The organism is Streptomyces sp. NPDC059255 (assembly GCF_042752355.1).
Taxonomy (GTDB): domain Bacteria; phylum Actinomycetota; class Actinomycetes; order Streptomycetales; family Streptomycetaceae; genus Streptomyces.
Genome location: NZ_JBHYZP010000034.1, coordinates 54,955 through 110,107, shown reverse-complemented (window position 1 = coordinate 110,107; position 55,153 = coordinate 54,955). Strand labels below are relative to the sequence as shown.

Below are 55,153 nucleotides of genomic sequence, written 5' to 3'. Positions count from 1 at the left end.
CGCCCCCCCCACCGCCCCCCCCCGACCCCCCCCCCCCGCAAGCCAACCCGCCCCCGGCACCCCCCCCGGCGGGGGGCTGTGGCGAGGGCACGGGGGCGGACGGTCAGCCGAGCGGGGCCGTGGTGTCGCGGAGGGTGGCCAGGGCGGGGGCGTACATGCGGGACTTGATCGTGCCGAGGGTGTCGCCGGCCTTGCCCGCCTGTGCCTGGGCGAGCTCGACGGCGGTGGCGCGTACGGCGTCCTCGGCGACCGCCCGGTCGGCGATGCCGGTGGCCGCGGCGTCGGTGCCGCCGTAGCGGCGGGCCGTCAGCATGGCCTCGTGGGCGGTCCCCGGCGTCAGCCGGGCCTGGACGAGGGCGGCCATGCCGGGGGTGAAGGGGATGTTGATCTCCGCCTCGGGCAGGCACCAGTAGCCGCGGTCGGCGCGCATGACGCGGAAGTCGTGGGCGAGGGAGAACATCGCGCCGGCGGCGAAGGTGTGCCCTTGCAGCGCGGCCACCGTGACGACCGGCAGCGAGAGCATCCGCGCGAACAGCCCCTGGACGGAGGCGACGTACTCCTGCTGTTGGTCGGCGTGGGCGAACAGCCAGTCCAGGTCGAGCCCGTTGGAGTAGAACTTGCCCGTGGCGGCGGTGACCAGGGCACGGGGTCCCTCCGCCTGCTCCACCTCGTCGAGCGCGGCGCCGACGGCGGTGATCCAGTCGGGGTGGAAGCGGTTCTCTCCGTCTCCGAGATCGAGGACGAAGACGTTGTCCTGACGGTCGAGCGAGGGCATGGCGACTCCTTCGGACTGAGCGGGGCGCCGCGGCGCCGCGGTGTCGATGCCGGAGGGGGCGCCGCCCGCCCGACGGGCTACCTGTCGGTAACTTATGGCGTGCGGCGTGTGGTGTGCAAGAGGGGGATCGGGGCGGCATCCGGAGCCCCGGTGCGCGGGCGCGGAAGTGGCGGGCGCGGGTCGACCGCGACGCCCTGTCAGGAGGGTGACACCCCGAGATTCAGTACGTACGCTCCTGAATATGGATATGCATACTGTCGTGGTGGGGACGTCAGGGACGACCGCCGAGGACGTCATCGCCGTGGCCCGCGGCCACGCCCGCGTCGAGCTCTCCGCCGCGGCCCTGGCCGCGCTCGCCGCCGCCCGGGAGGTCGTCGACGCGCTGGCCGCCAAGCCCGAGCCCGTGTACGGGGTCTCCACCGGGTTCGGGGCGCTCGCCACCCGGCACATCGGGCCCGAGCTGCGGGGGCGGCTCCAGCGCAACATCGTGCGGTCGCACGCCGCCGGAATGGGGCCGAGCGTCGAGCGGGAGGTCGTACGCGCGCTGATGTTCCTCCGGCTCAAGACGCTCGCCTCCGGGCACACCGGCGTACGACCCGAGGTCGCGCGGACCATGGCCGACGTGCTCAACGCGGGCATCACCCCCGTCGTCCACGAGTACGGCTCCCTCGGCTGCTCCGGCGATCTCGCGCCGCTCTCGCACTGCGCGCTCACGCTGATGGGCGAGGGGGACGCGGAGGGCCCCGACGGCGTCGTACGGCCCGCCGGGGAACTGCTCGCCGCCCACGGCATCGCACCGGTCGAGCTGCGTGAGAAGGAGGGGCTCGCGCTGCTCAACGGGACCGACGGCATGCTCGGCATGCTGGTCATGGCCCTCGCCGACCTGCACCGGCTCTACACCTCCGCCGACATCACCGCCGCGCTCAGCCTGGAGGCCCTGCTCGGCACGGACAAGGTGCTCGCCCCCGAACTGCACGCCATCCGCCCCCACCCGGGCCAGGGCGCCAGCGCCGACAACATGCTGCGGGTGCTGGAGGGGTCCGGGCTGACCGGGCACTTCCAGGCGGACGCCGCCCCGCGCGTCCAGGACGCGTACTCCGTGCGCTGCGCCCCGCAGGTCGCCGGGGCCGGCCGGGACACCCTCGCGTACGCCCGGCTCGTCGCCGACCGGGAGCTGGCCTCGGCCGTGGACAACCCGGTCGTGCTGCCCGACGGGCGCGTGGAGTCCAACGGCAACTTCCACGGCGCCCCCGTCGCGTACGTCCTCGACTTCCTCGCGATCGTCGCGGCCGACCTCGGCTCGATCGCGGAGCGCCGTACCGACCGGCTGCTCGACAAGAACCGCTCCCACGGGCTGCCGGCCTTCCTCGCGGACGACCCCGGGGTCGACTCGGGGCTGATGATCGCCCAGTACACCCAGGCCGCGCTGGTCAGCGAGATGAAGCGGCTCGCGGTCCCCGCCTCCGTCGACTCGATCCCGTCCTCCGCGATGCAGGAGGACCATGTCTCGATGGGCTGGTCGGCCGCGCGCAAGCTCCGTACCGCCGTCGACAGCCTGACCCGGATCATCGCCGTCGAGCTGTACGCGGCGACCCGGGCCATCGAGCTGCGGGACGGACTGACCCCCGCGCCCGCCTCCCGCGCGGTGATCGACGCGCTGCGGGCCGCGGGGGTGGCGGGGCCGGGGCCCGACCGTTTCCTCTCCCCGGACCTGGCCGGAGCGGACGCCTTCGTACGGGAGGGACTGCTGATCGCGGCGGTGGAGCCGGTGACGGGGCCGCTCGCCTGAGCGGCGCGGGGCCGGTACGCGGGGGCGATGTGCGGAGCCGGTGACGGGAGCGCCCGGCGTACGTCAGAACTCGCGGGCGCTCCTGCGCACCGAGTAGCCGACGAACGCCACACCGATGGCGAGCGACAGGCTCCCGCCGAGCACGTACGGCGTGGTGTCCACGCCACCGGTGTCCGCGAGCCTCGGCCCACCGGAGCCGGAGCCGGGCCCCGAGCCGGTGTCGGCCAGGGGCGTGGCCTCGGCGGACGCCGTGGGCTCGGCCGGTCCGGCCGGGCCCACCGAGCTGTCGGTGCTGTCCGTGACCTCGGAGACCTCCGAGCCGAGAGGACTGTCCAGCGATCCGTCGACGCTCAGGCTCTGGGCGGAGGGCGCCGACCCCTGGGCCGGGGCGGCGCTCCGGTCACCGGTGGCGTTGGCGGACGGGACGAACCAGAGAGCGCAGAGCAGCGTTCCGGCCGCGGTAGCCGTCAGCAGCGGTCGCCGTGCGACGGACACGTATGGATCCCCCTTGTGGCAGCGCCGAATTGGGTGAGTGGGGGAGATGCTAGCCAACTTCTCGCCCGCCATTGCACGGAGCCCGTTTTGTCGCCGCCAGGTTCGCCGGTGCCGTACGGCCGGTATTGGGCTCCGGAGCCGTACCCTCCGTCGTATGACCACTACAGAAACATCACGGTATGTGCGGGTAACGGTCGAATTGGTGCTGGAGGTCGAGGACCCCGAGCGCCTCGGCTCCGCAGCCCTCGCCCGGATCGACGGCGACGTCTCCGTCCCCGACGACGAGCGGACGCGGGCCCGGGCGGCGGTACGGGGCGACGAGGCGGAGGCCCTGGCGTACCTCGTGGAGCCCCACGACCTGATCGAGCAGATCCCCGGGATCGGTCTCGCCCAGGCGTCGTGGACCAGCGAGCTGATCGACTACGACCCGGACTCGGTGGAATGGGACCTCACGGGGGACGACGAGGATCTGGATGACGAGGCGTCGGAGCAGGTCGGAGGCGTCGTCGGCGGTGGGGAGGTCACCGCTGGTCGGCGCTGACGCGTGAGCGTGCAACCCTGGTAGGCCTCGGTCCGCAGCAGCCGGCGGACCGGGGCCGGCCTGCTTCCCGGCCGCGACGTGGTGTTCACCACACTGCCGGCTGATGAGGAACCGGAAGAACGGATACAGGCGTTCTTAAGGGTTATCGGCAGGGTAAGCGGCGATGATGGAGAAGCGTGTGATGAAGGACAGCAAGCGGCGCAAGGTCCTCGCGGCCGCGTCCGCGGTGCTCGGTGGCGTTCTGGTGCTTTCGGCGTGCAGCGGCGGCGACGGCGAGAAGACCAGCGCCGAGAGCTCGAAGACTTCTTCACAGGTCCAGGCGGACGAAGCGGCTGCCAAAGAGACCTCCGAGGCCCAGATAGCCGTCGCGCCGAAGAACGGCGCGACGAATGTCGGCATCAACAACGACGCGAAGGTCACCGTCACCAAAGGTGAGCTCACGGACGTCAAGATGACGGCCGCCGACGGCACCGAGGTCAAGGGCACGCTGGCAGCCGATGCCAAGAGCTGGAAGCCGGACGGGCAGCTCGACCGCTCCGCCGCTTACAAGATCGCCGCGACGGCGAAGGACGCGAAGGGCCGCCAGGCCCACGAGAACGTCTCCTTCACCACCGTCTCGCCCAGCAACAGCTTCATCGGGAACTTCACCCCCGAGGACGGCTCCACCGTCGGCGTCGGCATGCCGGTCTCGATCAACTTCGACAAGGCGATCACCAACAAGAAGGCCGTCCGGGACGCGATCACGGTCACGTCCAGCAGCGGCCAGGAGGTCGTCGGTCACTGGTTCAGCGGGCAGCGCCTCGACTTCCGCCCCGAGCAGTACTGGCAGGGCGGCTCGACGGTCACCCTCAAGCTCGCCCTGGACGGCGTCGAGGGTGCCCAGGGCGTCACCGGCGTCCAGCAGAAGACCATCACCTTCAAGATCGGCCGTAACCAGGTCAGCACCGTCGACGCCAAGTCGAAGATGATGACGATCACCCGTGACGGCAAGACGGTCAAGACCATTCCGATCTCGGCCGGCTCGCCCGAGAACACGACGTACAACGGCCAGATGGTGATCTCCGAGAAGTTCAAGGAGACCCGGATGAACGGCGCGACGGTCGGCTTCACGGACGACGACGGCAAGGGCGAGTACGACATCAAGGACGTCCCGCACGCCATGCGGCTGTCCACCTCGGGCACCTTCATCCACGGAAACTACTGGGGCGCCCGCTCGGTCTTCGGCAACGTCAACACCAGCCACGGCTGTGTCGGCCTCGCGGACGTGAAGGGCGCCGGAGACCCCAACCAGCCCGGCGCGTGGTTCTACGACAACTCGCTCATCGGTGACGTGGTCATCGTCAAGAACTCGGACGACAAGACCATCAAGCCGGACAACGGGCTCAACGGCTGGAACATGGACTGGGCCGAGTGGCAGGCCGGCTCGAACGCCTGACGCGCCGTCGACGCGGCTGACGTGACGCGCGAAGGCGTTGAGGCGCGAAGGCGCTGAGGCGCTTACGTGCCAAGGCGCTGAGCCGACGCGTCACCCGCGCCCATCGCGCGCCTCATCTGTCGCACGGACGGCGGCGGCACCCTCCCGGTGCCGCCGCCGTCCGCGTTCTCATCCCGCTCTCACCCCGGACTTATCCGGCCGTCACAACGGGCGCCTACGTTCACGCCCATGTTCTTCACCTACCTCCGGCGCGAGCTGCGCCGTCGCAGAAAGGCGGCGCTCGTCGTCGCCTCGGGGCTCGCCCTGGGCATCGCCCTGGTGATCGTCGTCAGCTCGGTCTCCGCCGGCATGGGCCAGGCCCAGGACAAGGTCCTGCAGTCGCTGTACGGGCTCGGCACGGACATGACGGTCACCAAGGCCGCCACCCCGCCCGGCGAGGGGGACACCGACCGCCGCCGCTTCGAGTTCGACGCGCGGGACAGCTCGGATGCGGACGAGGACGCCGAGCAGAGCAGCGACCGGGTGATGGTCCAGGGCTTCCAGACCCTGGCCTCCTCGACCGTCACCGAGGTCGGTGACCAGAACGGCGTCGCGACGGCCGTGGGCGGGCTCAGCCTCAACGTCCTCAAGGTGAACGGGGAGTTCCGGCGCGGCGAGTTCGCCCCGCAGCAGCGCGACGCCACGGGCGGCCCCGGGGGCGGAGGCGACACGGGCGGCGGTTCGGGTGGCTCCGGCGGCTCCGGGGGCACCGTGACGGGCGGTGGCGCGGCGTTCGACGTCGACTCGTACTCCGTCTACGGTACGGACGTCACCTCGCCCGCGCTCGGTCCGCTGACCTCCTCCGAGATCACCAAGGGCCGTACGTTCAAGAGCACCGAGACGGACGCGGCGGTCGCCGTCGTCGACAGCGCGTACGCCACGGAGAAGAGCCTCGCGGTCGGCAAGACCGTCACCATCTCCTCGGTGAAGTTCACCATCATCGGCATCGCGACCGCCGACAGCGGGGACTCCGCCGCCAACCTCTACATCCCGCTGAAGAAGGCCCAGACCCTGGCCGACGCCAAGGACAAGGTGACCACGGTCTACGTCAAGGCCGCCGACTCGCAGCAGATCGACTCCGTCAAGTCCGCCATCCAGAAGAACATCCCGGACACGACGGTCACCACCTCCGCCGATCTCGCGGACACCGTCTCCGGCTCCCTCTCCACCGCCTCCGACCTGGCCACCACCGTCGGCACGTGGCTCTCCATCGCCGTCCTGATCGCCGCCTTCCTGGTCGCCGGACTGCTCACCTCCTCGGCCGTCAGCCGCCGGGTGCGGGAGTTCGGCACGCTGAAGGCGCTCGGCTGGAAGAGCGGCCGGGTCACCCGGCAGGTCATCGGCGAGGCCCTGGTCAACGGGCTGCTCGGCGGGGTGCTCGGCATCGCGCTCGGCCTCGGCGGCGCCTACCTGGTCACCGCGATCAGCCCCACCCTCACCGCGGAGCTCGGCTCCACGGGCGGCACGGCCGGCGGCTTCGGCGGCGGGCCGATGGGAGGCGGCGGCGGACCGGGCCGGCAGACGGCCTCCAAGGCGCTCGACATCGCCCTGACCGCGCCCGTCTCCGTCTCCACCATCGGAGTCGCCGTGGCGCTCGCCGTCGCGGGCGGCCTGATCGCGGGCGGCTTCGGCGGCTGGCGCGCCTCGCGGCTGCGCCCGGCGGACGCGCTGCGCCGCGTCGAGTGACGGGGCGCCGGGAGCCTGCCGGCGGTCCGCCCCCCCCAGGATCCCGTGTCGGCAGTCCGCCCAAGGGTCCCGCCCCCGGGACCCCGCCCCAGCCCGCAGTCCGTACAACCTTCCGTACAGCAGGAGTTGAACCGTGTACCAGCTCAGAGGCGTCACCAAGCGCTACGCGCGCGGCAAGCAGACCGTCGACGCGCTCGCCGGCGTCGATCTGACCATCGAGGACGGTGGCCGGCTCGTCATCCAGGGACCCACCGGCGGCGGCAAGTCCACGCTCCTCCAGATGCTCGGCGGTCTCGACCGGCCCACCGAGGGAAGCGTGGAATTCGACGGGGTGGATCTGGCCGGACTGTCCGAATCCCGACTTACCAAGGTGCGGGCGGAGTCCATCGGGTTCGTCTTCCAGAGCTTCAACCTGATCCCCACCCTCACCGCGCAGGAGAACGTCGAGACGGCCCTCGTGCCCCTCGGCCTCAAGGGCGCCGCCCGGCGCGAACGGGCGGCGCAGGCACTGGAGTCCGTCGGGCTCGGGGAACGCCTCGGGCATGTGCCGGGCGAACTCTCCGGAGGTCAGCAGCAGCGTGTGGCCATCGCCCGCGCGCTCGTGAAGCGGCCCAAGGTGCTGCTCGCCGACGAGCCCACCGGGAACCTCGACGAGTCGATGCGCGACGAGATCATGGAGCTGCTGGAGGGCCTCTGGAAGGAGCACGGCCTGACCTTCGTCATGGTCACGCACGACAGCTCGATCGCCCGTCGCGCCCCACGTCTCGCCACGATCCGCAAGGGCCGGGTCACGGTCACCGAGAACGCGGCCGCCTGACGCGACGCTTTCCGCCGCATCTCCGGCGACGCCTTCCGAAGCGGCGCTTCCTGAAGTAAAACCGTCTGAGAGAACAGCGGTTGAAGCGCGCGACTATGCCGTGCGCCCATGCCTCAGGTCCGTGCCGTACAGCAGTGCCGACAGTGCCGTACGGGGCACTTGTGACTCCGGGAATCCTTGTGACTCCCGGGGCGCAAGTGCCCTCCTCGACTCGCCCGTCCGCCCGGATGTCCTCCTAACACGGGGGCGTCGTCCCTCTCGCACGCGTAGGTTCGGTCCATGCTGATCACTCTGGGAAGTCCGCCCTCGGATGCCGAGACTGAATCCTGGTACGGAGTCGTCGCCGCGGCGCACGCCCGTGATCTGCCCGCGTCGGTGCCCGAGCGCAGCCGGGTCGAGACCGAGGGGAAGCTGCGCGTGCCGCCGGTGGGCGGGCGGAGCCTCCACCTCGCGGCGGTGGCCCCCGACGGGGCGTACGAGGGCGTCGCCTCCCTGGTCCTGTTCACCGAGCGGAACAACCGTCATACGGCCTTCCTCGACACCCTGATCGTCCGCCCCGATGCCCGGCGGCACGGCATCGGCGCCGCGCTCTGGGCGGCCATCCGCGCCGAACTCGTCGCCGACGGGAGGACCTCCGTCTCCACCGTCCTCGAACTCGGGGGCGCGGGCGAGGCGTTCGTGGACAGCCTCGGCTTCACCAACGTCCTGCCGCTCGGCCGGTACCTCCAGCGGGTCCGCCAGGTCCTGGAGGGCATACCGCTGCCCGCCCACCCCGCGCTCCCCGACGGGCTGCGCTTCACCGACTGGCAGGGCGTCGTCCCCGACCGCCTGGCCGGGGCCTTCACCCGCGCCCACGAGCCGCTGAGCGACCTCCAGCGGGGCCAGCTCGACGAACGGACCCCTTACTGGGACACCGACCGGATACGGGCCGCGGCCCGGCTGGTCGAGGAGCGCGGCGGAACGCTCTTCACCTCCGCGGTCCTGGACATGAACGACGGAGACGCGGTCGTCGCGTACACGGAGGTCGCCCTGGCCGCGCCCTCGGACGTCCGCGCGGTCCAGTACGACACCCTGGTCGTCCCGTCCCACCGGGGCCGCGGCCTCGCCCGCGCCGTCAAGCGCCACCATCTGGAACGGCTCCACGAACTCCGCCCCGGCATACGCGAGATCAGCACCACCGTCGCCGACGACAACCGGCCCATGCTGGCCGTCAACGAGGCGCTCGGATACCGCCGTGAGCGTCCGGCCGGGGTGTTCCGGACCAAGCTGTAGCGGTCGTGGCACTCAGTCCCGGCAGCCGGACGCCCCCGCTCCGGGCAGCCGGTACGCCGAGTCCAGCCGGTACTCGCCCGCCGCCGGGGCCGTCAGCCGGGTCCAGTCGCCCGCGCGTGTCACGCAGGCGCCGGGGGCCCTGAGCCAGGGCGAGTAGGCGATCCGTACCGTCACCGAACCCGCCGCCAGCCGGACGACCATCGACGCGGCATCGCTCCGTACGACCTCGGCGGGCGGCGTCACCAGCGGGACCGCGTCCCGTACGCGGTAGACCGTCCAGTGGCTGTCCCGCCAGACCGGGGTCAGCCATTCCGGCGCGTCCGCGACCACCGCGGCCTCGGCGGCGGCCGGGCTGTCGGGCTTTCCGTGCGGCAGTACCACCAGGCCGACCGCCCACCGGTCCAGCCAGGCGCGGTACGCGGCCGGGTCGAGCGTACGGGTCCCGCGGTGGCCGTCGTAGAAGAGACGCCCGCGCTCGACGTCGAGCTGCCGGTTCCAGCCGCGCGCCATGTTGACGTACGGGGCGAGGACATCGGCCTCGCGGTGGTTGCGGGCGGGGACGACCTCGACGCGGGTGCGGTCGGCGCCCAGCCGGTCCAGTGCGGCGACCACGCCCTCGGTGTGCGCCGCCCAGGCGGGCACCGTCGTGGACACGACGAGATCGTCCTCCGTCTTGCTGAGCAACCAGTACGTGTTGACGCAGACGGTCACCAGGAGGACGAGCGGAAGCACGAGAGCTATCGACAGGCGCGACGGGCGTACGGGCGCCATGAGCCTACGGAGCGGACCCGGCCCGCGGGTCAGCAGCGCCGCCAGCAGGACGGGCGGCCCGGCCAGGCCCACCAGGCGCTCCACGTTCGTGCCGATCGGCGAGGAGACGGAGAAGGTCAGCACGACCCCCGCCGCGTACACGAACGCCCCGTACCGCACCACGCGCCAGCTCCGCGGCGCCGCCAGGCAGAGCGCCGCGCAGGTCACCAGCGGCATCCACAGTTTGCCGGGGGGCATCGGCTGCTCGCCCTGGAAGGGGAAGAGCAGCGTGGTCGCCGCGACGACCAGGAACGGCGGCACGACCAGCGCGGCTCCGGTCGCCCACTGCCGGTCCAGCAGATACGCCGCCCCCACGACGACGAGGAAGAGCCCGGCGACCGGGCTGGCCAGGGTGGCGGAAGCGGCGAGCAGCCAGGCGGACACCCAACGGCCGGTACGGAGTCGGCCGGTACGGAGTCGGCCGGTACGAAGCTCGGGCTTCCGGGACGGAGATATAGGGGGCGGGGAGGTACGGGGCCCGACCGTGGCGAGTACGGCGAACAGCCCGATCGCGGCCCCCAGCGCGAACGTCGTCCGCCCGGAGGCGACATTGCACCAGAGCGCGACCGAGCCGAGCAGCGCTGGCCACACCGCCCGCCGCACCCCCGTCCGCACGAACAGCAGGCTCAGCGCCCAGCTCCCGGCCAGCCCCGCCAGCACGGAGACCGTCCGCACGCCGAGGAACGCCATGAGGGGAGGGGCCAGCACGCTGTAGTTGGCGGTGTGCGTACCGCCGTACCAGGAGAGGTTGTACGCGGAGCCCGGATGGCGGGCCATGAACCCGGCCCAGGCGAACTGCGCCGCGAGATCGCCCCCGCCGGTCGCGAGGGCGACGACCCACACGGCGTACAGCGGCACGACGGCCCCGGTCGCGATCAGCGGCACCCGCCACCACGGCCGGCGCGGTGGCCGCGCCGCGGGGTCCGGCTCCCGTACCGCCTCAGGTACCGCCTCCCGTACCGTCTGCGGGGCGGGTGGTCCCGTCGGTGAACTCCGGCTCTGCCCGGCCGCCGTACTCTCGCTCATCCGCACCGGGTCAGACTAGAGGAGCGCCCGGGAACGACACCGTGACCGTCAGACCGCCGCCCTCCCCGTTCGGGGTCGCCGTCGCCGTCGCGTCATGGGCGCGGGCGATCGAGTCGACGATCGACAGGCCCAGGCCCGCTCCTCCTTCCCCCGGGCCGTGGGTACGGGCCGCCAGCCGGCGGAAGGGTTCGAAGAGCAGCGGGAGCGTGTCGCGGGGGACCACCGGGCCCGTGTTGGAGACCTCGACGGTGCCCGGACCCGTACGGAGCTCGATCCGGCCGCCGGGGACGTTGTGGCGTACGGCGTTGGCGACCAGGTTGTCGACGAGCCGGTCCAGCAGCACCGCGTCGCCCGCGACCGTCAGCGGCTGCGCGTGCACCGCGACGCGCACCCCGCGCTGCGCCGCCTCGTCCGCCCGCCGGTCCGCCACGGTCCGCGCGACCTCGTGCACGGCCACCGGCTCGCGTTCCCTCAGCCCCTGGTCGGACGAGGCCAGGAGCAGCAGCCCGTCGATGATCCGGCCGCCGTCCTGGGCGTTCTCGATCAGCTTGTCGCGGATCCGCGCCACCCGCTCCTGGTCCGGCGTGCCCGCGAGCCCGATCTCGGCGGCGGCCCGCTGCACGGCCACCGGCGTGCGGAGTTCGTGCGCGGCGTTCGCGGCGAACCGCTGCTGCGCCGAGACCAGATGCTCCATCCGTTCCAGCATTCCGTCGAAGGTGTCCGCGAGCCGCTTCAGCTCACCGGGCGGCCCTGCCAGGGCGATCCGTTCGTGGAGGTTCTCCCCGGAGAGCCGGCGGGCCGTCTCGGTGATCACGGAGACCGGCCGGAGCACCCGGCCCGCCAGCCACCAGGCGAGCACGACGGACACCACCGCGTACCCGGCGAGAGCGGTCAGCGAGACCACCAGCAGCCGGTTCAGCGCGGCGCTCTCCACCGCGGCGCTCACCGTCCGGGCGACCAGGACCGCGTCGCTCCTGGTCGCACCGGCCTTTCCGGACGGCAGCGGCCTGGTCGGCGCAGTGCTCCCGGCGGCGGAGCCCGACGGCGCGGTGCTCCCCGACGGCGCGGGGTTCACGGGCACCCAGTCCGGCGGGGGGTCGAGGTCCCGGGGCCCCGGGCTCGCGGGCACGGGACCCCCCGTGGGCGCCGATCCTGCGAATCCGGCCGACCTCAGCTCCCCGAGCTGTCCGGCCGGCACCGCGTTCGTCACGGCGAGGTCGACCGTCGAGGACAGCCCCTGCTGCACGAGCAGGTACACCAGTCCCGTCAGCATCCCGCCCGCCAGGAGGAGGAGCCCGCCGTACAGGGCCGTCAGCCGCCCCCGCTCGCCCGTCGCCTTCCGGCGCAGTCCACGGAGCCCGCCCGTGCCCCGCCGGGGGAGAACGCCCGTACCCTTCACACGGCTCGTACCGCTCATGACGCGATCCGGTAGCCCTCGCCCGGCACCGTCTCCACCACCGTCGGCTCCCCCAGCTTGGCGCGCAGCTTGCTCAGCGTCACCCGGACCGCGTTGGTGCGGTAACTGGTGTGCTCCTCCCACACCTGCTCGATCAGGTCGTCGCTGCTGACCACCGCCCCCTCGGCCCGCAGCAGCGCCTCCAGCACGGCGAACTCCTTGCGCGACAACTGGAGGTGCCAGCCGTCGCGGCTGGCCTGGCGGCGGGCGGTGTCCAGGACGATCCCGGCCCGTTCCAGCACGGGCGGCAGGGCGGGCCGGGCGCGCCGGCCCAGGGCCAGGACCCGGGCGAGGAGTTCGTCGTACGCGAACGGTTTGGCCAGGTAGTCGTCGGCGCCGAGGCCGAGACCTTCGACCCGGTCCCGTACGTTCCCGGCGGCCGTCAGCATCAGGATCCGGGTCATCAGCCGCTGTTCGACCACCCGGCGGCACACCTCGTCCCCGTGCAGCCCGGGCAGGTCCCGGTCGAGGACGAGCACGTCGTACTCCCCGAACCGCAACTTCCGCAGTGCCTCCACGCCGTCGCCCGCGACATCCACGGCGAGCGCGTCGCGGCGCAGCCCCTCGGCGATCATCTCGGCGAGAAACGCCTCGTCCTCCACCAGCAGTACGCGCATGAGCCCTGTCTATCCGAGGAGGGGATTTCGCGGACGTAAACCTATGCGCTGAGAGAAGCGAAACGCCCTCCGGCCGCAGGCTCGGGGCCATGACGAAGCGACAGCGACACCTCAGGATCATGGCAGTCACCGCGGCGGCCGCCTTCTCCCTCCTCACCACCGCCTGTTCCGGCGAGCAGGCGGGCGGTGGCAAGGAAGGCGAGGACAGCAAGGGAAGGACGGTGGTGAGCGAGGAGGGCAACAAGGCGGACCAGGCCTTCGAGTACCGCAAGTGCCTGCGTGAGCAAGGTCTGGACGTGCCCGAGCCCAAGCCGGGCGAGGGCGGCCAGGGGATGAGCATCGGCGGGGACGGCATGTCCAAGGAGAAGGTGGAGAAGGCCATCAAGGCGTGCGCGGGCAAGGGCGGCGCGGGCGGCGCGCGGGAGATAACGCAGGCCGAGAAGGACAAGGCGCTCAAGTTCGCGCGGTGCATGCGCGAGAACGGTTTCGACATGCCCGACCCGAATTTCGGCGGCGGGGGCGCGGTCGCGGGCATGCCGATGCCCGAGGGAGCCGAGAGGGAGAAATTCGACAAGGCCAACAAGGCGTGCGAGGGCGTGTCGTCATGACCCGGCGCAGGCTCGCGGTCGCCATCGCGGCGATCGTCGCGGTCGCGGGCGGCGTCACCGCCGTGACCGCCCTGACCGGTTCGAAGGAACAGCGGGTCGAGGCGGATCCCCGACTGCCCCGGGCGACCGCCCCCGTCACCCGCGGCGACCTCAGCGACAGCACCCAGCAGGAGGGCACCCTCGGCCGCCTCGGCGAGCGGAAGATCAACGCGGGCCCGGCGGGAACGCTCACCTGGACCGCGGGCGGCGGCTCGGTCGTCGAGCGGGGCGAGCGGCTCTACGAGGTCGACGGCGCGGCCGTGCGGCTCATGTACGGCGCCGAGCCGATGTACCGGACCCTGAAGGCGGGGGACAAGGGCAAGGACGTCCGCCAGTTCGAGGAGAACCTCGCGGCCCTCGGCTACACCGGCTTCACCGTCGACGACGAGTACAGCACGTACACGGCCGCCGCCGTCAAACGCTGGCAGAAGTCCCACGGGCTCGAACAGACCGGCACGGTCGGCCCGGACCGGATCGCCTTCGCGGGCAGCGCCGTGCGCGTCAAGGAGGCGGGCGCGGCGCCGGGCGACCAGGTGGCGCCCGGCAGGCCGGTCCTCACGGTCACCGGCTCGGAACGGGTCGTACGCTTCAGGATCCCCGTCGCCGACATGCCGCTCGCCAAGGCGGGGGCGCGGGTCTCCGTACGGTTCCCGGACGGTGAGGAGGCGGCCGGGAAGGTGTCCTCGGTCGGGAAGACCGCCACGGCGGGGGACGATCCGCAGGACAACACCCCCAAGATCGACATCACGGTCTCCTTCGACGACCCGAAGAAGGCGACCGGCCTCGACGAGTCGCCGGTCACCGTGAACCTCACCGGGGAGACCCGGAAGAACGTCCTGTCCGTCCCCGTCAACGCGCTGCTCGCGCTGCCGGGCGGCGGCTTCGGTGTCCAGGTCGTCGAGAACGGCACGGTGCGTGAGATCAAGGTCGAGCTGGGCATCTTCGGCCAGGGACGGGTCGAGGTCAGCGGTGCCGGGGTGCGCGAGGGCATGAAGGTCGGGGTGCCGTCCGTATGAGTACCGCGAGTACGGTCGGCGCCGTGAGCGCGGCCGGCGCCGGGAGTCCGGCCGGTACCGCGAGTACCACCGGCACCGTCGTACGGCTCCGTGGTGTCACCAAGGAGTACGCGGGCGGCGTCCGCGCCCTCGACGGGGTCGATCTCACCATCGGGGAAGGCGAGTTGCTGGGGATCGTCGGACCATCCGGCTCCGGCAAGTCCACCCTGCTGCACATCGTGGGCACGCTGGACCGGCCCAGCGCCGGGACGGTCGAGATCGCGGGCCATGACGTGGCCTCGCTGACCGACCGCCGGCTGTCCGCGCTGCGCTCCCGGCACATCGGGTTCGTCTTCCAGTCGTTCCATCTGGTGCCGGGCGTGGGCGCGTTGGAGAACGTGGCCGAGGGGCTGCTCTACTCCGGTCTGCCCCGGGCGCGGCGGCGCGAGCTGGCCGCGGAGGCGCTCGCACGGGTCGGGCTCGCCGACCGGATGGGCCACCGCCCGCACGAGCTCTCCGGCGGACAGAAGCAGCGCGTCGCCATCGCCCGGGCCGTCGTCGGCAGCCCGGACCTGCTGCTCGCCGACGAGCCGACCGGGGCGCTGGACTCGGCGTCCGGCGAGGCGGTGATGGGGCTGCTGCGCGACCTCCACGCGGAGGGCGCCACGATCGCGGTGATCACGCACGACGCGGAGATCGCGGAGTACCTGCCCCGTCAGGTCAGGATCCGGGACGGACGGGTGGTGTCGGACGTCCGGCGGGAGGCGCGCACCGATGGCGGGTGAACGTGCACGGCTGAGGGCGGGTAAACGCACGCGGCTGAGGGCGGCGCGGCTCGGGCCGCGGGACGTCCTCCACGTCGGCTCCGCGGGACTGCGCAGCCGGCCCGTCCGGATCGTGCTCTCCGCGCTCGGGATCGCCATCGGGATCGCCACCATGGTCGCGGTGGTCGGGATCTCCGCCTCCAGCCAGGCCCAACTGCTGCGCCAGCTCGACGCGCTGGGCACGAACCTGCTGGTGGCGGAGGCGGGCGAAAGCCTGTTCAGCGGGGAGGAGGTCAAACTCCCCAAGGACGCACCCGGCATGGTCGGCCGTATCGAAGGGGTCGAGGAGGTCGGCGCGACCGGCGACCTCCCGGCCGCGGTACGGCGCTCGGAGAAGATCCCCGAGGAGGAGACCGGCGGGATCGGCGTCAGAGCGGCGACCGAGGACCTGCTGAAGGTCCTGCGGGGCGGCGTGGCGGCGGGAACGTGGCTGAACGACGCCAACGGCCGCTATCCGGCCGTGGTCCTCGGCGACGTGGCGGCCGAGCGGCTCGGCATCAACCGGCCGGGGCAGCAGGTGTGGATCGACGACCGGTACTTCACCGTCCTCGGCATCCTCGACCCGCTGCCGCTCGCGCCCGACATCGAGCGCTCCGCGCTGGTCGGCTGGGAGGGGGCGCAGCGGCTGCTGGGCTTCGACGGGCATCCGACGGCGGTGTACGAGCGGTCCACGGACGCGTCCGTACGGTCCGTCCAGAAGCTGCTGGCAGCGACGATCGACCCGCAGAACCCGCAGAACGTCTCGGTCGGTGACCCGTCGGCGGCGCTCAAGGCGAAGGCGGCGACGGAGGGGGCGTTCTCCTCGCTGCTGCTGGGGCTCGGCGGGATCGCCCTTCTGGTGGGCGGGGTCGGTGTCGCCAACACCATGATCATCTCGGTCCTGGAGCGACGGCACGAGATCGGCCTGCGGCGCTCGCTCGGCGCCACGCGGGGGCAGATCAGGATCCAGTTCGTCACCGAGTCGCTGATGCTCTCGGGCCTCGGCGGCCTGGCGGGCGTGGCGCTGGGCGGCGCGGCGACGGCCGTCTACGCGTACACGGGCGGGCTGCCGTGGGTGGTCCCGCTGTGGGCGGTGGGCGGCGGCTTCGCGGCGACGCTCCTGATCGGTACGGTGGCGGGCCTGTACCCGGCGGTCCGCGCCTCGCGCCTCTCCCCGACGCTGGCACTTCAGGCGGCGTGACGGGGCGCGTGGGGGGCGTGGGGGAGCGTGCGGGGGCCCATGAGGCTCGGCCCACCACGTCGGCCCCACGAGGCTCGGCCCCCACGTCGGCCCCACGAGGCTCGGCCCCCACGAGGTCGGCCCTCACGACGATCCGGTGGTGATCGTCGTGGGGGCCGGTGCCGTCAGACCCGGGACCGTGGCGGGAGTTCCGGTTCCCGGTCCGCCTCCGGAACTACCCGCCCGGCGCGCAGTTCCAGCCGTGCCCCCTCGAACGCGCGGCGGAAGCGCCGGTCGTGCGAGACCACCACGACCGCGCCCGGGTAGCCCCGCAGCGCCTCCTCCAACTCCTCGACCAGGCTGAGCGCGATGTGGTTCGTCGGCTCGTCCAGGACGATCAGATCGGCCGGGCGGGCGGCCAGCCTGGCCAGTTCCAGCCTGCGGCGCTGGCCGACCGAGAGCGCGCCCACCGGCACCGCCAGGTCCTCCCGCCGGAACAGACCGAGGGCGAGGAGTTCGTCCGCGTGCTCCTCCGGCGGCCCCGGGCGGCCCGCAGCGTACGCGTGCAGCAGCGGGCGCCGGGACGGTACGGCGGGCAGCTCCTGCGGGAGGTAGCCGATCCGGGCGGGACCGCCGGGCGGGCCCGTGACCGTACCGCTGTCCGGGCGCAGATCGCCCGCCAGCAGCCGGAGCAGGGTCGTCTTGCCGGCGCCGTTGGGCCCGGTGACGAGGAGGCGGTCGCCCGCCTTCACGCTCAGGGTCGCCACCCGGAGCCGGTCACCGACCACCACATCGTCGAGTCCGGCCACCGGGCCCGGGACCGTGGCGTCGTCGGGAGACGTGCCCTCCACCGGCGCGGCGCGCAGCGTGGCCGTGAGGCGCAGGGGCTCCGGCGGTGCCGGCACCGGGGCGCGGCGCAGCCGCCCCAGCCGCTCGCGCGCCGCCCTGACCTGCCCGGACAGCTTCGCCTCGTGCGAGCGGCGGTGCTTGCCGAACCCCTCGCGCGGGTCCCGGCCCGTGCCCGAGAGCCGCCGGCCGGCCGCCTCGACCAGTTCCTCCGCGCGGGCCACCTCGGCCAGCCACTCCAGATGGTCCTGCTCCCGGCGGCGCCGCGCCGCGGCCTTCGCGGTCCGGTAGCCGGTCCAGCCGTCGCCGTACCGGGTCACCGTCCTGGTGTCCCGGTCGACCTCCAGGATCGTCGTCGCGATCCGCTCCAGGAACGCCCGGTCGTGGGTGACGGCGAGGACCGTCCCCCGGTGCGCCCGGAGCTGCTCCTCCAGCCAGGTGGTGGCCTGGAGGTCGAGATGGTTGGTGGGCTCGTCGAGCAGCAGCAGTTCGGGCGCCGAGGCCAGGACGCACGCCAGCGCCAGCCGGGACCGCTCCCCGCCGGAGAGGACGCCGAGCGGCCGGTCCCGGGTGAGGTGCCCGAGGCCGAGGACGCCGAGCGCCGCGTCGACCCGGGCACCGGCCCGGTAGCCGTCCCGTTCCTCGTACGCGGTCAACAGGTCGCCGTACGAGGCCAGTTGGGCCTCGTCCGCCGACCCGAGGGACGCCTCGGCCGCCGCGATCCGGCGCTCCAGCTCGCGGAGCCCGGCGAGGGCCGCGTCGACGGCGTCCTGGACGGTGCACGCCGGGTCGAGATCGAGGGTCTGGGCGAGATGGCCGACGCCGCCGGGGAACACGACGGTGATCTCGCCGCTGTCCGGCCGCTCGGCCCCGGCGAGCAGTCGCAGGAGCGTCGACTTGCCGGAGCCGTTCTCGCCGATGACACCGGCCTTCTCGCCGGGGCGTACGGTCAGCGAGACCTGGTCGAGAACCGACCGGTCGCCGTACGCCTTGGACATGTCTTTGATCGCCAATTGGGCGCGTTCGCGCATGCTTCTTCCTGGTGTGTCATGCCCGGCCGCTCACGGCGCCGCTCGGCGGCGGCACGGCTCGGTGAGCGGTGCCGGGCGGGACTGATGTCGGACCTGCGGTGCGGCAGGTCCGGATCACAGGAAGAAGTAGTGCTTGAACATGGCGTCCAGGGTAGCCGGGACGCGTGGCGCGCCCCAGTTATTTGTTGTGGCCGGGCTTCCCGGGCTGTCCCGGCTTGGTCGGCTGCCCCGGCTTGCCGGGCTTGATGGGGAGGTGGCCGCGGTAGTCCAGCGCGTACGCCAGCTTGCCGGGCTTCGCGTCGGTGATCGGCGCGCTCAGCTTCCCGAACTCACCGCCGGTCGGCTTCTTGCCGTCGTTCCACTCCGCCATCCGCCCCAGCTCGTCGGCGGTGCGGCCGTCGGAGATCACGGTGTCGCCCGGCGTCCCCGACATCGTCTCGGACGCGCTGCGCACCGCGGCGAGGTACGACGTGGGCGAGGTCAGGTCGTACGAGCCGAGGTCGACCCGGTCGCGCAGCCAGGTGCCCCACAGGAACTCCAGGTACTCGGCGGCGTCGGCGGGCGCCTGGTAGCCGATGTCCCGCGTGAAGTAGACGAGGCTGCGGTACCGGTCGTCGTGGAAGCGGGCCAGGCCGAGCCGCTGCGGCAGCTGGGCCGTGGTGATCGGGCGGTTGTTCTCGTCGCGCAGCCACACCCACTTCTTGTCCTCCATCGTCCGCCAGAACGCGGAGGTGCTCAGACCGCTCAGGTTGGCGGTGACGCGCAGCCGGATGTGCATCTTCGGGCCGCCGTCGGCCGTCTCCAGGAACGACGTGAGGGTGTGGTGCCCGTCGGTCAGGTACAGCGCGCCGCCGGGGCCGACGACGACCGTCTTCATCGCCGCGCGGGTCTCGTCCGTCTCCTTGCCGACCGCGACGGTGCAGGTGAAGCTCGACGGCTTGGTGAGGGTGGCGCCGGCCGGTACCGCCGCCGCCTCCTCCTGGCCGTTGGTCTCGCACCAGTCGTCGAAGCGCTTGTTGAAGTCGCCGTTCTGCTCGTCCTTGGTGCTGCTGTAGCGGCCGAGCTTGTAGTAGATCTGGTCGAAGCCGACGGAGGGCTGCGTGGGACGGAGCTGGTCCAGCGTCACGTCGAGGAGATCGCCGGTCCGCGCGCACTTCGCCTTCGCCACCGCGCCGGAGGGCCTGGCGCCATGCTTGATGTCGCACTTCGAGGCTGCGGTGGGGTAGTTGACGGTCGCGGTGGACGCGGCGGCCGCCGGGGCGCCGCCCGCCACCGCGCTGCCCAGTGCCAGCGCGGCGGCCGTCAGCCCGGCCGCCGTACCGCGCGTCTGCTTCCGTGTCTTCCGTCGGGGCGAGGTACGCGGCGCGGGCGTACGGTCCGAGGCGGGTCCGGGTCCGGGTATGCCGGGCATGCGGTCTCCACAGGTCGGTGGGGCGGGGCAGGGCGGGGGGCGCGCACATCCACTCATTCCTCCCCGTCCCGGCCGGTGGCATCCGCGCGACGGGGGAGTGGCCGCCGGGTGAACGTCAGCGGCGCCCTTCCCGCCCCGGACGCGGTCCGCTCACCGGGCGCCACCACTTGCACCACTTGCACCACTCGCACCACTTGCACCACTCGCGCCGCCCGTACCTTCTGTGCCGTCCGTCAGTACCTTCAACAGGTCACGCTCGCCCGCGCGCACCCTGCCGTCGTCGTCGCAGGACAGCGTCGCGTTCCGCAGCGCCACGATCCGCTCGCGCTGTTCACCGGCGGGCAGCGCGCGTAGCGCCTCCCAGGCAGGGCGCGCCAGCACACCGGCGTCCTCGCGCAGGTAGGCCAGGCCCGGCAGCGGCTTCAGCTCCCCGGTGAACCAGGCGGCGGCCACCGTGCGCGCCGCCCACTCCCGTACGGCCCGCTCCTCGTCGTACGCCCGCTCCTGTTCCTCCGTGATCAGGTCCGCGTGAGGGTCGAGGCAGGGCGCCGTTCCGGCACCGGCCAGCAGCGCGCGGGTGGTCTCCTCCGGCGTGGCCCCGTCCAGGCGCCGCGCCTCGAAGTCGACGGGCAGGACCGCCGGGTCACGCCGCACCGGTGTGCCGGGCGGCCACGGTGTGACCTCTTCGCGTACAGAAGTCGGCGCGCCCGGCAGCCGGGACAGCAGCCGCAGCGCCTCCTCGGCGGGGGCGCGGAGCCCGGCGAGCCGGGACTCGTGCAGCCGGGTGACGCAGACGCGGCCCTCGCAGACCGGCTCCGTCACCGAGGCGTCGTTGAGGTACGTGTCGTTCGCGTCCCCCGGCAGCACCGGCAGCGCGACCGCCGCGCCCAGCACCGCCGGCGCCAGCGCGAACAGCCGGGCCCGGACCCGTACGCCACGGCGGGCCCGCCGCCCCGCCCCGGCCAGCAGCAGGAATCCGGTGGCCGCGACACCGAGCAGCCACAGCGCCTGCCCCGCGCTCGCCTGCCAGGCGACGGTGAGGAAGCCGCTGCGCGGGCCCGGCAGCGCGGGCGCGAGCAGCATGACCTGCTGCGGCGCCGGCTCCAGCAGGACGTAACCGCTGAGCACGGTCGAGAGCAGCAGGGCCACCACGCCCAGCGCGGGCGGGGTGAGCGCGGAAGGCAGCGCCTTGCCGATCCCCATGCCGAGCCAGCCCCCGGCGACCAGTGCCAGCGCCCCGACCACCGGGATCGGCAGCCAGCCGGCGTGCGGGTAGCCGCTGTTGGCGAGGACCTGGACCGCGCCGGAGAGGAAGACCAGCAGGTAGGCGGCGGTCAGGGTGAGCGCGAGGGCCGTCGCCGTACCGGCGGCGCGGTGCCACGTCGGGCGCGAGGTGGCCGTGAGGAGTTCGGACGTACCGGAGCGGTGGTCCCGCAGCCCCTGCACCGCCCCGGCGACCACGGCTCCGGGCCACAGGAACACCAGGAGCATCCGCTGCCACCACGCGGCGGCCGTGTAGCCCGCGGTCCACCGCTCGTCGCCGTGCACCCAGGGGCCGGTGAGGAGATGGAGGAAGAGGAGCGAGCTGACGAGCATCAGAGCACCCGCGAACAGGGCGCCGGAACGCCGGAGTTCGATGCGCAGGATCCGTACGGACCGCGTACCGGCGGAGGAAGGGGGACGGGAGGAGGTCACCAGACACCGCCCGTTCCCCGCCCCGGGCGGGTCAGGAGCGCCGTGTAACCGCGCTCGATCGGGCTGTCGCCCGCGTGCTCCGCGCCGCCCGCGCCCGCGAGTTCGTCCGGGGTGCCGCGGAAGACCAGCCGCCCGTCCGCCATGAGCACCACGTCCGTACAGGCCACGGCGACGTCCTCCACCAGGTGGGTCGAGACGACGACACAGCTCTCCTCGCCGATCCGGACCAGCAGGTCACGGAAGCGCAGCCGCTGCGCCGGGTCGAGCCCGACGGTCGGCTCGTCGAGGAGCAGGACCGCCGGATCGTTGACGATCGCCTGCGCGATGCCCACGCGGCGCACCATCCCGCCGGACAGGCTCTTCATCCGGTGGTCGGCCCGGTCGGTGAGGCCCACGCGTTCGACGGCGCGCTGCACCGCCCCGGGGATGTCCCGGGCGGGAACCTCCTTGAGCCATGCCATGTACTCGACGAACTCACGGACGGTGAAGCGCTTGTAGTACCCGAACTCCTGCGGCAGATAGCCGATCCGGCGCCGCAGCTCGCGCCGCCGGCCCTGGTCGGTGGCGGGCGCGCCGAGCAGTTCGAGGACGCCGGCGGCGGGGCGCAGAACGGTGGCGAGCGCGCGGATGAGCGTGGTCTTGCCCGCTCCGTTGGGCCCGAGGAGCCCGTGCACGCCGGTGCCCAGCTCCAGATCGAGCCCGTCGACGGCGGTCTTCCGCCCACCGGCACGTACTTCCAACGCCTCTGCTCTGATCTCCCAGGCATAGCCCCTGGGCGCCACTTCCGCGGCGGTCACGGCACGGGTCATGGACGATCCTCCCTACCTCTCCACGTTGCTGGTGTCGGTGCTGGTGCTGGTGCTGGTGTCGGTGCCGGTGTTGCCTCTGGTGTCCTCCTGCGTGGTCCCACACCGGCCAGACGCGCGGACAGGGCGCCGGGGATTTCCTTTCCGTGTGCGGTCCGTCACACCGGGGTGGGAACGGGGTGTGCCGAGGGCTTGTAGCATTCCGGCACGACAGCCGCACGGGCGCGGCAGGTGACGAAGTCGGGGGACGACGTGGTCGAACTGTCGGAGCTGATCCGCGAGTTGCGGCAGGAGCTGAACACCGCGATGGCGGACGGCCGGGACGACGCGGTCCGGTTCGAGCTGGGCCCGGTGGAGATCGAGGCGACCGTGGCGGTGGAGCGCGACGCCTCCGCCAACGGCAAGGTCCGCTTCTGGGTCGTCGAGGCGGGCGCCAACGGTTCGTACGCACACGCGCAGACGCAGCGGATCACCCTCACCCTCCAGCCGAAACTGGCCTCACCCGACGGAACGACCGACCGCCCCGTCCTGATCGCGGGCGACGAGGCCGACGGGGAGCGCTGAGCGCGCAGTGGGACGGGCGGGGCGCGAGACCGACGGTGCCGGGCTTCGGGCCGACCGCGCCGCCGAGATCATCGTCACCCTCCCCGACGGTGGCTGCCGGGGCTCGGGTTACCTGGTCGCGGCGGGCCGGCTGCTGACCGCGGCGCATGTCGTGGCGGGCGGGACGGAGATCCGGGTGCGGTTCGACGCCGACCGCCCGGGCGAGCGTACGGTCCGGGCCACGGTGGCCTGGTCGGACACGGGGATCGACGTGGCGGTCCTGGCCGTACCCGCACCGGACGCCACCGCTTCCGACACGCCCGTGGAGCCCGCGGAGCCCGTGGGCTTCGCTCGGGTCGGCGAGTCCGACGCCGTGCTGCGGTGCAGCGCGATCGGCTTCCCGCGCTTCAAGCTCCGTGCCGACGGGGACGGTTCGCGCTACCGCGACTCCGAGCACATCCACGCGACCTGCGCCGTGCTTTCCAACCGCCGCGAGGGCACCCTGGACCTGGCCGCCACTCCGCCCAACTCCCCTGCGGACGCGGCGCATTCGCCTTGGGAAGGAATGTCGGGCGCCCCCGTGTTCAGCGGCGGCCGGATCGTCGGCGTCGTGGCCCACCACCACCCCGGCGACGGCGCGGGCCGCCTCGCCGCACGGCGTGTGGACCGCTGGGCGGAAGAGCTGACCCCGAGGGCGCTCCGGGGGCTGGAGGAGGCGCTGGGCTGCGGCAGTCTGGCCCCCGCCGACCTGCCCGATGTGGTGCCCCCGTCCGGACTCGACCTGATCGAGGAGGCGTTCCGGGCCCAGCTGGAGGACATCGCCCCCGCCGAGTTCCTCGGCCGGGGCCGCGAACTCCGGGACCTCACCGAATTCTGCGGCGGCCCCGAGCCCTACCGGTGGCTCCAGGCGCCTCCCTGGGCCGGGAAGACCGCCCTGGCGGCCTGGTTCGCGCTGCATCCGCCGCGCGGGGTGGTGCCCGTGTGGTTCTTCATCACCGCGCGCTTCGCCAGCCAGAGCGACAGCGCCGCGTACGCCGAGGCGGTGACCGACCAACTCGCCGCGATCGCGGGCCGCGAGCCCGCCGGCCACCGCTCCGCGATCGCCCGCGAGGGGGAGCGGAAGCTGCTGCTGAAGGAGGCGGCGGAGCGGGTCGCGCGGGACGGCGGCACGCTGCTGCTCGTCGTGGACGGCCTGGACGAGGACCAGTCCCTCGTCCCCGGCGGTGGCGCGGGCCCGAGCATCGCCTCGCTCCTGCCCCAGCGGCTGCCGCCCGACGTCCGGGTGCTGGTGACCAGCAGACCGGGCCCCGGTGTCCCGCCCGACGTCCCGAGCGGCCATCCGCTCCGGAGCTGCCGGGTCGTCCCGCTGCGTACGGCGGAGGCCGCCCGGCACACCCGGTACGAGGCCACGTACGACCTCTCCCGGGCGCTGTCCGGGGACGATCTGGGCAGAGAACTCGTCGGACTGCTGGCGGCGGCGCGCGGCAGCCTCACCCTCCAGGACCTGTGCGACCTCACCGGCGCCCACCGGATGGCGGTCCGGGAGCGGCTGGGCAGCGCGTTCGGCCGCATTCTGCGGATGCGGGGGCAGAGCGGCGGCAGCGGTGGCAGCGGTGGCCCGTCGGGCAGGTCGTACAGCGAGAGCCGTGGCTACCTCTTCGCCCACGACACCCTGCTCGTCACGGCCCTGGAGGAACTGGGCCCGGAGGCAGACCCGTACCGCGAACGCCTGCACACCTGGGCCGCGCGGTACGCGGCGCGTGGCTGGCCGCCGGACACCCCGTCGTACCTCCTCCAGGCGTACGGGCGCATGGTGACCGCGCTCGGTGACCTCACCCGGGCGACAACCCTGGCCACGGACGTCCGGCGCGGCGACCGCCTGCGCGAGGTGACGGGGAGCGACGCGGCGGGCCTTGCGGAGATCGAGGCGGTACGGGAGGCGGTACTGGCGGCGGGTTCCGACGATCCCGGCAGCTCCGATGATCTCTCTTCCCTGGCCGCGCTCACGGCAGCGGGCGCCCTGCTGGCCCGCCGCAACCGGACGCTGCCGCCGGGGATCCCGGTGGCGCTGGCACGGCTGGGGCAGACGCGGCGCGCGTTGGGTATGGCGCGCAGTGTGTTCCGGCCGGTGGACCGGGCACGGGCGCTGGCGGGGGTCGCGCGCGTCCTCGCGGAGCGGGGGGACGATCAGGTGGAGGCCGCCGCGACGGAGGTGATGCAAGTGGCGATGTGGCTGGCGATGAATGACAGGAATTGGTCGGCCGTACTCAAAGCGGACGTGACAGCTGCCGCGGTGGCCGTGGCTACGACGGGGCGGACGAGCATGGCGCTCGGTATGGCTGAGTTCATTCACGTGGGAGTGGCCCCGACGTTGGCGGCGTTGCCGCTGGTGGAGGTGGCAATCGCCGAGAGCAGGCGGGACCCCGACCGAGCGTCCGGACTGCTGTGTGAGGCGGAGGAGTCAGTACACGGGAGGGTCGGCGCCGAGAAGATAAGGGTGATGGCGGCTGTGGCGAAGGGGTACGCGGTCGTCGATCCGCGCCGTCAGGACCACCTTCACGACCGGATCACACGGGCCGCCGAGGACGCCGACACCCGCGGTCTGGCAGCCGCCGCCAGTGCCCTGCACGACGCCCGTCCGGAAGAGGCGGTCCGGCTCGCACGGCGGGCGGCACGATCCCTGAGGGGGGAGCTGCGCGATCTGGAGCCGTCCGTACGGTCCTTCCAACTCGTCGATGATGTGGTTGTCGCGTTGGCGGACACCGGCGCGGTCGACGAAGCACAGGAACTCCTTGAGTCCGCTGCCACGCTGTTGACGGATGCCCCGAGGGTGTGGACGGCCATCGCGCTGGGCCGGGCCCGTGAGGGGCGGGCCGCCGAGGCGTGGGCCGCGCTGAAGGCCGGAAAGAGGGACAGTGCAGGGCTGGGCGTGACCTGGACCCTGCCCAAGGTGGCCGCGGTGTTCGCGGCGACGGGCCGTACCGCTGAGCTGGAGGCGGCCGTACTCGCGGATCTGTGCAGGCCCCCGTGGCTGGCCGCCGAGACGCTCTCGGCGCTGGCAGGGTGCGTCGCGGCCGACGATGCGGAGTACGGGGCACGGCTGGTGGCGGAGGCGGAGCGTACGGTGGCCGCGCTCGGCCGTGAGACGCACGACCGGGACAGCGACGAGTCCGTCGCCGTTCTGGCGAGGACGCTGGCGGCCGTCGGCCGGTTCGACGAGGCCGAGTCCCTGATCGGGCGGATCGGTACGGACGCGGTACGTTTCTGGGCGCTCGCGGCGCTGTCGGTGGAACATTCGACGGCCGGGGCGGCGGGCGCGTCGGGTCGCGATGAGGCGCTGCGGCTGGCACAGGCGGCGGCGGACGGAGCGGCGGGTATCAAGGACTGGCTGGACCACGCGCGCGCCATGATCGTGGCTGCCCAGGCGCTGGGGTACGCCGGTGCCGACGACCGTGCTCGCGCCGTGGCCGAGGCCATCCGGGACGGGCGGTCCGGCAGCGTCCATGCGGGAGTTTTCGAGGACGCGGATGCCAGGAACCTGGCGCTCATCGCCGTAGCCGCCACACTGCGGGAGCGCGCACCCACCCGGGCCGTGGACTTCACGGCCGACCTGTGGCAGCGCGCGCTGTCCCGCGATTCCCGGATCTACGGCTGGGTCTTCACAACATTCGCGTGCCTGCTCGTGGCCGCGGGCCACGACGGCACGGGGCGCACGGACCTCCTCGCGGACACCGTGCGCCGCCTCGTCAGCTTCACGGAGGAGGCTCGGGTTCTGCGGGCGCTGCTGGATTCGAGGTCCGATCCGGAGAGCGCCCGAGAGCAGCTGCCGGGTCCGACGGTAGAGGGACTGAGGGGCGCCGTGGCCCTGGCCAACATGGCCCGGGGCGACGACGGAAAGGCCGTCGAAGTGCTGGACAGCGCCCGCGTCCGGACGGGCGCGGACTACGCGTCGCTCGCCTCGTACGCAGCCGGGCTGGGAGGCGACGCACTGATCCTCCATGTATCAGGACCGGCCCACGACTTCAGGCACGCGATCCGCCAACTGTGCGGTCTCGTAGCACCCCGTGAAGACACCGCAGAAAACCGCGCAGGCGCCCTCGCCCTCCTGCGCCAGGCCCTGACAGCCGAGGACTGGCACCACGCCCTGCCCGTCCTCGCCTTACTGGAACCGGATGCCGTGCTCCGCGTACGGGACGTGGTGATGGCGCACCTCGGAATGCCGCGCCCCGGAGACCCGCACGCCCCGCCCATTTCGCCGGGGGCGGAACCCGGCCCCCTGGCGGCCGGGCGCCGGACACCTACGCTGGGGGAGTGACCAGCCACGCGCCGAACCGAGCCCGCGTCGTACCCCTGCGCCCGCGTACGGCGGAGGCGGCCCCGGAGTCCGGGCAGCAGCCCAGGCAGAAGTCCGGGCAGCAGCCCGAGAAGCAGCCGAGGGAACCACTCTGGCGGCATCTCGTCGGGGACGTCCTGCGCCGCGAGCGGCTGGCGCAGGAGCGCACGCTGAAGGACGTGGCGGAGGCGGCCCGTATCTCCATGCCGTACCTCTCCGAGCTGGAGCGCGGCCGCAAGGAGGCGTCGTCCGAGGTCCTGGCCGCCGCCGCCGGGGCCCTCGGACTCGGGCTGGCCGATCTGCTCGCGCTCTCCCACGGCGAACTCGTCCGCCTGGACCGGGCACGGACCCGCCAGGACCGCCGCCCCGCGAAGGTCACCGGCGACGGTACGGTGACGGCGCTGGGCGGGCGGGGCAGGCAGGGGACCTGGTCGCGGCCGGGTGACGTACGCCTGGCGGCCTGACCAACGCGAAGCAAAAGCCGCGTCTACCACCGGTAACGGCGGCCGGGAACATCACCCGTTGCGAGACCATGAAGCCATGTCAACGGCGAACCTGCTCCTCCACCCGGTCCGGATGCGCATCCTGCAGACCCTGCTCGGCACCGGCGACCTGACCACGGCGCAGTTGCGTGTCCAACTGCCCGACATCGCGCCCGCGACCATGTACCGGCACATCGCCACGCTCACCCGGGCCGGAGTGCTGGAAGTGGTGGGCGAGCGGCGGGTACGCGGCGCCGTGGAGCGCAGCTACCGGGTGCACAGGGAGAACGCCGTCGTCGGCGAGGAGGCGCGCCGGGCGATGACGCCGACGGACCACCGACAGGCCTTCGCCGCGTTCTCGGGAGCCCTGCTGGCGGACTTCGACCGCTACCTCGCCCGCGACGACGCCGATCCCGCCACCGACGGCGTCGCCTACCGGCAGGGCGCGGTGTGGCTCACCGCCGAGGAGTTCGCCGAGCTGATCACGGACATCGAGGCACTGGTCGTCGCGCGCTCCGGCAACGCCCCGGACGCCGGCCGCACCCGTCACCTCCTGAGCCTCGCCGTCGTACCGGACGCCCCCGGAGAGCCGCCCGCGTAACCCCTCCTTCGGCCGCGATCAGCGAACGCGCACCCTCCTCCTGCTCAGCACTTCGTCGGCGAGCCCGTACGCCACCGCCTCGTGCGGGGTGAAGACCCGGTCGCGGTCCATGTCCGCACGCAGGGTCGCCACGTCGTGGCGCGTGTGCCGGGAGAGGATCTCCTCGACCTCGGAGCGGATCCGTACCATCTCCTTGGCCTGGAGGCTGAGGTCCGAGACCGTCCCCTGATGACCGCCGCTCGCGGGCTGTCCCAGCAGCACCCGCGCGTGTTCGAGCACATGGCGCCGCCCGGGATCGCCGCCCGCCAGCAGCACGGCGGCGGTCGAGGCCGCCTGGCCGACACAGAAGGTCGAGATCGGCGACCCGATGAACGTCATCGTGTCGTAGATGGCCATGAGTGAAGTGAACGATCCACCGGGGGAGTTGAGATACAGCGAGATCTCGGTCTCCGGACTGGCGGACTCCAGGTGGAGCAGTTGGGCGATGACGACGTTGGCCACGCCGTCGTCGATCTCGGTGCCGAGGAAGATGATCCGTTCCGAGAGGAGCCGGCTGTAGATGTCGTACGCGCGCTCGCCCTGCGCGGTGCGCTCGACGACGGTCGGGATCGTGTACTGGCCCATGTCAGAGTCCCATCCGTCGCTGCGCGGCGGCCGGCCGTACGTCGGCGAGCGACGAGACGACCCGGTCGACCATGCCGTACTCCCTGGCCTGCTCGGCGGTGAACCACCGGTCGCGGTCGCCGTCGCGGGAGACCGTCTCCACGGCCTGGCCGGTGTGCTCCGCCGTGATCCGCTCGATGGCCCCCTTCATGAATTCGAGGTTCTCGGCCTGGATCGCGATGTCGGCCGTGGTACCGCCGATGCCCGCCGACGGCTGGTGCATCATGATCCGCGCGTTCGGCAGCGCGGCACGCTTCCCCTTCGCCCCCACCGTGAGCAGGAACTGCCCCATGCTCGCGGCGAAGCCGATGGCGAGCGTGGCGACGTCGTTCGGGATGAGCCGCATCGTGTCGTAGATCGCCAGCCCGGCCGTCACGGAGCCGCCGGGGCTGTTGATGTAGAGCCCGATGTCGCCGCGCGGATCCTCGGCGGACAGGAGCAGCAACTGCGCGCAGACCCGGTTCGCGGAGACATCGGTGACCTCGGTGCCGAGCACGACGATGCGCTGGGTCAGCAGCCGCGCGGCGAGATGATCGTCGAACGGGGTGGTCGCCGCCGCGGTGCCCTGCTCGGAGGCGTGGGGCGGTCGCAGCGGGAAATCCAGGTCGGTGACGAGTGGAGACATGAGCCCTCCTCAAGATGACGCGGCGCCGGTCGCCGCGCCTTCCTCCCCACCCTTGCCCGGCCACCGCCCTGACGCCGGGTTTCTCTGCCGGCAGCAGATCAGCCAACGGCAGAGCGGCCGTTCGTCCGCTCAGACCGGCTCGGGCGTACGGGCCTCGCCCCGGAACACCTGCGCCGTATGCCAGTCGACGTGTTCGGTGGCGACGCCGGTGCTGCCGCTCTGCGGGCCCACGAGTTCTTGCCCGCTCAGGTCGAGCACATGGCTCCGCGCGGCGCGGCCACGGCCGACGAACTCCCGGGAGACGGTGATCCGCCGACGGGAGTCCAGGCCCAACACGCCCCGGTCGAACAGCTTGTGGTGCAGCGAGCACAGGCACAGCGCGTTGGACAGCTCGTCGGGACCCCGGAACGCCCACCACCGCACGTGCGCGGCCTCCAGCCCGACCGGCAGCCCGCCGAGAGAACCGTCGAAGCCGCAGAAGGCGCACCGGTATTCGTACGCGACGAGCACTTGTCTGCGCAGCTCGACACCGCGCCGCCGGTCCTCCCGTACGGCGGGGGCGGCAGCCGATGCGACGGCGGCGTCCAACTCCAGGTCGAGACCGACATCGTTGGCGATGTCCGCGTGGAGCGACGGCGGGAAGTGCGTGTCCAGCAGCAGGTGTACGAGCCGCCCGAGCAGCCCCGGGTCCACGTCCAGCGCGGCCCGCAACTCCGGCACGAGCCGCCCCGCCGCCCCGCTGTCGCGCAGCGCCCGCACCCCCGTGCCAGGGCTCGGGTCACCGGTGTCGGTCCGTACGGCCCACACCCCGTCGCTGACGAGGTGGTGGAACGGGTACGCGGGCGATGTCGGGTTCGGGGGACCGTAGTTGCGCAGCAGCCCGCTCAGGTCGCGCTCGATGTCGGAGTAGCGCAACGCCCGCTCCGGTCCGTGCCGGAACCGCCCCAGCGCGTACAGCATCAGCAGCGGCTTGTGCGGCGCGCGTACCCCGTTGCTCGTCCACTGCCGCAGACTTCCCACCCGCTCCATCCAGTCCATGACACGCGACTGTAGGCACTGCCGGCTCGACGGCGCGTACCCGGCCCACCCGGGGGTCAGGCCGCCCCGGGCACCCACACCACCCGCGCAGTGGTGTCGTCGCCCCGGCCGAACCTCCCGACGGCACGGTCCAGCGAGCGCACACGCATCCGGATGCCGCCGGAAGCGCTCACGATCTCGGCATGCTCCTCGAAGGCCATCCCCCACGCGGCGACCCACGCGTCGGCGTCCTCGGGGCCGGTGCCCGCGGGCTCGTACGTCTGGACGACGGCGAAGAGCCGGGGCGCGGTGACGGCGACCAACTCGTCGGCCAGGGCGTTGAATTCGGCGCGGGTGAGGGGCGGGTCGCTGGGGACGGAAGGGGTGGGGGCTGCTGTTTCGGCTGACATCATGTCCTCCTACTGAGCGTAATTATGTCGCTTCCTTGCGTGACACTATGGTGGACCGGGTGATGCAGATGAAAGTGGGTCTTCCATTTTTCGCTCGTACGGGTCACTCGTCCGCAGTGCGGAACCGGCAGAGGAGTGAGGGGTAGTCATGACGCTGAGCCAGCATGGTGGATCGTCAGTGGTGCGACGCTGGCAGCTTGCCGACACACTCAAGGGACTGCGCGATCAGGCAGGTCTCACGCAGGAGCAGGCAGTTGGCAAGCTCAAGGAAGGGGCTGGACGCTGGTCCGCGGCGAAACTCTCCCGTATCGAGACACGAGTCCACCGGGTCAAGCCGCGCGAGGCGGAGCAGCTCTTGGACGCGTACGGCGTCATGGACACCGAACTGCGCGCTGCTCTGATGCAGTTGGCCACCACATCGGCCGAACAGGGATGGTGGGTCAGCTTCGGCGATGAGCTGCCCGACGCGGTGAAGCCGCTGATCAGCATCGAGGACGGCTTGGTGGCTCTCCGTGACTTCCAGCCGCAATTGTTCCACGGCCTGTTGCAGACGGCCGACTATGCCCGCGCGATGATGAACGCGGTGTCGCCGGGCGCGTACGGCCCGGAGGAGCTCGAACGCCTCGTCACCGCGCGGATGATCCGTCAGCACGTACTGGCCAAGAGCTCGCCGCCGCGTACCCACTTCATCATCGACCAGGCGGTCCTGGAGCGTTTCGTCGGTGACGCGAGCATCATGCGCGCGCAGTTGCGCAAGCTGCTCGACGTTGCGGAAGGCCCGCACGTGACCGTCCAGGTACTGCCCCGGGATGCGGGCGGTACCCCGGGCATGGAAGGCCCATTCGCCCTTCTCTCGCTGCCGGACCCCATCCCGGACATCGGCTACACGGAGGGCCCCGCGGGTATGCTCTATATCGAGGATCGCGACCGCGTTCGCTTGTTGACACTGAGGTTCGGCATCCTCACCGAACTGGCGCTCTCGTGCGCCGACTCGACGGATCTCATCATCGAAGCGATGAACTCATACGCATGAGACAGGGAGCGAGTGGTGATGCCGGAGAACGACCCGCTGGCACAGGTGACCTGGCGTAAAAGCAGTTACACAGGTGGGAGCAATGGCGGCGGCGGCGACTGCGTCGAAACCGCCACCCTCCCCGACGGCCGCGTAGCGTTCCGCGACAGCAAGCGCCCGGAGGGCGGCGTGGTGCTCTTCGGCCGTGCGGAGATGACATCCTGGCTCCAGGACATCAAGGCGGGGTAGCCCCACGACCTCGCCGACACCGGGGCGGCGCCCCCGCCCGGAGCGGAAGACGAGGTCGGCATCCGGATGCGTGGAGCGGTCGAGTGCTCTGACCTGTCGGGTGACGCGCGTCCGGCTGCGTACAGCCGTGTTTCCACGTCGCTGGCCCTGCGCAGTGACCGGGGGCTGCGTGAGCTCGTGGACGCCGCTGAGCCGCTCGGTTCCGGTATCGGCGGGAGGTCGGCACTGCTGGAGGTATCGGGTACGCCGGTCTTCGTGAAGCGGGTGCCCCTCACGGACATCGAGCGACTGCCGGAACACCGCCGATCCACGGCCAACGTGTTCGGACTGCCCACTTTCTGCCAGTACGGCATCGGCGCACCCGGTTTCGGGGCGTGGCGGGAGCTCGCCGCCCACACCATGACCACGAACTGGGTGCTCGCGGGGGAGTGCGAGGGGTTCCCGCTCATGTACCACTGGCGCGTGCTCCCGGACACCGCGCCCGACCTTCCGGCGGAGCTTGCCGACGTGGAACGGGCCGTGGCCTACTGGGGAGGCGGGCCGGAGATACGCCGTCGTATCGAGGCGTTTCAGCGATCCTCGGCGAGCCTCGTGCTCTTCCTGGAGTACATCCCCCAGACCCTGCACGCGTGGCTCACCCAGCAGGTAGGCGCTGGTGGTGAGAGCGCCGACCGGGCCTGTTCCCTGGTGGAGAAAGAGTTGGAGACCGGTACCTCCTTCATGAGCGAGCGCGGGCTCCTTCACTTCGACGCCCACTTCGAGAACATCCTGACGGACGGCCGGCGTCTCTACTTCGCCGATTACGGCCTGGCTCTCTCGTCGCGGTTCGACCTGTCACCCTCCGAGGCCGATTTCTTCGACAGGCACAGAACCTACGATCGCGCCTACACGGTCAGTTACCTGGTGAACTGGCTGATCACTGCCGTGTATGGGTACGAGAGGGCGGAGCGCCAGGCACTGATCCACGCATGCGCCGAAGGGAAGCGCCCTCCGGCAGGCCCGCGAGAGGTCACTGCGATCCTCACCCGCCACACACCGCTCGCCGCGGTCGTGACGGACTTCTACCTCAAGCTCCAGCACGAGAGCCGGGAAACCCCGTATCCGCTGGAGGCGATCCACCGGGCCTGCCAAGCCGACAGGCCATGGCCTGGCTGAGGGACCCGATATCCCCCGTGAGTCCGGCTGTGTCCCGTAGCCGTAGCGCCCTCCGGGCCTTGCTGTTCGCAGCGGGCGAGATCGAGTCCGCGGTCAGCGCAGCCGCTCCCTGTACTCCGCGAACGGCACCGACTCAGCCAGAGCCCGGTCGCGGTCCGGATCGGACTGCCTCTTCGGGGGTGCTGTAAGCCTTGGCTACGGGATCCTTCGCGAGCGGATTGTTCTCGCAGCCGAGCGCTTCGACGGCTTTTCGAGCCATGAGATAGAGGAAAGTTATCTGCCGATCCCGTGTGTTCTTGTCTGCTTCGGTGCCTGCGTATGCCGTGTTTGAAGACTCCGCCTGAAGGAGAGTCTGTTGGGACGGTTCGCTCAATTCGCCGGGCAAGTCGCATGTGATGCGAATTCTGGAAAGAGTCTCGTCGGACTCGCCGAGAACGTTGTTGAGGTTGTAATAGCTCGCCTCGTTTGCCGGTCGGCCCCATTCGCGCGGATTGCTGCGCGAGGTCCAGCGAAACTCGACATGCAGGGCTTCACCCCCACCGGTCTTGTGGATCTTGGGAGAGAAGGAGCATGCTTGGACTGTGTACTCCGTGCGGCCGGGTTTCCAAGCCCGTAGCTCGTCGGGAAGTTTCTCCGACAGATCAGAGGTCATGTTGAATGTCGAAGTCTTGTATTCGTCCGTGCTGAGCAGTTGCTGTACGAGCTTTCCCTCGCGTGAGGCGCGGCTGTGGCTGCACGGATCGCTGTCCGGCTGATCTGGGCTTTCGGAGGTACAGGAAGCCGCAGTCAATATGCATACCGCGAGGACTGCAGAGACTCTCAGAGGTTTACGGAACCTTGAGGTGGGCATCGGCTGCAGCGCGTCCGTCGCTGTGTCCCGTGTTTGCGTCGCCCCTTGCCGTTTTATAGGAATTGTCTTCGGTGATTCCATTGCTTTCTCCCCACTCCTCGAACAGCTTATTGGTTCCATCCACGCCTTTGGCGAAATTATCGCTGGAGTTGTTTTTCCCCTCGTCCTCGGCCGCGCTGGTGACGTCCTTGGTCCAGTCATATGCCAGGGAGTCGATCAGGCCGCCTCCCACGGTGCTCAATATTGGGATCTCGCCGATGAGGCCGTTTGCGCCTATGGATGAATAGGTGGCGGTGTCCTCGGCCCACTCCACTCGGTCATCCATTTTGTCCTTGTATACATCGGCGCCGATTCCGTTCAGGGCACCCATCGCCATGCCGATCTCTTTCCCGCGAACATTCCAGTCGGCGCTCGAATCGTGATTCGACTCGGGCTTGAAATCCGGAGCCTGGGCGAGTTGGTCCGCGCCGTAGGCCCGCTCCGTCTCGTACAGGAGGGAGAAGGCGGGCGCGTCGTCCGCTATACCCCGCATCACGCGTACGAGGCTGGCCTGGCCGACGGCTATGTGTGCCTTGTCGCCGGAGCCGTTGATGTTGTCGGCGCCGGCGACGCCGCCGTAGGCGGATTCCTGGCCGTTGAGGATGATGTGGGTGTCGGCGACGTAGTCGGTGAGGGCTCGGGCCATGGGCTGGCGGAGGTTCTCCAGGTCCTTCGGGAATTCGTCGCCGCCCGCTTCGTCGAGGAACTTGATCGCGTTGTGCATCACGCGGGCCTGGCCCTCGGTGTGCGGGCCGGGTTCGCCCGGTTTGGCGCCGGGTTCGTTGCCGGTGGCGGCGGCTTCGATGGCGGCGCCCAGGCTCGCGGCCCTGTCGGGGTTTTCGAGTTCCCTGACGGCACCCGGGACCGCGATGTAGTCCTCCGGCCATTCACGGTCCTTGAGCAGATACTCCAGGTGGTCGTTCTTGTTGCCTGCGGCCTCGGGGTCGAGGAAGTACGTTGCCGCGTCCGGATCTTCGCTCATGATCTTCAGAAGGCCGTCCAGCGGGTCCGACACCAGGTTCGGACGGCTCACGTCGTAGGCGTGCGTCCACTCGTTGGGTTCCGCTTTCTCGACCTTGATGATGCCGTCGCCGACATCGTTGAGGAACTGCTTCCCGTATCCCTCACCGTTCGTCATGAGCGTGACCAGCGCCTGATACCCCGCCGTCGGTGCGAGGCCGCCGCCGATGTTGTCGTCGCCCACCTCTTTGAGCCCCTTCATGAAGGGCTTGTAGGCGTAGCTGTCAGGGTCCTTCGTACCGGAGGCCACCGTGGTGGCCAGGCTGGTGTTGATGGACTCGTAGAGCTTCCTGTCGCCCGCGGAGGCGCCGTGTTCGTTGGCCGCCAGGTTCATCTGGTCGGCGAGCCGTACCGTGCCCTCCGCCCCGAGGGCGTTCAGGTACGCCTCGCTGAAGTGCTTGTCCTTGGAGTTCTCCTTCATGACGTCGCGGTACTGCCGGATCTCCTTCTCCGACGCCTCGCCCGCGTTGATCTTCTCCGTGAGGCCGAGTGCCTCGACGGCCTGGACATCGCCCACGGGCTTGGCGTTGAAGCCGAAGAGCGCGGTGTTGTCGGCGCCCGACGCGTTCAGCAGAGCTGTCTTGACGTCCTGGTCGAACTCGGTGACCGCCCGCACCGCGGCCATGATGTTGCTGGTATACGAGTTCTCCACGTTGGGGAGGTCCGGGTCGTGGCGCACGGACTTCGCGGTGGCCTCGTCGACCTTGCTGTAGTCGTAACGCGCCGTCCCCTGGTCGGAGACCTTCATGCCGGCCTTGACGGCATCGGCGACGGCCGACTCCACCTTCCCCTTGAGATCGGTGAACGTCGTGTGGGCGTCGCGCAGAAGCGACTCCATGCCGAGTGCTTCCTTCTGCGCGGCATCGAACTGGCCGCGTGTCATGTTGAAGTCCAAAGCGGCAGCCGACGCGCTCGCGCCCGTTCACCTGTCCTCCGAGGTGACGCTCTGGACGTCTTTCTCGTACAGGTCCTCAAGCTTTTTGAACCGGGCGGCCATGTCCTTCCAGCCGTCCGCCGCCGCAGTCAGCTCGGAGAGCTTTATGTGCAGGACGTCGTCGTAGCTGGGCATGGCTCCCCCTAGATTCCGTTCACTTTTGATCGCAGCGGCGCGAACCCGGCCTCGGTGGTCACATCCTGGCCGGCCAGCAGATTCGACGCGCCCCGCAGTCCGACCTTCTCTGAACTCAGCCGGCCCATCAGCCGCGTCACCTGGGAGTCCCAGTGCTCGTGGGCCTTCTTCAGGCCCGCGCCGGTGTCCCACCCCTTGAACTCCGCCACGGCGACCCGCGTGGGCTCATCGGCCGCGTTCGCGTCACTCCTGGTCCTCGGTTCGAGCTGGTGCTCTATGGTGTTGGCCGCCTTTTTCTTCGCTGCGGGGACCGTAGCCAGATCGGGGTCTCCGGACGACGCGGACCGCCGCGGTCGAGTTGATTGAGCCGCATGTCCGACGACTGGCGTTCGACCACCGTCTGCTTCTGCTGAGCCCACTCTTCCTCGAACGACATCGCTCCCCCTCCGTTGCGGACCGGCGGATCCGGCGGACCCAACTGAGTCCGGGACACCGCGCGACGCGGTGCCCCGGACTCAGGAGGCCATTTTGATCAGCCTTGGGAAAGCAGTCGGTCATCTCCCCGGACCGCACACGTAACGAGTGGCGCATGTACACGGTTTAGCCACGTGGCGTGGGCGCGTGACGGCGACGGCCCCTCAAGGACTGTGGCGTCACTTGCGCTGACTGCCTCGTACAGCGCCAGGAGCCGGTGGCGGCCGTCCTGGGGGCGCCCGGCCCGGATGTGTGCGTGAGGTTGACCAGGCCAGGCCCTGGCCCCCTTGGCACTCGCCGGTTTCGGCGAGCTCAACCAGTGCGCTGACGCGGGTGGGCAGTGGCAGACAGGAGGGGCGGAATCGCGCGACGAGCTGGAAACGCCTCGCGATTGGTCCACTGAGGTCCATGTGTTTCCTCCCGGACGACAGGTGTTCGGTGCCGGTTGAGGACGAACCGGCTGGTCTTCAGCGACCAGCCGGTTCTCGCCGGTCACCGGTGGAGGCGACCGGCGGGAAGCAAGCGGCCTACCACTTGACGACGATCTGGTTGAGCGGGGTGTCGAAGGCGAAGCGGCCGAGGCGCAGGTCCACAGGCTCGGCGTCGAGGGGCCGCAACTCGAACGTAGCCTCGCGTGAGCGGTACTCCCGGTCCCAGGTACGCATGGACTCGGCGACCCGCTCGGCCAGTTCGTCGCCGCCGTGGCCATGTCCGACGACCCCGAACTCCCACAACTTGCCCCCTTCGGAGGTCCGCTCGGTGGACAGGCGACGGGTGAGATAGGTCAGAGCGCCCTTCTCGAACACCGCGGTGGAACTCGGGTACGGGGTGGTGAGCAGGCCGCTGCTGGTGGCCTCCTTCTTGGCGGGCATGTAGTTCAGACCGTTGGGCATCGTGCAGGTCAGCCACAGCTCCATCCACTCCGGCGACTCCATCGCGCGGTAGAGCACGTCGGACCACACCACGATGCGAGGCTGGTCCAGGACGTCGGCCAGGGCGTGCTCGTCCACCGCCTGCGCCTGGTTGGTCCGGAGGCTCACCATGCCCGTCGAGGTGACCGGGACGAGGCGCCGCTCGTCGTCGGCGATGCCTCTCCTGAGCGGCATGAACGTGTTCATCTCGCTATGCCGTGGGCCCCCACAGTGTCGACGATCTTGGGGTAGGGGGCGCCGTCGGCGTGGCCGACTGCTCCGTCCCGGAGAATGACCTCGACGTTCGAGAAGCCGGCCGTGGCGAGGTTCGAGTGGGCGCCTTCCACGATGTCGTCGTCCACGTCGAGTGTGACGACGCGACCGTCGGCGCCGGTCAGGTGCGCGAGCAGGGCGGCGTTGTACCCGGTGCCGGCGCCCAGTTCGAGCACCGACTCGCCCGGTTGGACTTGCAACTGCTCCAGCATCAAGCCGATGACACTGGGTTGGGACGCGCAACTGATTGACGCACCGTCGTCGCCGTTCTTGATGCTGACGGTCCTGTTCGCGTATGCCTCTTCGAGCGGCACCTCGGGCGCGAACAGATGGCGGGGTACGGTCCGCATCGCCTTCTCGATACGGGGGGTGCGCACTCGTCCTTCCGTAACGGCCTGGTCCACCAGGCTGTCGCGGAGACGCTCGGCAGCGGTGTAGGTCTCTTCGACGGTGTCGCCGTTCACTCCACCGACAGTAGTGCTCTCGAGGTTCACCCCGGAGGCCGATACGGCGGTGTCACTCGGTCCCATGACTGCTTCTTTCGCGGCTCAGCCCGGTTCCTCGTCGCTGACTGCGGCTTCGTAGGCGAGCAGTGTGTCGACGAAGACCTGTCGCTGATCCGGTGTCAGGGGGGCCAGTGCCTTGCGCCATGCGGCCGCGCCCGGGGCGAGCCAGGAGGTGATCGCGGGTTGTTGGTCGGCCGCGATGCCGATGATCCGCCGGCGGCGATCCGCCTCGTCCTCGCGCCGTTCCAGGATTCCTTGCCGGCTCAGGTCGCCGACCAGCAGGCTCACTGTCGTCGGGGCGATCTGCAGTCGAGCGGCCAGCTCGTTCACGGTCATCGGCCCGTCGAAGAGCAGGTAGGAGAGCAGGGAGAGGTGACGCGGCGCCAGCGAGAAGGACTGCAGCGCCTCGGGCACGGGGATCTTCTTGACCCGGCCCACCATGCGGGGCATGAGCAGCAGCAGGGCCCTGACGGTGTCATCCACTCCGTTCCCGTCACCCTTGTCGGCATCGTGCGCCCTGGGTGTTGACATCGCACACCCCTCCTCATTTATCTTTACCTTCAAAGCTATTTTGCTTTGCTCGCAAAGTGAATTCTCTTCATGGTACCCACCAGCGCGAACGGAGACTCCGCCATGCCGCACTTCAACGTGCACATCCGCGAGGGAGCCCTCGACGGGGCGATCGAACCGAAGCTGATCAGCGCCTTGACCGACGCGGTCGGTGCCGTCTACGGCGAGGAGTTCCGCCGCCTGGTCGGGGTGGACCTGATCGGCATCCCGCAGAATCGCCGGGGCATCGGCGGCGTCCCCGCCGAGATCGACGCCCCGCTCGTCACTCTCAGCATGCGCGAGGCCGCTTATCACCTTCCGGAGATCCCGGACGCTCCCGCCCGCCTGGTCGCCACCACCACCGACGCGCTGGTCAGCGTCCTTGGTGAGGACATCCGTCAGCAGATCATCGTGACGATCGTCGGCGTGCCGGACGGTCGCACCGGAGTCGCCGGCGCGGTGGCCTGACGCACGTGTGTGGGCCGGGACCGCCGGCCCCGGCCCACACACCACACAATCCTCGACAAGCCGGTGAACCTATGCGGTCACAGCGCTACGCGCCCAGCCCCTTCAGCGCCTCGACCAGCGTCGCCTCGCCCCCGACGTTCCCCGGGACCACGACATACGGCACGGTCCCGGCGTCCCGCGCGGGCAGGTCCCAGACGCTGATCCCGGTGAGGAGCTGTCCCCGTACCCGGGCCACCCGGGCGCCGAGGCCCGCGCCGGCCACCTCGGCCGAGGTGATGCCGCCCTTCGCGATCACCGCGGAGACCTCGTCGGCCAGCAGCCGTACCGCCGTGGTCAGCGCCGTCATGACGCGTTCCCCGTGGTCCAGCGTGTTGTCCTCGGCCCGGCGCAGCCGCTCGCTCGCGAGGACGGCGACCCCGTGGGCGCGCAGCTCCGCCCGCGCGCGCTCCACCAGTTCCGTGCCGGCCGCCACCGGGTCGCCGAGCGCGGCGTCCGTACCGAGGACGACGGCGCGCACGCCCCGTTCCCGTTCCAGGAAGGCGAGTTGGGCCGTCGCGCCGGAGGTGTGCGAACCGCAGACGATGAGCACGGGCCCGGCGGGGCGGCTCAGCGGAGTGGGCAGGGTGCCCGTGCTCGTGGCGTCGGCGCAGCGGGCCGCGAGCGGCGCGGCGCAGCGTACGACGATGTTCCGGCCCGCGGCCCACGCCTGCTCCAGGGCCCGGTGCACGAGGTCGATGTCCTCGTCGCGTACGGCGTCGGGGGCCACGACCGTACCGGCGTCCGCGGTGAGCAGGGCCTCGGTCAGCGCCTGCCCGTCCGTGGAGCGGAGCGCGTCGAGGGGCACGGTCCGCGCGGCACGCCCGCCGCCCTGCTCGGCCGCGTAGCCGGGCAGATCGCTGGAGCGGAAGCCGAACACGGGATCCCGCGCGTACTCGGTCTCCGCGGCCGGGACGTCGTCGTCCCCGACCCGTACGTGGTGCACCCCGCCGCGGGTGGTCCGGCCGCCGGCCGGGAACGCGGGGACGAACAGCAGGACGGAGTCGTCCGTCGCGAAGACGTCGCTCTCGGCGAAGACATGGCCGCGGAGGGTGGAGTCGCCGCGCAGCACGAACCGTACGCCGTCGCCGAGCCGGCCCACCGTTTCGAGCGCCGCCCGGCGGATCCGGCCGACCAGCGCGACGGCCTCCGTCTCGTCGAGCGCGCGGCTGTTGGTGAGGACGTAGAGGGCGTCGTCCGTACGGAACGCCTCCTCCACCCGGTCGGAGAGCGACGCCTCGTCGAGGTCGAGGAGGACGGGAACGCCGGTGGCGGACTGGGTGCCGGTGGGGTCGTCGTCGAGGACGAGAGTCTTCATCGGAGGTCTCCACTGAGGGCTGAGGCGGACGAGGTCGAGGAGGGGGCCGAGGGGGCCAGGGCGGCCGGGGCGGGCGGGGTGGCCAGGGCGGCCGGGGACAGGGCGTGGATCGCGGCCTCGGCGCGTTCGGTGACGGCGGCCGACCACGCGGCGAGCAGCGCGTCCATGTTGAGCCCGCGCGCACGCCGTACGGGGACCTCCGCCATGAGGGTGTCGAAGACGGTCTGCCGAAGCTCGGTGTTGATGTTGACCTTGCACACACCATGGCCGATGGCGCGGGTGAGATCGGCCGCCGGCAGCCCGGAGGCGCCGTGCAGGACGAGCGGCACGTCGGTGCGCTCCCGTATCGACACCAGCCGCGCCCAGTCCAGTTCGGGCGGCGCCGGATAGCGTCCGTGCACATTGCCGAGGGACACGGCGAGCAGGTCCGCGCCCGACCGGTCCAGGAAGGCGCCGACCCGGCCGGGGTCGGTGAGCGCCCCCGCCGCCGCCTGCGCGGCCACGGCCGCGATGTCCTCGTCCCCCTCGATACGGCCCAGTTCGGCCTCGACGGTGACCTGCGGGAAACGGGCCGCGAGCCGCTCCCGTACGGCGGCGACGAAGGCGGCGTTCGCGTCCTCGCCGCCACGCGAACCATCGGCGAGGACGGAGTCGGCGCCCGCCTCGACGGCCGCTTCGATGAGATCCGTGTCGGTGGCGTGGTCGAGTTGCAGGCAGACCGGGACCGCGGCGTGGTCGGCGAGGGACCGCAGGGCGCGGACCAGGTCGAGACCGTGCGGCCCGGCGGCCGTCCTGGGGGAGACCAGCAGGGCGACTGGCGAGCCGGTCCGGGCCGCCGCGTCGGCCACACCCGCGGCGGTCGCCAGGTCGTAACACGTGAAGGCGGGCAGGGCCGCGCCCGCGCTACGGCGGTCGGCGGCCAGATCGGTGAGTCGAGCGCGCATGGTTCCTCAAGAGGGAAGGGGGAGAAGGGAGTACGGGTACGGGTGGGAGAGGGAGGACCGGAGGCACGGTCCCGACCCGGGGAGGACCGGCGCGGCACGGACCTCCCCGGGGCGGGCCGTGCCCTCAGCCCGACACCACCGCGGCGTGCTGCTCCGGAGCCGGTCTCCGGGCCGCCCGTACGGGATGGGTCTCCCGGGTGAGCAGCGCGGTGACGAGGCCGATCAGTCCGCAGGCGGAGAAGAGGAGGGCCACCCCGCCCCAGCCCCACGCCTCGGCCAGCGCGGCGGCGATGAAGGGGATGAAACCGGAGATCGCCGCCGAGAACTGATAGCCGAGCGAGGCGCCCGACGTACGGACCCGGGCGTCGAACAGCTCGGAGAACCAGGCTCCCTGGGTACCGGCCAGCGAGTCGTGGCAGAGCGAGAGACCGAGGATGAACGCGGCCACGACCGCCACCGAGCTACCGGTGTTGACCAGCAGGAACAGCGGGAAGCCGAAGAGCAGGGTGAGGGTGGAGCCCACGAGGTAGACGGGCCGGCGGCCGAAGTGGTCCGACAGCCGGCCGAAGAGCAGGGTGGTGCCGGTGCCCAGCAGCGCCGCGACGATCAGTCCGGTCAGCGCGACCGAGCGGCTCACGATGTCCTCGGTCTTGAGGTAGCTGAGCAGATACGTGACGATCACGTAGAAGCCGCCCGTCTCCGCCAGCCGCAGCCCGATGACCCGCAGCACGGTGCGCCCGTCCTTGCGCAGCACCTCCAGCACGGGGCTCTTGGCCACCTCGCCGGAGCGCTGGAGCTCCTCGAACTCGGGAGACTCCGAGATCTTCAGCCGGATGATCATGCCCACGCCGATCAGCAGCGCGCTGAGGATGAACGGGATCCGCCACGCCAGGTGGCTGTCGAACTGCGCGGCGATCAGGAAGGCCACGTTGGCGAGCAGCAGTCCGAGCGGCACTCCGGCCTGCGGGATCGCGGAGTACAGCCCCTTGCGGCGGAGCGGGGCGTGCTCGTACGTCATGAGGATCGCGCCGCCCCACTCGGCGCCGAAGCCGATGCCCTGGATCAGGCGCAGCAGCACCAGCAGGACCGGGGCGAGCGCGCCGACCTGCGCGTAGGTGGGCAGGAAGCCGATGGCGGTGGTCGCGAGGCCCATCACGATCAGGGCGGCGACCAGGACCGGCTTGCGTCCGATCCGGTCACCGAGGTGACCGCCGATGATCCCGCCGAGGGGGCGCATCGCGAAACCGACGGCGAGGGTGGCGAACGAGGCCAGGGTGGCGACGAAGGACGAGGAGTCGGGGAAGAACACGTCGCCGAAATAGAGCGCGGCGGCGGTGCCGTAGGCGAGGAAGTCGTAGTTCTCGACCGTCGTGCCGACCGCGCTGCCGAGGGCCACGCGCAGCTTGTCGGGCGATCCGTCCTGGCCGGCGGCTCGCTGGGACGGGGACGCGGACTGGGACGGTGGCTGGGGCTGGGGAACGGCGGTGCTCATGGTGCGGCTCCTGATGGGTGCGAGGCCCGGCCCTCCCTGACCGGCCGTCGCTCCCGTCCGCCCTCCTGGGGCGCCGTGGCTACGGCTGGAGGGTGTCGGTGCGGGGCCCGGCGGCTCTGCCGAGTCCGTATGTGTCTGCGTAGAACGTGGTGATGTGCGCTCGGACCAGGGCGACGGCCGCTTCCGCGTCCCGGCGCTCGATCGCCGCGAGGATGTCGCGGTGCTCCTTGCGGACGGTCCGGGCCGTGAGGCGCCAGTCGTCCAGTTGTTCGTAGGCGTCGACCATCCGGCGCTCGATGGCGGTACGGAGCGATCCCATGAAGTGGGCGCTCAGCGAGTTGCCCGCCGATTCCGCGATGGTCACGTGGAACTCGGCATCGAGGTGGTTGAACGCGCGCGCGCTCAGTTCCGGGTCGTCCATCCGGTCGAGTACGCCGGTCAGTTTCGTGATGTCTTCCCCGGTGGCCTGGCGGGCCGCCTCGGCGGCCACCCACACTTCGAGGGCGAGCCGGGTCTGGAGTACGTCGGTGTCACTGAAGTGACCGAGGGCGAGCTGGAGCCTGAGCAGATCCGCGAAGCCCGAGCCGGGGTGCCCGACGAAGACCGAGCCGCCCTCCCGCCCGGCGCCGGCTCTGACGTCGACGATGCCGAGTGCCTGGAGCACCCGCAGCGCCTCGCGCAGTGAGGGCCGGCTGACCTCCAGCAGCTGGGAGAATTCCCGCTCGCTGGGGAGCCGGTCGCCGGGTTTGAGATAACCGTCCGAGATCCGCTGCTCGATCTGGGCCATCACCTGCTCGTAGGTGCGGACCTTGCGGACAGGTTCCCAGGGCTCGTGCCGCGCGTCGCTCACTTCAGCTCCTCCAGGGGCGGGGAGGGCGCCGGCGGTCCGGTCACCCTGGACGGGACGGCCGCGGCGCTTCCCCCGGGCGGCCCCGCCGGGGGGATCCGGCGGCTCCACCGAGGAACCGGTCAGCCCGAGACGGCGAGGACTCCGGACTCCAGCTCCCGGCGCAGCCGCACGGCGGTCAGCGACTCGTCCACGGCGACGTCGTCGGAGCTGAGCACAGCGCCGGCCGCAACGTCCCTCGTGAGCTTAACTCCATGGGCGAGTCCCATCGGCAGGGCGCGGGAGGCGAGCGAGGCAGGGGCCGGGGCGAGCTTCCCGAAGACCATGTAGCCGCCCTCGCCGTCGAGCACCTCGCCGGCCTTCAGGTCACGCTTGGCGACCGAGACGACATCGCCGTAGAACGCCTGGGCGGCACCGGTCGCCTCCCCGCGTACGACGGCGGAGGCGACGCTGACACCCAGCTCCAGGCCGATCATGTGGTACGGACGGTAGAGCGAGCCGTAGCGCCCGGTCGGGTCGGTGCGCACGCCGTACTCGGCGAAGCACTGCGCCGCGTAGTCGGTGCGGGCCTCGAAGGTCACGTACACCCCCCAGCGCAGATCGCGGGCGAGCGCGCTGCCGTCCCGGTTGAGGCTGGAGATGACCTCGACGGTGCCCCGGCGGCTGAGGGTGCCGCCCAGTTCCCTGGGGCGCAGCGCGGTGGCCAGGTCGTCGACGTCGACGGGCGGGAAGAAGAGGCCCTCCTCCTGCGGCAGCAGGCCGGTGGCGTTGGAGACCGCCGCCATCTCGATGGCCGACTTGGTGCCGTCGAGGAAGGAGTTGAACATCTTCGGGTTGAAGTCGCCGGTGGCGAGCTGTTCCTCGGTGAAGCCGTAGTAGTCCCAGACGGTGTCGGGCGTGGACTGGTTGTACTCCGGCAGGTACTTGGTGCCCTTGCCCGCGGCGACGACGTCGAAGCCGACCGTGCGGCACCAGTCGACCAGTTCGCTGATGAGGGCGGGCTGGTCGCCGTAGGCCATCGTGTAGACGACACCGGCCTTACGGGCCTTCTCGGCCAGGACCGGTCCGACCATGCAGTCCGCCTCGACGTTGACCATCACCACGTGACGGCCCGCGTCGATGGCCCGGTCGGCGTGGTAGGCGCCGGCGATCGGGTTCCCGGTGATCTCCAGGACCACTTCCAGGCCGGGTACGTCGATGAGGTCGTCGGCGCTGTCGGTGACATGCGTGCCACCGGTGCGCAGCGCCTCCTGGAACGACGCGGCGGCATAGCGCTCCGCGGGCCATCCCGTGCGGTCGAGGGCGGCCCTCGCCCGGTCGGTGCTGAGGTCGGCGACTCCCACGACATGGATGCCGGGGGTGTTGACGGCCTGGGTGAGGAACATGGAGGAGAACTTGCCGGCGCCGAGGACGCCGACCCGGACCGGTCCGGCGTCCTCGGTGCGCCTGGCCAGCAGGCTGTGGAGGTTCATGCGGCTCCTTCGAGTCGATGCTCGTCGGTGTGTTGCGGTGGTGTGGTGTAGTGCGGTGTGTTGCGGAGCGGTGTGCAGCGGTGTGTCGCTCCGATGCCGTGCCGCGGTGTGATGTGTGGCGGTGATGTGAGGCCGGGCCGGTGTGGCTGATTGCCATCCGTTTTTATGGTCTGACCATTTGACCAGTTGCCCAAGTGCCCGCAACTATGGCAGCGCATTGCCGGGTGGTCAAGAGTGACTCAGGTCACGTGGACCCCGCCCGCATGCAGGGCGAGAATGCAGCGCGCAAACATGCACCCGGAGGAGTGGAGAAGACGGAATGACCAGCTCAGAGCCGGACCGCCAGGCCGTCCCGGTGATTGTCACCGCGACTTTCCGTCCCCGCCCCGGGGCCCGTGCAGAAGTGATCGGCGCACTGCGGACCGCGGCCGAGCGCGTCCACGCGGAACCGGGCTGTGAGCTGTACGCGCTGCACGAGGCGCCGGACCGCCTCACACTCATCGAAAAATGGACGACTGTCGGCCACCTCGACGATCACGGCCGCGCCCCGGCCGTCCAGGCCCTCCACGAAGCCCTCGACGGCAACCTCCTGGAGCCCGCCGACGTCGTCCGCCTCTCCCCGCTCCCGGCGGGCGATCCGGGGGCCGGGGCGCTCTGAACACAAGAGTCCCGGGTACCGCGTGATGCGGTACCCGGGACCAAGTACGTCTGGACCAGGTACATCTGGAACAGCTATGTGTCTGTACGTCGTGTCCGTACGTCTCTTCGGTATCCCCCGGCGGGAGCGCCGCCCGTTCCGCGAGCAGGTTCGTCCGATGCTCCGATGCCCGACGCCGTGCGGCGCCGCACGGGCCTATGCGCCGGTCGGGGCCACCCCGATCGGGCAGGAGACGCCCGTGCCGCCCAGGCCGCAGTAGCCCGCCGGGTTCTTGTCCAGGTACTGCTGGTGGTCCGCCTCCGCCGGGTAGAAGGGGCGGCCCTCGGACGGGAGGATCTCCGTGGTGATCGTCTTGTAGCCGCTGCCTGTCAGGACCTGCTGGTACGAGGCGCGGGAGGCCTCCGCCGCCTCCGCCTGGGCGGGGGAGTGGGTGTAGATCGCCGAGCGGTACTGCGTGCCCACGTCATTGCCCTGGCGGAAGCCCTGGGTCGGGTTGTGGGACTCCCAGAAGACCTTCAGCAGCTCGGCGTACGAGACGGTCTTCGGGTCGAAGACGACACGGACCGCTTCGGTGTGCCCCGTCAGGCCCGAGCACACCTCGTCGTACGTCGGGTTCGGGGTGAAGCCGCCCTGGTAGCCGACGAGGGTCGTCCAGACGCCGTCCGTCTGCCAGAACTTGCGTTCGGCGCCCCAGAAGCAGCCGAGGCCGAAGTCCGCGACCTCAAGCCCCTCGGGGTACGGACCCGCCAAGGGGTTGCCGAGGACCGTGTGGCGCGCCGGCACCGCGAACGCGGGCTCCGGCCGGCCGCGCAGGGCCTGCTCGGCGGTGGGCAGCTCGGGGGTGCGGCGGGACAGGAACATGGTCGGCTCTCCTCGGCTGTGGGGTCCTGCTCCGTCAACGTGCGGGGCGGCTGATCCATTCCGGGCGGACCGCATTCCGGGCGGACCGCGCACGCCACCGCGGCGGGGATGTGCCCCACTCGCCCCGGCGGGGACCGCGCCCCCGTCCACTCCGGCGGAGGCACGTCCCGGATCCGTCAGCGCGGGAGCGTCGCCGGGTTGCCGCCGTTCGCCTCGTAGCCCGCCACCGCCAGCGCCCGGTAGACCGTGTACTGCGCCGCCGGGTCCGCCTCATGCGTCCATGGGAGCGCGCCGACGTGGCCGTCCACCTGCACGAGCTGGTGCATCGCCTCCGACCAGCGCTCGCACCGTACGAGGAAGAAGACCAGCAGGTGCCGTACGTGCGCGAGCATCGGGTCGTCCGCGCGGGCCGCGTGGACCGCGAAGAGCGCGCCCTCCACCGCCTTCGTCACCACCGCGCTCTGGTAGAAGCCGCGCACCAGGTTGACCTCGGGGAGGTGCTCGTACACCGCGAAGAGCGGCAGCGCCGCCAGCAGCGAGCCCTGCGGGGCGCGGGCCGCGGCCGCCGTCGCGAACTCGTCGGCCTCGTCGCGCGAGCCGTGCCACTTCTCGCACGCGTAGTGCAGCGCCGCCAGATGCGCGCCCATGTGCGCCGGGGCCCGGTCGATCACCTTCGCCCAGAGCAGGTCGAACTCCTCGCGGGAGTAGCCGAGTCCGCGCGCCACGGCCAGCTCCACGATGTACGGGACCGGGTCGCCCGGCGCCAGCAGCGCCGCCTGGCCGCAGACCGTACGCGCCTCCTCCAGGATGATCCGGAAGTCGTCCGTCCCCGCCGCCGACGACCGCCACGCCTGCTGCACCAGGAACTCCGCGTGCACCGCCGCCCCGCCCGCGTCCTTCGGCGCCTCCGACCGCCACGCCCGCAGCCAGGCTCCCCCGACCCCGGGCCGCTGCTGGAGCTCCAGCGACGCCGCCCCCGCGAACGCCTGCACCCGCTGCCAGCGCACCTCGCCCTCCTTGCCCGTCCCGGCGAGGAGCTGCGACGCCGCGCGCCAGTCCTGGGTCCCCTGGACGACATCGAGCACGTCGAGCAGGTCCTGGTCGGGACCGGGCATCCGGATGTCCAGCTCCTCCTGCCGGGCGAACCCGTACGCGGCCGGGTCGGCGGCATCCGGCGATCCGGGGGCGACCTGGCGGATACCACCGCCACGGCGCCTGACGTACGGGGCGATGACCGCGGCCAGCAGGCCCATCGCGAGCAGGACCCAGAGAATCTCCATGCGTCCATTGTCCCGGACGCGGTCCGGTACGGAATCACCTGTGGATAACCGTGAGTCACGCGCGGGGCCCCACTCCCCCCGGGTGTCCACGGGCGCCGGTCCCACGGCGCTACCCTCGGGCCCATGAGCCACGAGCACTCCAGCGACCAGCATCGTTTCGAGACCCTCGCCATCCACTCGGGGAACACCGCCGACCCCCTCACCGGGGCGGTCGTACCACCGATCTACCAGGTGTCCACATACAAGCAGGACGGGGTGGGCGGCCTGCGCGGCGGTTACGAGTACAGCCGCAGCGCCAACCCCACCCGTACCGCCCTGGAGGAGAACCTCACGGCCCTGGAGGGCGGCCTGCGCGGGCTCGCCTTCGCGTCCGGGCTCGCCGCCGAGGACTGCCTGCTCCGTACGCTGCTGGCCCCCGGCGACCATGTCGTCATCCCCGACGACGCCTACGGCGGCACCTTCCGGCTCTTCGCGAAGGTCGTCTCCCGCTGGGGCGTGGACTTCTCGGTCGCGGACACCTCCGACCCGGCGGCCGTACAGGCCGCACTGACCCCCCGCACCAAGGTGATCTGGGTCGAGACCCCCTCCAACCCGCTCCTCAACATCACCGACATCGCGGCCCTCGCGGGCATCGCGGCCACGTCCAGGGCGCGGCTCGTCGTCGACAACACCTTCGCCAGCCCGTACCTCCAGCAGCCCCTCGCGCTCGGCGCGGACGTCGTCGTCCACTCGACGACCAAGTACATGGGCGGGCACTCGGACGTCATCGGCGGCGCGCTGATCACCGAGGACGAGGCGCTGGGCGACGCGTTGGCGTACCACCAGAACGCGATGGGCGCCGTCGCCGGGCCGTTCGACGCCTGGCTCGTGCTGCGCGGCATCAAGACGCTCGCCGTCCGCATGGACCGGCACTGCGAGAACGCCACGCGCGTCGCGGAGATGCTCGCCGGCCACCCGCGCGTCTCCCAGGTCCTCTACCCGGGGCTGCCCGACCACCCCGGCCACGAGATCGCCGCCAAGCAGATGAAGGCGTTCGGCGGGATGGTCTCGTTCCGGGTCGCGGACGGCGAGGAGGCGGCGGTCGAGGTCTGCGACCGCGCGAAGCTCTTCACGCTGGGCGAGTCCCTGGGCGGTGTCGAGTCGCTGATCGAGCACCCGGGCCGGATGACACACGCCTCGGCGGCGGGCTCGCCGCTGGAGGTGCCGGCCGACCTGGTCCGGCTGTCCGTGGGGATCGAGTCGGGCGACGACCTGCTGGCCGATCTCCGGCAGGCCCTCGGGTAACCGCCGCCCCTCCGCCCGCACGGGCCGGCTCTCACCAGCCTTCCAGCGGCGGTGTCGTCCGCGCGGGCGGCGGTGCCCACGGGTGCACGTCCCACGCCCATACGGTGAAGACGATCACCGCCGCCAGCAGCACCGCCCACACCACCCGGCGCGCGGCCCGGCGCCTGCGCAGCATCCGTTCGCCGCGCCGGGCCGCCCGCGCCACGAGACCGGCGGGGACGGCCGGGCGCGGCAGGTCGAGCAGCCGCCGTATCTCCGCCTCCTTGCGGCTCGTACCGCTCACGGCCCCGCCTCCCCGCGCGGGGCCGTCCGCCGCAGCGCCGACATCGCGCGGGCGCAGAGGGCGCGGGCCCGGTCCTCGGGGAGCCCGAGCAGGGACGCGGTCTGCTCCTCGGTGAGGCCCTCGTACAGCTGGAGTACGAGGACCAGCCGCTCCTGCGCGCCGAGCCCGCCCAGCAGTCCGCCCTGCCCGCCAGCCCGGCGCCCGCCCCACCGCCCGCTCCACCGGCCCGGCCGCCGGACGCGCCACGCCTCCTGGGCGAAGCGCAGCGCCAACTCCCGGCGGGTGCGGTCGTACGGGTCCTCGCCGCGCAGCTGGTCCCACTCCGCGTACGTACGGGCCAGCGCGGCCTCCAGCAGGCGCTGCGCGCGCGGGGTCGCGGTGGGCGGTTCGGCGGTCAGCAGCGCGGCCGTGTGCAGCAGCCGGCCGGCCGCGCCCGCCGCGAAGACCTCGAACTCCCGGGCGCGGCGGCGATCCGTGGCCGCGCGCCGCTCTCGCACGACCTCATATCAGGCCAGCCGGGCCCCGAGGTCAAGAGGGCATCGGCACCGGGACCCGGAGCGCGCCACGATCAGGCGCCGGGGCGCCCGCCCTCCGCCGGGTCCGCCGCCTTCGGAGCACTCTCCGTACCCGCTTCCGGGCCTGGGACCGCCTCCGCCTCGGCATCCGCGCCCGGCTCCGCGTCCGCGTTCGTCTCCGACTCCGTGCCCGGCTGCTCGCCGGACGGCTGCCCCGCCGCCCTTGCCGAGAACGCGCCGTTGAGACGGGTGAGCAGCGTGGTGAAGGAGTTCCGCTCGTCCTCCGTCCAGTCCGCCGTGACCTGAGCCATCAGCGCGCGCCGCGAGGAACGCACCTCGTCGAGTCTGGCCAGCCCGCGCGCCGAGAGCTGGAGCACCACCGCGCGGCCGTCCTCCGGGTGCGAGGTGCGCTTGACCAGACCGGTGTCGACCAGCGGCGCGACCTGCCGGGTCACCGTCGAGGAGTCGATGCCCATCCCGGCGGCCAGCGCCTTGACACCCATCGGGCCTTCCTGGTCGAGCCGGTTGAGCAGCAGATACGCGGCACGGTCCATCGAGTTGCGGACCTGGCCGACACCGCCGAGCCGGGTCTGTTCGGCCCGCCGGGCGAAGACGGCCACCTGGTGCTGGAGGGCATCGAGGAGGGCGGCGTCGTCCGATGGCTCGACAGGCCGCTCCCGGGAAGCCGACGCAGCGGAAGTCATGTCCTGAATGGGGGGCATGGCTGGGGGCTCTTTCGTGCGGGGGTCGGTTGGTGGGGAAAGAGTACGCGGCCGGACCCCGCACCGTACCTGCCCTGTGGAAACCGGGTGAAGGAGAAGTGCGCGGGGCGTGCGCGGGCGCTTGCCGGCCGCCGGCGGACCGGGGACGGGCCCGGCCCCGCCCGGCGTGAGCTGCGAGACTTGCCGTATGAGCTTCCGCACGTCGCGCCCCTCCCACCACACCCTGATGCTCGACGACATCCGAGGGGCCCAGAAGATGCTCTCCGGCGTCGCCCGGACCACCGCGATGGAAGGCAGCAGGTACCTCAGCGACCTGGTCGGCGCACCGGTCCTGTTCAAGTGCGAGAACCTCCAGCGCACCGGCTCCTTCAAGCTGCGCGGCGCGTACGTACGGATCGCCGGGCTCTCCCCCGAGGAGCGCGCCGCGGGCGTCGTCGCCGCCAGCGCCGGGAACCACGCCCAGGGCGTCGCCCTCGCCTCCACACTGCTCGGCGTCCGCTCGACGGTCTTCATGCCGGTCGGCGCCCCCCTGCCCAAGGTGGCGGCCACCCGCGACTACGGCGCGGAGGTACGGCTGCACGGCCAGGTCGTCGACGAGACATTGGCCGCCGCGCAGGAGTACGCGCGGGACACCGGCGCGGTCTTCATCCACCCCTTCGACCACCCGGACATCATCGCCGGACAGGGCACGGTCGGCCTGGAGATCCTGGAGCAGTGCCCCGAGGTGCGGACCATCGTCGTGGGGATCGGCGGCGGCGGTCTCGCGGCCGGCATCGCCGTCGCGGTGAAGGCGCTGCGCCCCGACGTCCGGCTGATCGGTGTGCAGGCGGCCGGGGCGGCCGCGTACCCGCCCTCGCTGCGCGCGGGGCGGCCGGTCTCGGTGGACCCGCTCCCCACGATGGCCGACGGGATCAAGGTGGGCCGGCCGGGCGACATCCCCTTCCGGATCGTCCAGGAACTGGTGGACGAGGTGCGTACGGTCTCCGAGGACGAGCTCTCCAGCGCCCTGCTGCTCTGCCTGGAGCGGGCGAAGCTCGTCGTCGAACCGGCCGGTGCCAGCCCGGTGGCCGCGCTGCTCGGCGACCCGGCGGCGTTCCGCGGCCCGGTCGTCGCGGTGCTCTCGGGCGGGAATGTGGACCCGGTGCTGATGCAGCGCATCCTGCGCCACGGCATGGCGGCGGCGGGGCGCTATCTGAGCCTCCGGCTGCGGGTCACGGACCGGCCCGGCGCGCTCGCCACGATGCTCGGGGTGCTGTCGGTGGCCGACGCCAATGTCCTGGACGTGAGCCATGTACGGACGGATCCGCGCCTCGGGCTGACGGAGGCGGACGTCGAGGTGCACCTGGAGACGAAGGGGCCCGCGCACTGCGCGGAGGTGGCGGCGGCGCTGCGCGAGGCCGGGTACACGATCCTCGGCTGACGCCGACCCCGACCCCGACCCCGGACGCCGGCACCGACGCCGTACGGACAGGCGGGCGGGCGGAAAACGGAACGGGCCGGTCCGCCCGACGGGATGTGGGGCGGACCGGCCCGTTCACGCAAGCGCAAGACGCGAGCGCGAGCGCGAGAACAAGCGCGGGCGGGGACGCGGGCGCGGGCGTCGGCTCAGGCCTGGTACGGCTTGGCCTCAAGGATCTTGACCTTGGCCTTGTTGCCGTTCGGGAGTTCGTACTCCGCGCTCTCGCCGATCTTCTTCCCGTTCACCCCGCTCCCCAGCGGGGACTGCGGGGAGTACGTCTCGATGTCGGAGCTGGCGTACTCGCGCGAGGCGAGCAGGAAGTCCAGGGTGTCGTCCGGGTCGCCGTCGAAGGCGATCGTCACGACCATGCCGGGAGCGACCACACCACTGGCCGTGGGTGCCTCGCCGACCTTCGCGTTCTCCAGGAGCTGGGTGAGCTGGCGGACGCGCAGCTCCTGCTTGCCCTGCTCCTCCTTGGCCGCGTGGTACCCGCCGTTCTCCCGCAGGTCGCCCTCCTCGCGGGCAGCAGCGATCTTCGTGGAGATCTCCGTGCGCGCGGGACCAGACAGGTACTCCAGCTCGGCCCTGAGCTGGTTGTACGCCTCCTGGGTGAGCCAGGTGACGTTCTCGCTGGTCTGGGTCACTGGTGCTCCTCGTAGGTGCTGGGGATACAAAGCAACGCCCTACCCAGAAGCATGTGCCGTCTCGGGTGGGCGAAACCACGAGCCTAACAATTTCGGGACGCAAGGGGGAGGACAATTGCCGTCAGAAATACATCGGCGCAGGTCAGCGCGGAACCCACCGCGCCACACGGCGGGTCACTTCAGAGGGCACTTCACAGCCGCCGGCCCCACCCGCTCAGTCGGACGTGCAGCCCACCAGTTCGGTACTGGTCGCACTCTCCGTCGTACGGATCGTGACCACCTCGTCGATCCGGGTCTCCCCGGGCCCGAAGCGCACGTCCTTGCGGCCCACCTCCGCGGCGCTCTCCGCGAGTGAGCGCAGGGTGCAGCTGCCGCTCGCGTCCCGGTCCTTGCGGACCTCCAGATGCGCCTCGACCTCGGTGGCGGAAATCCGCTTGAACTTGATGAGCTCACCGGAGACACTCCGGTCGATCACGTAGTGGTAGCCGTACCAGCCGAGCAGGACGACCAGCAGGCCACCGAGGACCGCGCCCAGGCGGCGCAGCCGCCGGTCCGCGAGCTCGTCCGCGGAGCGGCCGTACCGTCCTGCGGGAAGCTCCTCGCGTACCGCCGCCATGATCGTTCCTCTCGGACAGGGACAGCCGGAATTTCCGTCCCCCGATATCCGTCACTATAGAAGCCGACCAAAGCGCCACATCACTGAGGATCGAGTCTTGACTGAGCAGCTGCGGCTGATGGCCGTTCACGCCCACCCCGACGACGAGTCGAGCAAGGGCGCGGCCACCATGGCCAAGTACGTGTCCGAGGGGGTGGACGTGCTGGTCGTGACCTGCACGGGAGGCGAGCGCGGCTCCATCCTCAACCCCAAGCTCCAGGGTGACGCCTACATCGAGGCGAACATCCACGAGGTACGCAAGAAGGAGATGGACGAGGCCCGGGAGATCCTGGGCGTCCAGCAGGAATGGCTCGGGTTCGTCGACTCGGGGCTGCCCGAGGGCGACCCGCTGCCGCCGCTGCCCGAGGGCTGCTTCGGACTGGAGGACCCGGAGGTCGCGGCGGGCCGGCTGGTCCGGTCGATCCGTGCGTTCCGGCCGCAGGTCGTCACCACGTACGACGAGAACGGCGGGTATCCGCACCCCGACCACATCATGACCCACACCATTTCCATGATCGCGTTCGACGGCGCGGCGGACAAGGAGAAGTTCCCCGAGGAGGACTTCGGCCCGGTCTGGCAGCCGTCGAAGCTCTACTACAACCAGGGCTTCAACCGGCCGCGTACGGTCGCGCTGCACGAGGCGCTGCTCGCCCGCGGTCTGGAGTCGCCGTACGGCGAGTGGCTGGAGCGGTGGAAGGAGATCGAGCGGGTGGAGCGGACGCTGACCACGTACGTCCCCTGCGCGGACTTCTTCGAGATCCGCGACAAGGCGCTGATCGCGCACGCCACGCAGATCGACCCGGACGGCGGCTGGTTCCGCATCCCGATGGACGTCCAGCGCGAGGTGTGGCCGACCGAGGAGTACGAGCTGGCGAAGTCGCTCGTCGATACCTCCCTCCCCGAGAGCGACCTCTTCGCGGGCATCCGCGACAATGCCTGATATGTATGCGACCCAGGCAATGACGCAGCTCGTTCCTCTCGCCCAGGAGCTGGACGAGAACAAGGTGACGCCCGGTGTGCTCGGCTTCATCGTGTTCGCGGTGATGGCGGGCGGCGTGTGGCTGCTGATGAAGTCGATGACCCGCCACATGGGGCGGGTCGACTTCGAGGAGGCCCCGGAGCCGCAGCCGAAGGCGACCGCCGGGCAGCAGCGGGCGACCCCGGGCGGGAAGTAACGGCACGGACGGTGGCCAGACGGGTCCGTACGGGTCCGTACGGGTCTGTACGGACCCGTAGGTACGGGCGGTGCACGCATCCGTACG

54 protein-coding genes and 1 pseudogene are annotated in these 55,153 nt (G+C 71.5%); 23 read left to right on the top strand and 32 right to left on the bottom strand.

Annotated elements, in window-relative coordinates; genetic code table 11:
* Positions 1-103 precede the first annotated feature (103 nt).
* A complete protein-coding gene (locus tag ACFXKG_RS31600; RefSeq protein WP_384846320.1) occupies positions 104-775 on the bottom strand; it encodes an enoyl-CoA hydratase-related protein in 672 nt (223 codons plus the stop codon).
* A gap of 247 nt (positions 776-1,022) precedes the next feature.
* Between ACFXKG_RS31600 and hutH the strand changes: the two genes are divergently transcribed.
* Positions 1,023-2,564 carry a histidine ammonia-lyase gene (gene hutH, locus ACFXKG_RS31595; protein WP_384846336.1) on the top strand — a complete coding sequence of 514 codons (1,542 nt, stop codon included), beginning with the start codon at positions 1,023-1,025 and terminating at the stop codon, positions 2,562-2,564.
* Between the two features lie 63 nt (positions 2,565-2,627).
* On the opposite strand, the gene ACFXKG_RS31590 is transcribed toward hutH, so the two are convergent.
* A complete protein-coding gene (locus tag ACFXKG_RS31590) occupies positions 2,628-3,059 on the bottom strand; it encodes a cell wall protein (protein ID WP_384846318.1) in 432 nt (143 codons plus the stop codon).
* A 154-nt stretch (positions 3,060-3,213) separates the two neighbouring features.
* On the opposite strand from ACFXKG_RS31590, the gene ACFXKG_RS31585 reads away from it, so the two are divergent.
* The 5 genes from ACFXKG_RS31585 (at position 3,214) to ACFXKG_RS31565 (ending at position 8,849) form a co-directional block, all read left to right on the top strand.
* Entirely contained in the window at positions 3,214-3,600 is a 387-nt protein-coding gene (locus tag ACFXKG_RS31585; RefSeq protein WP_384846316.1) for a hypothetical protein, read from the top strand.
* A 166-nt stretch (positions 3,601-3,766) separates the two neighbouring features.
* A complete protein-coding gene (locus ACFXKG_RS31580) occupies positions 3,767-5,035 on the top strand; it encodes an Ig-like domain-containing protein (RefSeq protein WP_384846334.1) in 1,269 nt (422 codons plus the stop codon).
* A 228-nt stretch (positions 5,036-5,263) separates the two neighbouring features.
* Positions 5,264-6,760 (top strand): ABC transporter permease, encoded by a 1,497-nt coding sequence (locus ACFXKG_RS31575; protein WP_384846314.1) that lies wholly within the window; start codon positions 5,264-5,266, stop codon positions 6,758-6,760.
* Between the two features lie 133 nt (positions 6,761-6,893).
* On the top strand, positions 6,894-7,577 hold the full coding sequence (locus tag ACFXKG_RS31570; protein ID WP_384846312.1) for an ABC transporter ATP-binding protein: 684 nt from the start codon (positions 6,894-6,896) through the stop codon (positions 7,575-7,577).
* Positions 7,578-7,856: 279 nt separating this feature from the next.
* On the top strand, positions 7,857-8,849 hold the full coding sequence (locus ACFXKG_RS31565) for a GNAT family N-acetyltransferase (protein WP_384846310.1): 993 nt from the start codon (positions 7,857-7,859) through the stop codon (positions 8,847-8,849).
* Positions 8,850-8,861: 12 nt separating this feature from the next.
* Here the strand turns inward: ACFXKG_RS31565 and ACFXKG_RS31560 are convergent, their stop codons facing one another.
* The 3 genes from ACFXKG_RS31560 to ACFXKG_RS31550 all read right to left on the bottom strand — a co-directional run bounded on the left by ACFXKG_RS31560 (position 8,862) and on the right by ACFXKG_RS31550 (position 12,758).
* Positions 8,862-10,544: a hypothetical protein gene (locus tag ACFXKG_RS31560; protein WP_384846332.1), complete on the bottom strand. Its 1,683-nt coding sequence runs from the start codon at positions 10,542-10,544 to the stop codon at positions 8,862-8,864.
* Between the two features lie 151 nt (positions 10,545-10,695).
* The gene (locus tag ACFXKG_RS31555; RefSeq protein ID WP_384846308.1) at positions 10,696-12,102 is read right to left on the bottom strand and encodes a sensor histidine kinase; all 1,407 of its coding nucleotides are present in this window, start codon (positions 12,100-12,102) and stop codon (positions 10,696-10,698) included.
* On the bottom strand, positions 12,099-12,758 hold the full coding sequence (locus tag ACFXKG_RS31550; protein ID WP_384846306.1) for a response regulator transcription factor: 660 nt from the start codon (positions 12,756-12,758) through the stop codon (positions 12,099-12,101). Before ACFXKG_RS31550 ends, ACFXKG_RS31555 begins: the two co-directional genes overlap by 4 nt.
* 89 nt (positions 12,759-12,847) lie before the next feature.
* Here ACFXKG_RS31550 and ACFXKG_RS31545 point away from each other — a divergent pair, with 89 nt between their 5' ends.
* Genes ACFXKG_RS31545 through ACFXKG_RS31530 form a run of 4 tightly spaced genes read left to right on the top strand, consistent with a single transcriptional unit; the run spans position 12,848 to position 16,404 of the window.
* Complete coding sequence (locus ACFXKG_RS31545) at positions 12,848-13,366, top strand: hypothetical protein (protein ID WP_384846305.1); 519 nt, start codon at positions 12,848-12,850, stop codon at positions 13,364-13,366.
* A complete protein-coding gene (locus tag ACFXKG_RS31540; protein WP_384846303.1) occupies positions 13,363-14,421 on the top strand; it encodes a peptidoglycan-binding protein in 1,059 nt (352 codons plus the stop codon). Before ACFXKG_RS31545 ends, ACFXKG_RS31540 begins: the two co-directional genes overlap by 4 nt.
* Positions 14,418-15,185 (top strand): ABC transporter ATP-binding protein, encoded by a 768-nt coding sequence (locus tag ACFXKG_RS31535; RefSeq protein WP_384846301.1) that lies wholly within the window; start codon positions 14,418-14,420, stop codon positions 15,183-15,185. The genes ACFXKG_RS31540 and ACFXKG_RS31535 overlap by 4 nt, the downstream gene beginning before the upstream one ends.
* Positions 15,175-16,404, top strand: a complete 1,230-nt coding sequence (locus ACFXKG_RS31530) for an ABC transporter permease (RefSeq protein WP_384846299.1) — start codon at positions 15,175-15,177, stop codon at positions 16,402-16,404. Before ACFXKG_RS31535 ends, ACFXKG_RS31530 begins: the two co-directional genes overlap by 11 nt.
* 164 nt (positions 16,405-16,568) lie before the next feature.
* Here the strand turns inward: ACFXKG_RS31530 and abc-f are convergent, their stop codons facing one another.
* The 4 genes from abc-f to ACFXKG_RS31510 form a co-directional block, all read right to left on the bottom strand.
* Complete coding sequence (abc-f, locus tag ACFXKG_RS31525; RefSeq protein WP_384846297.1) at positions 16,569-18,260, bottom strand: ribosomal protection-like ABC-F family protein; 1,692 nt, start codon at positions 18,258-18,260, stop codon at positions 16,569-16,571.
* Between the two features lie 178 nt (positions 18,261-18,438).
* Positions 18,439-19,671 (bottom strand): ParB/Srx family N-terminal domain-containing protein, encoded by a 1,233-nt coding sequence (locus tag ACFXKG_RS31520; protein ID WP_384846295.1) that lies wholly within the window; start codon positions 19,669-19,671, stop codon positions 18,439-18,441.
* A 150-nt stretch (positions 19,672-19,821) separates the two neighbouring features.
* Positions 19,822-21,366, bottom strand: coding sequence for a hypothetical protein (locus tag ACFXKG_RS31515; RefSeq protein ID WP_384846293.1), 1,545 nt, complete (start codon positions 21,364-21,366; stop codon positions 19,822-19,824).
* A complete protein-coding gene (locus tag ACFXKG_RS31510) occupies positions 21,363-22,175 on the bottom strand; it encodes an ABC transporter ATP-binding protein (RefSeq protein ID WP_384846291.1) in 813 nt (270 codons plus the stop codon). Before ACFXKG_RS31510 ends, ACFXKG_RS31515 begins: the two co-directional genes overlap by 4 nt.
* Positions 22,176-22,403: 228 nt before the next feature.
* Here ACFXKG_RS31510 and ACFXKG_RS31505 point away from each other — a divergent pair, with 228 nt between their 5' ends.
* The 4 genes from ACFXKG_RS31505 to ACFXKG_RS31490 all read left to right on the top strand — a co-directional run bounded on the left by ACFXKG_RS31505 (position 22,404) and on the right by ACFXKG_RS31490 (position 28,131).
* The gene (locus tag ACFXKG_RS31505; protein WP_384846289.1) at positions 22,404-22,736 is read left to right on the top strand and encodes a trypco2 family protein; all 333 of its coding nucleotides are present in this window, start codon (positions 22,404-22,406) and stop codon (positions 22,734-22,736) included.
* Between the two features lie 7 nt (positions 22,737-22,743).
* Complete coding sequence (locus tag ACFXKG_RS31500; RefSeq protein WP_384846288.1) at positions 22,744-27,030, top strand: trypsin-like peptidase domain-containing protein; 4,287 nt, start codon at positions 22,744-22,746, stop codon at positions 27,028-27,030.
* Positions 27,027-27,512 carry a helix-turn-helix domain-containing protein gene (locus tag ACFXKG_RS31495; RefSeq protein ID WP_384846286.1) on the top strand — a complete coding sequence of 162 codons (486 nt, stop codon included), beginning with the start codon at positions 27,027-27,029 and terminating at the stop codon, positions 27,510-27,512. Before ACFXKG_RS31500 ends, ACFXKG_RS31495 begins: the two co-directional genes overlap by 4 nt.
* A 76-nt stretch (positions 27,513-27,588) precedes the next feature.
* On the top strand, positions 27,589-28,131 hold the full coding sequence (locus ACFXKG_RS31490; RefSeq protein WP_384846284.1) for a helix-turn-helix domain-containing protein: 543 nt from the start codon (positions 27,589-27,591) through the stop codon (positions 28,129-28,131).
* An 18-nt stretch (positions 28,132-28,149) separates the two neighbouring features.
* On the opposite strand, the gene ACFXKG_RS31485 is transcribed toward ACFXKG_RS31490, so the two are convergent.
* The 4 genes from ACFXKG_RS31485 to ACFXKG_RS31470 all read right to left on the bottom strand — a co-directional run bounded on the left by ACFXKG_RS31485 (position 28,150) and on the right by ACFXKG_RS31470 (position 30,849).
* Positions 28,150-28,755 (bottom strand): ClpP family protease, encoded by a 606-nt coding sequence (locus ACFXKG_RS31485; protein ID WP_382890482.1) that lies wholly within the window; start codon positions 28,753-28,755, stop codon positions 28,150-28,152.
* A gap of 1 nt (position 28,756) precedes the next feature.
* Positions 28,757-29,419 (bottom strand): ClpP family protease, encoded by a 663-nt coding sequence (locus tag ACFXKG_RS31480; protein WP_384846282.1) that lies wholly within the window; start codon positions 29,417-29,419, stop codon positions 28,757-28,759.
* Between the two features lie 129 nt (positions 29,420-29,548).
* On the bottom strand, positions 29,549-30,457 hold the full coding sequence (locus ACFXKG_RS31475) for a phosphorothioated DNA-binding restriction endonuclease (RefSeq protein ID WP_384846280.1): 909 nt from the start codon (positions 30,455-30,457) through the stop codon (positions 29,549-29,551).
* A gap of 56 nt (positions 30,458-30,513) precedes the next feature.
* Positions 30,514-30,849 (bottom strand): hypothetical protein, encoded by a 336-nt coding sequence (locus ACFXKG_RS31470; RefSeq protein ID WP_384846278.1) that lies wholly within the window; start codon positions 30,847-30,849, stop codon positions 30,514-30,516.
* Between the two features lie 145 nt (positions 30,850-30,994).
* Between ACFXKG_RS31470 and ACFXKG_RS31465 the strand changes: the two genes are divergently transcribed.
* The 3 genes from ACFXKG_RS31465 to ACFXKG_RS31455 all read left to right on the top strand — a co-directional run bounded on the left by ACFXKG_RS31465 (position 30,995) and on the right by ACFXKG_RS31455 (position 33,262).
* Positions 30,995-31,879: a helix-turn-helix domain-containing protein gene (locus ACFXKG_RS31465; protein ID WP_384846276.1), complete on the top strand. Its 885-nt coding sequence runs from the start codon at positions 30,995-30,997 to the stop codon at positions 31,877-31,879.
* 18 nt (positions 31,880-31,897) lie between these two features.
* Positions 31,898-32,107: a DUF397 domain-containing protein gene (locus ACFXKG_RS31460; RefSeq protein WP_384846274.1), complete on the top strand. Its 210-nt coding sequence runs from the start codon at positions 31,898-31,900 to the stop codon at positions 32,105-32,107.
* A gap of 66 nt (positions 32,108-32,173) precedes the next feature.
* Positions 32,174-33,262: a protein kinase family protein gene (locus ACFXKG_RS31455; RefSeq protein WP_384846272.1), complete on the top strand. Its 1,089-nt coding sequence runs from the start codon at positions 32,174-32,176 to the stop codon at positions 33,260-33,262.
* Between the two features lie 133 nt (positions 33,263-33,395).
* On the opposite strand, the gene ACFXKG_RS31450 is transcribed toward ACFXKG_RS31455, so the two are convergent.
* The 7 genes from ACFXKG_RS31450 to ACFXKG_RS31420 all read right to left on the bottom strand — a co-directional run bounded on the left by ACFXKG_RS31450 (position 33,396) and on the right by ACFXKG_RS31420 (position 38,935).
* On the bottom strand, positions 33,396-33,914 hold the full coding sequence (locus tag ACFXKG_RS31450; RefSeq protein ID WP_384846270.1) for a hypothetical protein: 519 nt from the start codon (positions 33,912-33,914) through the stop codon (positions 33,396-33,398).
* 175 nt (positions 33,915-34,089) lie between these two features.
* Positions 34,090-36,054 carry a hypothetical protein gene (locus ACFXKG_RS31445; protein WP_384846268.1) on the bottom strand — a complete coding sequence of 655 codons (1,965 nt, stop codon included), beginning with the start codon at positions 36,052-36,054 and terminating at the stop codon, positions 34,090-34,092.
* Positions 36,055-36,093: 39 nt separating this feature from the next.
* Positions 36,094-36,240, bottom strand: a complete 147-nt coding sequence (locus ACFXKG_RS31440; protein WP_384846266.1) for a hypothetical protein — start codon at positions 36,238-36,240, stop codon at positions 36,094-36,096.
* A gap of 8 nt (positions 36,241-36,248) precedes the next feature.
* Complete coding sequence (locus ACFXKG_RS31435) at positions 36,249-36,449, bottom strand: hypothetical protein (RefSeq protein WP_384846264.1); 201 nt, start codon at positions 36,447-36,449, stop codon at positions 36,249-36,251.
* Between the two features lie 792 nt (positions 36,450-37,241).
* Positions 37,242-37,820, bottom strand: coding sequence for a hypothetical protein (locus ACFXKG_RS31430; protein WP_384846262.1), 579 nt, complete (start codon positions 37,818-37,820; stop codon positions 37,242-37,244).
* 8 nt (positions 37,821-37,828) lie between these two features.
* Positions 37,829-38,362: a methyltransferase domain-containing protein gene (locus ACFXKG_RS31425; protein ID WP_384846260.1), complete on the bottom strand. Its 534-nt coding sequence runs from the start codon at positions 38,360-38,362 to the stop codon at positions 37,829-37,831.
* A gap of 84 nt (positions 38,363-38,446) precedes the next feature.
* The gene (locus tag ACFXKG_RS31420) at positions 38,447-38,935 is read right to left on the bottom strand and encodes a MarR family transcriptional regulator (RefSeq protein ID WP_384846258.1); all 489 of its coding nucleotides are present in this window, start codon (positions 38,933-38,935) and stop codon (positions 38,447-38,449) included.
* 102 nt (positions 38,936-39,037) lie between these two features.
* Here ACFXKG_RS31420 and ACFXKG_RS31415 point away from each other — a divergent pair, with 102 nt between their 5' ends.
* A complete protein-coding gene (locus tag ACFXKG_RS31415; protein ID WP_384846256.1) occupies positions 39,038-39,421 on the top strand; it encodes a hypothetical protein in 384 nt (127 codons plus the stop codon).
* Between the two features lie 85 nt (positions 39,422-39,506).
* Here ACFXKG_RS31415 and ACFXKG_RS31410 read toward each other — a convergent pair whose 3' ends face one another.
* The 5 genes from ACFXKG_RS31410 to ACFXKG_RS31390 form a co-directional block, all read right to left on the bottom strand.
* Positions 39,507-40,775 (bottom strand): four-carbon acid sugar kinase family protein, encoded by a 1,269-nt coding sequence (locus tag ACFXKG_RS31410; RefSeq protein WP_384846254.1) that lies wholly within the window; start codon positions 40,773-40,775, stop codon positions 39,507-39,509.
* Positions 40,772-41,719 carry a class II fructose-bisphosphate aldolase gene (locus tag ACFXKG_RS31405; RefSeq protein WP_384846252.1) on the bottom strand — a complete coding sequence of 316 codons (948 nt, stop codon included), beginning with the start codon at positions 41,717-41,719 and terminating at the stop codon, positions 40,772-40,774. Before ACFXKG_RS31405 ends, ACFXKG_RS31410 begins: the two co-directional genes overlap by 4 nt.
* Positions 41,720-41,843: 124 nt before the next feature.
* On the bottom strand, positions 41,844-43,211 hold the full coding sequence (locus tag ACFXKG_RS31400) for an MFS transporter (protein ID WP_384846250.1): 1,368 nt from the start codon (positions 43,209-43,211) through the stop codon (positions 41,844-41,846).
* A gap of 79 nt (positions 43,212-43,290) precedes the next feature.
* Entirely contained in the window at positions 43,291-44,061 is a 771-nt protein-coding gene (locus ACFXKG_RS31395; RefSeq protein WP_384846248.1) for a FadR/GntR family transcriptional regulator, read from the bottom strand.
* A gap of 119 nt (positions 44,062-44,180) precedes the next feature.
* Positions 44,181-45,530: an NAD(P)H-dependent oxidoreductase gene (locus tag ACFXKG_RS31390; protein ID WP_384846246.1), complete on the bottom strand. Its 1,350-nt coding sequence runs from the start codon at positions 45,528-45,530 to the stop codon at positions 44,181-44,183.
* Positions 45,531-45,849: 319 nt separating this feature from the next.
* Between ACFXKG_RS31390 and ACFXKG_RS31385 the strand changes: the two genes are divergently transcribed.
* Positions 45,850-46,188, top strand: a complete 339-nt coding sequence (locus ACFXKG_RS31385) for a putative quinol monooxygenase (protein ID WP_384846244.1) — start codon at positions 45,850-45,852, stop codon at positions 46,186-46,188.
* A 195-nt stretch (positions 46,189-46,383) separates the two neighbouring features.
* Here the strand turns inward: ACFXKG_RS31385 and msrA are convergent, their stop codons facing one another.
* Positions 46,384-47,049 (bottom strand): peptide-methionine (S)-S-oxide reductase MsrA, encoded by a 666-nt coding sequence (gene msrA, locus ACFXKG_RS31380; RefSeq protein WP_384846242.1) that lies wholly within the window; start codon positions 47,047-47,049, stop codon positions 46,384-46,386.
* Between the two features lie 176 nt (positions 47,050-47,225).
* On the bottom strand, positions 47,226-48,329 hold the full coding sequence (locus ACFXKG_RS31375; RefSeq protein ID WP_384846240.1) for a hypothetical protein: 1,104 nt from the start codon (positions 48,327-48,329) through the stop codon (positions 47,226-47,228).
* Positions 48,330-48,452: 123 nt separating this feature from the next.
* On the opposite strand from ACFXKG_RS31375, the gene ACFXKG_RS31370 reads away from it, so the two are divergent.
* Complete coding sequence (locus ACFXKG_RS31370) at positions 48,453-49,613, top strand: cystathionine gamma-synthase (protein WP_384846238.1); 1,161 nt, start codon at positions 48,453-48,455, stop codon at positions 49,611-49,613.
* A gap of 31 nt (positions 49,614-49,644) precedes the next feature.
* Here the strand turns inward: ACFXKG_RS31370 and ACFXKG_RS31365 are convergent, their stop codons facing one another.
* The 3 genes and pseudogenes from ACFXKG_RS31365 to ACFXKG_RS31355 form a co-directional block, all read right to left on the bottom strand.
* The gene (locus ACFXKG_RS31365) at positions 49,645-49,896 is read right to left on the bottom strand and encodes a hypothetical protein (RefSeq protein ID WP_365807823.1); all 252 of its coding nucleotides are present in this window, start codon (positions 49,894-49,896) and stop codon (positions 49,645-49,647) included.
* Positions 49,893-50,393 carry a sigma factor-like helix-turn-helix DNA-binding protein gene (locus ACFXKG_RS31360; protein WP_384846235.1) on the bottom strand — a complete coding sequence of 167 codons (501 nt, stop codon included), beginning with the start codon at positions 50,391-50,393 and terminating at the stop codon, positions 49,893-49,895. The genes ACFXKG_RS31365 and ACFXKG_RS31360 overlap by 4 nt, the downstream gene beginning before the upstream one ends.
* 224 nt (positions 50,394-50,617) lie before the next feature.
* Positions 50,618-51,133, bottom strand: a pseudogene (locus ACFXKG_RS31355) (MarR family winged helix-turn-helix transcriptional regulator); the annotation flags it as partial.
* Between the two features lie 187 nt (positions 51,134-51,320).
* Here ACFXKG_RS31355 and ilvA point away from each other — a divergent pair.
* Positions 51,321-52,553 carry a threonine ammonia-lyase gene (gene ilvA / locus ACFXKG_RS31350; protein WP_384846233.1) on the top strand — a complete coding sequence of 411 codons (1,233 nt, stop codon included), beginning with the start codon at positions 51,321-51,323 and terminating at the stop codon, positions 52,551-52,553.
* Between the two features lie 185 nt (positions 52,554-52,738).
* On the opposite strand, the gene greA is transcribed toward ilvA, so the two are convergent.
* Positions 52,739-53,236 (bottom strand): transcription elongation factor GreA, encoded by a 498-nt coding sequence (greA, locus tag ACFXKG_RS31345; RefSeq protein ID WP_384846231.1) that lies wholly within the window; start codon positions 53,234-53,236, stop codon positions 52,739-52,741.
* Between the two features lie 214 nt (positions 53,237-53,450).
* A complete protein-coding gene (locus ACFXKG_RS31340) occupies positions 53,451-53,852 on the bottom strand; it encodes a DUF4307 domain-containing protein (RefSeq protein ID WP_365807831.1) in 402 nt (133 codons plus the stop codon).
* Between the two features lie 97 nt (positions 53,853-53,949).
* Here ACFXKG_RS31340 and mca point away from each other — a divergent pair, with 97 nt between their 5' ends.
* Complete coding sequence (mca, locus tag ACFXKG_RS31335; protein WP_384846229.1) at positions 53,950-54,831, top strand: mycothiol conjugate amidase Mca; 882 nt, start codon at positions 53,950-53,952, stop codon at positions 54,829-54,831.
* 1 nt (position 54,832) lies between these two features.
* A complete protein-coding gene (locus tag ACFXKG_RS31330) occupies positions 54,833-55,066 on the top strand; it encodes a hypothetical protein (protein WP_384846227.1) in 234 nt (77 codons plus the stop codon).
* The last annotated feature ends 87 nt before the right edge of the window (positions 55,067-55,153 follow it).

Bases quoted from the DNA above. Each gene is read 5' to 3' on its own strand.
- ACFXKG_RS31600 (WP_384846320.1), bottom strand. From the start codon at position 775: ATGCCCTCGCTCGACCGTCAGGACAACGTCTTCGTCCTCGATCTCGGA.
- hutH (WP_384846336.1), top strand. From the start codon at position 1,023: ATGCATACTGTCGTGGTGGGGACGTCAGGGACGACCGCCGAGGACGTC.
- ACFXKG_RS31585 (WP_384846316.1), top strand. From the start codon at position 3,214: ATGACCACTACAGAAACATCACGGTATGTGCGGGTAACGGTCGAATTG.
- ACFXKG_RS31580 (WP_384846334.1), top strand. From the start codon at position 3,767: ATGGAGAAGCGTGTGATGAAGGACAGCAAGCGGCGCAAGGTCCTCGCG.
- ACFXKG_RS31575 (WP_384846314.1), top strand. From the start codon at position 5,264: ATGTTCTTCACCTACCTCCGGCGCGAGCTGCGCCGTCGCAGAAAGGCG.
- ACFXKG_RS31565 (WP_384846310.1), top strand. From the start codon at position 7,857: ATGCTGATCACTCTGGGAAGTCCGCCCTCGGATGCCGAGACTGAATCC.
- ACFXKG_RS31555 (WP_384846308.1), bottom strand. From the start codon at position 12,102: ATGAGCGGTACGAGCCGTGTGAAGGGTACGGGCGTTCTCCCCCGGCGG.
- ACFXKG_RS31550 (WP_384846306.1), bottom strand. From the start codon at position 12,758: ATGCGCGTACTGCTGGTGGAGGACGAGGCGTTTCTCGCCGAGATGATC.
- ACFXKG_RS31545 (WP_384846305.1), top strand. From the start codon at position 12,848: ATGACGAAGCGACAGCGACACCTCAGGATCATGGCAGTCACCGCGGCG.
- ACFXKG_RS31540 (WP_384846303.1), top strand. From the start codon at position 13,363: ATGACCCGGCGCAGGCTCGCGGTCGCCATCGCGGCGATCGTCGCGGTC.
- ACFXKG_RS31535 (WP_384846301.1), top strand. From the start codon at position 14,418: ATGAGTACCGCGAGTACGGTCGGCGCCGTGAGCGCGGCCGGCGCCGGG.
- ACFXKG_RS31530 (WP_384846299.1), top strand. From the start codon at position 15,175: ATGGCGGGTGAACGTGCACGGCTGAGGGCGGGTAAACGCACGCGGCTG.
- abc-f (WP_384846297.1), bottom strand. From the start codon at position 18,260: ATGCGCGAACGCGCCCAATTGGCGATCAAAGACATGTCCAAGGCGTAC.
- ACFXKG_RS31520 (WP_384846295.1), bottom strand. From the start codon at position 19,671: ATGCCCGGCATACCCGGACCCGGACCCGCCTCGGACCGTACGCCCGCG.
- ACFXKG_RS31510 (WP_384846291.1), bottom strand. From the start codon at position 22,175: ATGACCCGTGCCGTGACCGCCGCGGAAGTGGCGCCCAGGGGCTATGCC.
- ACFXKG_RS31490 (WP_384846284.1), top strand. From the start codon at position 27,589: ATGTCAACGGCGAACCTGCTCCTCCACCCGGTCCGGATGCGCATCCTG.
- ACFXKG_RS31485 (WP_382890482.1), bottom strand. From the start codon at position 28,755: ATGGGCCAGTACACGATCCCGACCGTCGTCGAGCGCACCGCGCAGGGC.
- ACFXKG_RS31480 (WP_384846282.1), bottom strand. From the start codon at position 29,419: ATGTCTCCACTCGTCACCGACCTGGATTTCCCGCTGCGACCGCCCCAC.
- ACFXKG_RS31475 (WP_384846280.1), bottom strand. From the start codon at position 30,457: ATGGACTGGATGGAGCGGGTGGGAAGTCTGCGGCAGTGGACGAGCAAC.
- ACFXKG_RS31470 (WP_384846278.1), bottom strand. From the start codon at position 30,849: ATGATGTCAGCCGAAACAGCAGCCCCCACCCCTTCCGTCCCCAGCGAC.
- ACFXKG_RS31465 (WP_384846276.1), top strand. From the start codon at position 30,995: ATGACGCTGAGCCAGCATGGTGGATCGTCAGTGGTGCGACGCTGGCAG.
- ACFXKG_RS31460 (WP_384846274.1), top strand. From the start codon at position 31,898: ATGCCGGAGAACGACCCGCTGGCACAGGTGACCTGGCGTAAAAGCAGT.
- ACFXKG_RS31455 (WP_384846272.1), top strand. From the start codon at position 32,174: ATGCGTGGAGCGGTCGAGTGCTCTGACCTGTCGGGTGACGCGCGTCCG.
- ACFXKG_RS31450 (WP_384846270.1), bottom strand. From the start codon at position 33,914: ATGACCTCTGATCTGTCGGAGAAACTTCCCGACGAGCTACGGGCTTGG.
- ACFXKG_RS31445 (WP_384846268.1), bottom strand. From the start codon at position 36,054: ATGACACGCGGCCAGTTCGATGCCGCGCAGAAGGAAGCACTCGGCATG.
- ACFXKG_RS31440 (WP_384846266.1), bottom strand. From the start codon at position 36,240: ATGCCCAGCTACGACGACGTCCTGCACATAAAGCTCTCCGAGCTGACT.
- ACFXKG_RS31430 (WP_384846262.1), bottom strand. From the start codon at position 37,820: ATGCCGCTCAGGAGAGGCATCGCCGACGACGAGCGGCGCCTCGTCCCG.
- ACFXKG_RS31420 (WP_384846258.1), bottom strand. From the start codon at position 38,935: ATGTCAACACCCAGGGCGCACGATGCCGACAAGGGTGACGGGAACGGA.
- ACFXKG_RS31415 (WP_384846256.1), top strand. From the start codon at position 39,038: ATGCCGCACTTCAACGTGCACATCCGCGAGGGAGCCCTCGACGGGGCG.
- ACFXKG_RS31410 (WP_384846254.1), bottom strand. From the start codon at position 40,775: ATGAAGACTCTCGTCCTCGACGACGACCCCACCGGCACCCAGTCCGCC.
- ACFXKG_RS31405 (WP_384846252.1), bottom strand. From the start codon at position 41,719: ATGCGCGCTCGACTCACCGATCTGGCCGCCGACCGCCGTAGCGCGGGC.
- ACFXKG_RS31400 (WP_384846250.1), bottom strand. From the start codon at position 43,211: ATGAGCACCGCCGTTCCCCAGCCCCAGCCACCGTCCCAGTCCGCGTCC.
- ACFXKG_RS31390 (WP_384846246.1), bottom strand. From the start codon at position 45,530: ATGAACCTCCACAGCCTGCTGGCCAGGCGCACCGAGGACGCCGGACCG.
- ACFXKG_RS31385 (WP_384846244.1), top strand. From the start codon at position 45,850: ATGACCAGCTCAGAGCCGGACCGCCAGGCCGTCCCGGTGATTGTCACC.
- msrA (WP_384846242.1), bottom strand. From the start codon at position 47,049: ATGTTCCTGTCCCGCCGCACCCCCGAGCTGCCCACCGCCGAGCAGGCC.
- ACFXKG_RS31375 (WP_384846240.1), bottom strand. From the start codon at position 48,329: ATGGAGATTCTCTGGGTCCTGCTCGCGATGGGCCTGCTGGCCGCGGTC.
- ACFXKG_RS31370 (WP_384846238.1), top strand. From the start codon at position 48,453: ATGAGCCACGAGCACTCCAGCGACCAGCATCGTTTCGAGACCCTCGCC.
- ilvA (WP_384846233.1), top strand. From the start codon at position 51,321: ATGAGCTTCCGCACGTCGCGCCCCTCCCACCACACCCTGATGCTCGAC.
- ACFXKG_RS31340 (WP_365807831.1), bottom strand. From the start codon at position 53,852: ATGGCGGCGGTACGCGAGGAGCTTCCCGCAGGACGGTACGGCCGCTCC.
- ACFXKG_RS31330 (WP_384846227.1), top strand. From the start codon at position 54,833: ATGTATGCGACCCAGGCAATGACGCAGCTCGTTCCTCTCGCCCAGGAG.